The organism is Sodalis sp. RH24 (assembly GCF_047324145.1).
In the GTDB taxonomy this organism is placed as follows: domain Bacteria; phylum Pseudomonadota; class Gammaproteobacteria; order Enterobacterales; family Enterobacteriaceae; genus Acerihabitans.
In genome coordinates this window covers 1,609,049-1,666,719 of record NZ_CP178729.1, presented here as the reverse complement: position 1 = coordinate 1,666,719, position 57,671 = coordinate 1,609,049, and the positions used below count along the sequence as shown (strand labels likewise).

The 57,671-nt window shown below is 58.6% G+C and carries 50 protein-coding genes and 1 pseudogene (2 of these 51 running past the window's edge); 27 read left to right on the top strand and 24 right to left on the bottom strand.

What is annotated here, in order from left to right; translation table 11 throughout:
* From ACL2XG_RS07605 to ACL2XG_RS07595, 3 genes are all read left to right on the top strand, one after another.
* Window positions 1–552: the 3' portion of an SDR family oxidoreductase gene (locus ACL2XG_RS07605; protein ID WP_413722440.1), read on the top strand. The gene continues 240 nt to the left of window position 1, outside the view; the window shows 552 of its 792 coding nt (coding positions 241–792); the start codon falls outside the window, past its left edge; it ends in the stop codon at window positions 550–552.
* Window positions 553–691: 139 nt separating this feature from the next.
* Window positions 692–1,657, top strand: a complete 966-nt coding sequence (locus ACL2XG_RS07600; RefSeq protein WP_413722441.1) for a 2-hydroxyacid dehydrogenase — start codon at window positions 692–694, stop codon at window positions 1,655–1,657.
* Between the two features lie 51 nt (window positions 1,658–1,708).
* Window positions 1,709–2,254, top strand: a complete 546-nt coding sequence (locus tag ACL2XG_RS07595) for a GNAT family N-acetyltransferase (RefSeq protein WP_413722442.1) — start codon at window positions 1,709–1,711, stop codon at window positions 2,252–2,254.
* Between the two features lie 9 nt (window positions 2,255–2,263).
* Here the strand turns inward: ACL2XG_RS07595 and ACL2XG_RS07590 are convergent, their stop codons facing one another.
* From ACL2XG_RS07590 to ACL2XG_RS07565, 6 genes are all read right to left on the bottom strand, one after another.
* Window positions 2,264–3,565: an alpha/beta fold hydrolase gene (locus ACL2XG_RS07590; RefSeq protein ID WP_413722443.1), complete on the bottom strand. Its 1,302-nt coding sequence runs from the start codon at window positions 3,563–3,565 to the stop codon at window positions 2,264–2,266.
* 58 nt (window positions 3,566–3,623) lie between these two features.
* Window positions 3,624–4,904, bottom strand: coding sequence for an FAD-dependent oxidoreductase (locus ACL2XG_RS07585; protein WP_413722444.1), 1,281 nt, complete (start codon window positions 4,902–4,904; stop codon window positions 3,624–3,626).
* 101 nt (window positions 4,905–5,005) lie between these two features.
* The gene (locus ACL2XG_RS07580; RefSeq protein ID WP_413722445.1) at window positions 5,006–5,989 is read right to left on the bottom strand and encodes a toxin glutamine deamidase domain-containing protein; all 984 of its coding nucleotides are present in this window, start codon (window positions 5,987–5,989) and stop codon (window positions 5,006–5,008) included.
* 230 nt (window positions 5,990–6,219) lie between these two features.
* The gene (argG, locus tag ACL2XG_RS07575; RefSeq protein WP_410015716.1) at window positions 6,220–7,557 is read right to left on the bottom strand and encodes an argininosuccinate synthase; all 1,338 of its coding nucleotides are present in this window, start codon (window positions 7,555–7,557) and stop codon (window positions 6,220–6,222) included.
* A gap of 689 nt (window positions 7,558–8,246) precedes the next feature.
* Window positions 8,247–10,028 carry a sensor histidine kinase gene (locus ACL2XG_RS07570; RefSeq protein WP_413722446.1) on the bottom strand — a complete coding sequence of 594 codons (1,782 nt, stop codon included), beginning with the start codon at window positions 10,026–10,028 and terminating at the stop codon, window positions 8,247–8,249.
* Window positions 10,028–10,678: a response regulator gene (locus ACL2XG_RS07565; protein WP_413722447.1), complete on the bottom strand. Its 651-nt coding sequence runs from the start codon at window positions 10,676–10,678 to the stop codon at window positions 10,028–10,030. Before ACL2XG_RS07565 ends, ACL2XG_RS07570 begins: the two co-directional genes overlap by 1 nt.
* Window positions 10,679–11,347: 669 nt before the next feature.
* Here ACL2XG_RS07565 and ACL2XG_RS07560 point away from each other — a divergent pair.
* The 8 genes from ACL2XG_RS07560 (at window position 11,348) to ACL2XG_RS07525 (ending at window position 17,026) form a co-directional block, all read left to right on the top strand.
* A complete protein-coding gene (locus ACL2XG_RS07560) occupies window positions 11,348–11,896 on the top strand; it encodes a PTS glucitol/sorbitol transporter subunit IIC (RefSeq protein ID WP_410015713.1) in 549 nt (182 codons plus the stop codon).
* 15 nt (window positions 11,897–11,911) lie between these two features.
* The gene (locus ACL2XG_RS07555; RefSeq protein WP_413722448.1) at window positions 11,912–12,937 is read left to right on the top strand and encodes a PTS glucitol/sorbitol transporter subunit IIB; all 1,026 of its coding nucleotides are present in this window, start codon (window positions 11,912–11,914) and stop codon (window positions 12,935–12,937) included.
* A gap of 23 nt (window positions 12,938–12,960) precedes the next feature.
* Window positions 12,961–13,323 (top strand): PTS glucitol/sorbitol transporter subunit IIA, encoded by a 363-nt coding sequence (gene srlB / locus ACL2XG_RS07550; RefSeq protein ID WP_413722449.1) that lies wholly within the window; start codon window positions 12,961–12,963, stop codon window positions 13,321–13,323.
* 25 nt (window positions 13,324–13,348) lie between these two features.
* Entirely contained in the window at window positions 13,349–14,128 is a 780-nt protein-coding gene (gene srlD, locus ACL2XG_RS07545) for a sorbitol-6-phosphate dehydrogenase (protein WP_413722450.1), read from the top strand.
* Between the two features lie 60 nt (window positions 14,129–14,188).
* On the top strand, window positions 14,189–14,548 hold the full coding sequence (gene gutM / locus ACL2XG_RS07540) for a transcriptional regulator GutM (protein ID WP_413722451.1): 360 nt from the start codon (window positions 14,189–14,191) through the stop codon (window positions 14,546–14,548).
* 99 nt (window positions 14,549–14,647) lie between these two features.
* Window positions 14,648–15,421 carry a glucitol operon DNA-binding transcriptional repressor SrlR gene (srlR, locus tag ACL2XG_RS07535; RefSeq protein WP_410015708.1) on the top strand — a complete coding sequence of 258 codons (774 nt, stop codon included), beginning with the start codon at window positions 14,648–14,650 and terminating at the stop codon, window positions 15,419–15,421.
* Window positions 15,414–16,379: an arabinose-5-phosphate isomerase GutQ gene (gene gutQ, locus ACL2XG_RS07530; RefSeq protein ID WP_413722452.1), complete on the top strand. Its 966-nt coding sequence runs from the start codon at window positions 15,414–15,416 to the stop codon at window positions 16,377–16,379. Before srlR ends, gutQ begins: the two co-directional genes overlap by 8 nt.
* A 224-nt stretch (window positions 16,380–16,603) precedes the next feature.
* A complete protein-coding gene (locus ACL2XG_RS07525) occupies window positions 16,604–17,026 on the top strand; it encodes a DoxX family protein (RefSeq protein WP_413722453.1) in 423 nt (140 codons plus the stop codon).
* A gap of 43 nt (window positions 17,027–17,069) precedes the next feature.
* On the opposite strand, the gene ACL2XG_RS07520 is transcribed toward ACL2XG_RS07525, so the two are convergent.
* The 8 genes from ACL2XG_RS07520 to ACL2XG_RS07485 form a co-directional block, all read right to left on the bottom strand.
* Window positions 17,070–18,359: an arsenic transporter gene (locus ACL2XG_RS07520; RefSeq protein ID WP_410015706.1), complete on the bottom strand. Its 1,290-nt coding sequence runs from the start codon at window positions 18,357–18,359 to the stop codon at window positions 17,070–17,072.
* 133 nt (window positions 18,360–18,492) lie between these two features.
* Window positions 18,493–19,719: an MFS transporter gene (locus ACL2XG_RS07515; protein ID WP_410015705.1), complete on the bottom strand. Its 1,227-nt coding sequence runs from the start codon at window positions 19,717–19,719 to the stop codon at window positions 18,493–18,495.
* A 59-nt stretch (window positions 19,720–19,778) separates the two neighbouring features.
* A complete protein-coding gene (locus ACL2XG_RS07510; RefSeq protein WP_410015704.1) occupies window positions 19,779–20,756 on the bottom strand; it encodes an ABC transporter ATP-binding protein in 978 nt (325 codons plus the stop codon).
* Entirely contained in the window at window positions 20,753–21,790 is a 1,038-nt protein-coding gene (locus ACL2XG_RS07505) for an ABC transporter ATP-binding protein (protein ID WP_410015703.1), read from the bottom strand. Before ACL2XG_RS07505 ends, ACL2XG_RS07510 begins: the two co-directional genes overlap by 4 nt.
* A 4-nt stretch (window positions 21,791–21,794) precedes the next feature.
* A complete protein-coding gene (locus tag ACL2XG_RS07500; protein ID WP_413722454.1) occupies window positions 21,795–22,649 on the bottom strand; it encodes an ABC transporter permease in 855 nt (284 codons plus the stop codon).
* 66 nt (window positions 22,650–22,715) lie between these two features.
* A complete protein-coding gene (locus tag ACL2XG_RS07495) occupies window positions 22,716–23,663 on the bottom strand; it encodes an ABC transporter permease (RefSeq protein ID WP_413722455.1) in 948 nt (315 codons plus the stop codon).
* 65 nt (window positions 23,664–23,728) lie between these two features.
* On the bottom strand, window positions 23,729–25,294 hold the full coding sequence (locus ACL2XG_RS07490) for an ABC transporter substrate-binding protein (RefSeq protein WP_413722456.1): 1,566 nt from the start codon (window positions 25,292–25,294) through the stop codon (window positions 23,729–23,731).
* Window positions 25,291–26,481 carry a M20 family metallopeptidase gene (locus ACL2XG_RS07485; RefSeq protein ID WP_410015699.1) on the bottom strand — a complete coding sequence of 397 codons (1,191 nt, stop codon included), beginning with the start codon at window positions 26,479–26,481 and terminating at the stop codon, window positions 25,291–25,293. The genes ACL2XG_RS07490 and ACL2XG_RS07485 overlap by 4 nt, the downstream gene beginning before the upstream one ends.
* A gap of 528 nt (window positions 26,482–27,009) precedes the next feature.
* On the opposite strand from ACL2XG_RS07485, the gene ACL2XG_RS07480 reads away from it, so the two are divergent.
* Genes ACL2XG_RS07480 through ACL2XG_RS07470 form a run of 3 tightly spaced genes read left to right on the top strand, consistent with a single transcriptional unit; the run spans window position 27,010 to window position 29,536 of the window.
* Window positions 27,010–27,978 (top strand): glycine betaine ABC transporter substrate-binding protein, encoded by a 969-nt coding sequence (locus ACL2XG_RS07480; RefSeq protein ID WP_413723419.1) that lies wholly within the window; start codon window positions 27,010–27,012, stop codon window positions 27,976–27,978.
* A gap of 8 nt (window positions 27,979–27,986) precedes the next feature.
* A complete protein-coding gene (locus tag ACL2XG_RS07475) occupies window positions 27,987–28,760 on the top strand; it encodes an ABC transporter permease (protein WP_413722457.1) in 774 nt (257 codons plus the stop codon).
* The gene (locus ACL2XG_RS07470; RefSeq protein ID WP_413722458.1) at window positions 28,757–29,536 is read left to right on the top strand and encodes an ABC transporter ATP-binding protein; all 780 of its coding nucleotides are present in this window, start codon (window positions 28,757–28,759) and stop codon (window positions 29,534–29,536) included. The genes ACL2XG_RS07475 and ACL2XG_RS07470 overlap by 4 nt, the downstream gene beginning before the upstream one ends.
* Window positions 29,537–29,622: 86 nt before the next feature.
* Here ACL2XG_RS07470 and ACL2XG_RS07465 read toward each other — a convergent pair whose 3' ends face one another.
* The 6 genes from ACL2XG_RS07465 to ACL2XG_RS07440 all read right to left on the bottom strand — a co-directional run bounded on the left by ACL2XG_RS07465 (window position 29,623) and on the right by ACL2XG_RS07440 (window position 35,906).
* A complete protein-coding gene (locus tag ACL2XG_RS07465; RefSeq protein ID WP_413722459.1) occupies window positions 29,623–30,312 on the bottom strand; it encodes an amino acid ABC transporter permease in 690 nt (229 codons plus the stop codon).
* Window positions 30,302–31,111, bottom strand: a complete 810-nt coding sequence (locus tag ACL2XG_RS07460; RefSeq protein ID WP_413722460.1) for an amino acid ABC transporter permease — start codon at window positions 31,109–31,111, stop codon at window positions 30,302–30,304. Before ACL2XG_RS07460 ends, ACL2XG_RS07465 begins: the two co-directional genes overlap by 11 nt.
* Entirely contained in the window at window positions 31,111–31,941 is an 831-nt protein-coding gene (locus ACL2XG_RS07455; protein WP_413722461.1) for an amino acid ABC transporter ATP-binding protein, read from the bottom strand. Before ACL2XG_RS07455 ends, ACL2XG_RS07460 begins: the two co-directional genes overlap by 1 nt.
* 13 nt (window positions 31,942–31,954) lie before the next feature.
* Window positions 31,955–32,785 (bottom strand): ABC transporter substrate-binding protein, encoded by an 831-nt coding sequence (locus ACL2XG_RS07450; RefSeq protein WP_413722462.1) that lies wholly within the window; start codon window positions 32,783–32,785, stop codon window positions 31,955–31,957.
* A 428-nt stretch (window positions 32,786–33,213) separates the two neighbouring features.
* The gene (gene opgB, locus ACL2XG_RS07445) at window positions 33,214–35,091 is read right to left on the bottom strand and encodes a phosphatidylglycerol--membrane-oligosaccharide glycerophosphotransferase (RefSeq protein ID WP_413722463.1); all 1,878 of its coding nucleotides are present in this window, start codon (window positions 35,089–35,091) and stop codon (window positions 33,214–33,216) included.
* A 377-nt stretch (window positions 35,092–35,468) separates the two neighbouring features.
* On the bottom strand, window positions 35,469–35,906 hold the full coding sequence (locus ACL2XG_RS07440) for a nuclear transport factor 2 family protein (RefSeq protein ID WP_413722464.1): 438 nt from the start codon (window positions 35,904–35,906) through the stop codon (window positions 35,469–35,471).
* Window positions 35,907–36,431: 525 nt separating this feature from the next.
* On the opposite strand from ACL2XG_RS07440, the pseudogene ACL2XG_RS07435 reads away from it, so the two are divergent.
* A pseudogene (locus ACL2XG_RS07435) lies at window positions 36,432–36,677 on the top strand (helix-turn-helix transcriptional regulator); the annotation flags it as partial.
* A gap of 321 nt (window positions 36,678–36,998) precedes the next feature.
* Window positions 36,999–39,143, top strand: a complete 2,145-nt coding sequence (locus tag ACL2XG_RS07430; protein WP_413722465.1) for a TonB-dependent siderophore receptor — start codon at window positions 36,999–37,001, stop codon at window positions 39,141–39,143.
* Window positions 39,144–39,264: 121 nt separating this feature from the next.
* Here the strand turns inward: ACL2XG_RS07430 and ACL2XG_RS07425 are convergent, their stop codons facing one another.
* Window positions 39,265–40,599 (bottom strand): MFS transporter, encoded by a 1,335-nt coding sequence (locus ACL2XG_RS07425; RefSeq protein WP_410015689.1) that lies wholly within the window; start codon window positions 40,597–40,599, stop codon window positions 39,265–39,267.
* Between the two features lie 707 nt (window positions 40,600–41,306).
* Window positions 41,307–42,713, bottom strand: coding sequence for an NAD-dependent succinate-semialdehyde dehydrogenase (locus ACL2XG_RS07420; protein ID WP_410015688.1), 1,407 nt, complete (start codon window positions 42,711–42,713; stop codon window positions 41,307–41,309).
* Window positions 42,714–42,990: 277 nt separating this feature from the next.
* On the opposite strand from ACL2XG_RS07420, the gene ACL2XG_RS07415 reads away from it, so the two are divergent.
* The 6 genes from ACL2XG_RS07415 to ACL2XG_RS07390 all read left to right on the top strand — a co-directional run bounded on the left by ACL2XG_RS07415 (window position 42,991) and on the right by ACL2XG_RS07390 (window position 51,694).
* Window positions 42,991–43,266: a metal/formaldehyde-sensitive transcriptional repressor gene (locus ACL2XG_RS07415; RefSeq protein WP_410015687.1), complete on the top strand. Its 276-nt coding sequence runs from the start codon at window positions 42,991–42,993 to the stop codon at window positions 43,264–43,266.
* Window positions 43,267–43,321: 55 nt separating this feature from the next.
* Window positions 43,322–44,431, top strand: coding sequence for an S-(hydroxymethyl)glutathione dehydrogenase/class III alcohol dehydrogenase (locus ACL2XG_RS07410; RefSeq protein ID WP_413722466.1), 1,110 nt, complete (start codon window positions 43,322–43,324; stop codon window positions 44,429–44,431).
* 1,819 nt (window positions 44,432–46,250) lie between these two features.
* Complete coding sequence (gene scpA / locus ACL2XG_RS07405) at window positions 46,251–48,395, top strand: methylmalonyl-CoA mutase (RefSeq protein WP_413722467.1); 2,145 nt, start codon at window positions 46,251–46,253, stop codon at window positions 48,393–48,395.
* Window positions 48,388–49,383 (top strand): methylmalonyl Co-A mutase-associated GTPase MeaB, encoded by a 996-nt coding sequence (gene meaB, locus ACL2XG_RS07400; protein WP_413723420.1) that lies wholly within the window; start codon window positions 48,388–48,390, stop codon window positions 49,381–49,383. The genes scpA and meaB overlap by 8 nt, the downstream gene beginning before the upstream one ends.
* A gap of 12 nt (window positions 49,384–49,395) precedes the next feature.
* Window positions 49,396–50,181: a methylmalonyl-CoA decarboxylase gene (gene scpB / locus ACL2XG_RS07395; RefSeq protein ID WP_410015684.1), complete on the top strand. Its 786-nt coding sequence runs from the start codon at window positions 49,396–49,398 to the stop codon at window positions 50,179–50,181.
* Window positions 50,182–50,215: 34 nt separating this feature from the next.
* Complete coding sequence (locus ACL2XG_RS07390; protein WP_413722468.1) at window positions 50,216–51,694, top strand: succinate CoA transferase; 1,479 nt, start codon at window positions 50,216–50,218, stop codon at window positions 51,692–51,694.
* Here the strand turns inward: ACL2XG_RS07390 and srsR are convergent.
* A complete protein-coding gene (srsR, locus tag ACL2XG_RS07385) occupies window positions 51,686–52,606 on the bottom strand; it encodes a LysR family transcriptional regulator SrsR (RefSeq protein ID WP_413722469.1) in 921 nt (306 codons plus the stop codon). The genes ACL2XG_RS07390 and srsR overlap by 9 nt on opposite strands.
* Before the next feature lie 208 nt (window positions 52,607–52,814).
* The gene (locus ACL2XG_RS07380) at window positions 52,815–53,999 is read right to left on the bottom strand and encodes a sugar transporter (RefSeq protein WP_410015681.1); all 1,185 of its coding nucleotides are present in this window, start codon (window positions 53,997–53,999) and stop codon (window positions 52,815–52,817) included.
* 259 nt (window positions 54,000–54,258) lie between these two features.
* On the opposite strand from ACL2XG_RS07380, the gene ACL2XG_RS07375 reads away from it, so the two are divergent.
* The 5 genes from ACL2XG_RS07375 to ACL2XG_RS07355 all read left to right on the top strand — a co-directional run.
* Window positions 54,259–55,116 carry a transporter substrate-binding domain-containing protein gene (locus ACL2XG_RS07375; RefSeq protein WP_413722470.1) on the top strand — a complete coding sequence of 286 codons (858 nt, stop codon included), beginning with the start codon at window positions 54,259–54,261 and terminating at the stop codon, window positions 55,114–55,116.
* A 13-nt stretch (window positions 55,117–55,129) separates the two neighbouring features.
* Window positions 55,130–55,798, top strand: a complete 669-nt coding sequence (locus tag ACL2XG_RS07370; RefSeq protein ID WP_410015679.1) for an amino acid ABC transporter permease — start codon at window positions 55,130–55,132, stop codon at window positions 55,796–55,798.
* Window positions 55,795–56,463 (top strand): amino acid ABC transporter permease, encoded by a 669-nt coding sequence (locus ACL2XG_RS07365; protein ID WP_413722471.1) that lies wholly within the window; start codon window positions 55,795–55,797, stop codon window positions 56,461–56,463. Before ACL2XG_RS07370 ends, ACL2XG_RS07365 begins: the two co-directional genes overlap by 4 nt.
* A complete protein-coding gene (locus tag ACL2XG_RS07360) occupies window positions 56,441–57,268 on the top strand; it encodes an amino acid ABC transporter ATP-binding protein (protein ID WP_413722472.1) in 828 nt (275 codons plus the stop codon). Before ACL2XG_RS07365 ends, ACL2XG_RS07360 begins: the two co-directional genes overlap by 23 nt.
* A 152-nt stretch (window positions 57,269–57,420) precedes the next feature.
* Window positions 57,421–57,671, top strand: the start of a protein-coding gene (locus tag ACL2XG_RS07355) for an ROK family protein (RefSeq protein WP_413722473.1). It continues 760 nt past the right edge of the window; the window shows 251 of its 1,011 coding nt (coding positions 1–251); the start codon lies at window positions 57,421–57,423; its stop codon lies beyond the right edge, outside the window.

The following is a 57,671-nucleotide window of genomic DNA, read 5'->3' as shown; positions in this document are numbered from 1 at the left end:
TCTTTCGGCCGTCTTGATATGCTGGTAAATAATGCCGGGGCCAGCGCCGGTGCGCCGTTTCTGGATTTGTCCTACGAAGATTGGCGCTCGACGTTCTCCATTGTGCTGGACGGCGCTTTTCTTTGCGCGCAGCGCGCCGCAAGACACATGGTCAAACAAGGGCAGGGCGGGCGGATAGTCAATATCACGTCTGTTCATGAACATACCCCATTGCCCGCGGCCGTCGCCTATACGGCGGCAAAGCACGGGCTTGGCGGCCTGACCAAATCCATGGCGCTGGAATTATCTCCCTACGGCATACTGGTCAACGCGGTGGCGCCCGGCATGATAGCCACGCCAATCAATGATATGCGCGAAGAGGATGCCTGGACCGCCAAAGAGCCCGGCATCCCTTTGGGACGCCCGGGCCATGTCGATGAAATAGCCTCGATGGTTGCCTGGCTGGGGTCCGAAGGCGCCGCCTATACCACTGGACAATCGTTTATTATCGATGGCGGCTTTATGCTGGTGAATCCCCAGTTCAAGGCGCAAAAAGCGCAGGCAGGGAAATAAGCGCCGGGCTACCCTAAAGGCGTGTTCAGTAAACGGCATCGGCCTGAAGACGTCAGGCGCTATTTAAGAGCATGGCTACTTTTATGCGTCAACTATCTCATGTATGGTTATAAATATGCTTCGTTTTCTCCTGTGACCTATGCCTATTTCGTTATTGCTGCATGTCGATATCCCCGCCGCGTTCCGTCCCGCCTTCGAGCAGGCCGGTTTCCGCCTGTGTCCCGCGTTGCGCGAGAACGAGCATAGTCCGATCCTGCCGGCTGACGGCAGTATCGATCCGGCCAGGGTGGAGGCCGTGCTGACCATCGGCTCCATCGGCCTGAGCGCGGCGCATATCGCCGCGTTGCCTAACCTGCGGCTGATTTGCTGTCAGGGGGTGGGATTTGAAAAGATCGATCTGGACGCCGCGCGGGCGCGCGGCATTATGGTCACCAACGGCGCCGGCACCAACGACACCGCCGTCGCCGACCACGCGGTGGCGCTGCTGGCGGCGATAGTGCGCAATATCCCCGACCTCGATCGCGCGGTCCATCGCGGGGAATGGCAGCAGGCGCGGCGAACCCGGCCGCAGTTGACCGGGCGGCGCGTGGGGATCTTGGGCCTGGGCAATATCGGCCTTAAAATCGCCCAACGCTGCGCCAGGGGGTTTGATATGGACGTGGCCTACCATAGCCGCACACCGCGCGCCGACAGCGATTACCGCTATTGCGACAGTCTGGACGCGCTGGCGCGCTGGGCGGATTTCCTGGTGGTATGCACGCCGGGAGGCGCGGCGACCCGGCATTTGATCAATGCCCAGGCGCTTACGGCGCTGGGTGCGGACGGTTTTTTGGTCAATGTGTCCCGCGGCAGCGTGGTGGATACCGGGGCGCTGATCGCGTGCCTGCGCCGCCGCGCCATCGCCGGCGCCGCGCTGGATGTGCTGGAGGGTGAGCCGGAAGTGCCCGCCGCGCTGCTGGCATTGGACAATATTATCCTGACGCCCCATGTGGCCGCGCGCTCGCCGGAGGCGCTGGACGCCATGTTTGAACGGGTGCTGGAGAATTTAACCCGCTTTTTCGCTGGCCGGCCGGTGTTGACGCCGGTGCCGGGCATGGCGATATAATCTTTCAGGCTCAAGACGCTCAACGTCTTTTTGTCATAATAAGGAACCGGCATGCTGGATTACCGTGAACTTATCAGTCCCCCCTCGCTCATGCTCGCGTTACAACAAGAAAGCGACGCGCAGGCCCTTTTTGATCTGGTGCATGCCGAGCGTCAACGGCTGGGCCGCCATTTGTCCTGGCCGCCGCTGATTAATAACGTCGGCGATACCCTGGCCAATATCCGCCATAACCGCGCCGATTTCGCCGCCGGCCGTTCGGCCGTGTATGTGGTGCGCTGGGATGGGGATATCGCTGGCATCCTCTCCTTTAACACTATTAATGATAAACAGGCGGAAATCGGGTATTGGCTGGCCGCGCGCTTTGAAGGCAGGGGCGTGATGTCGCGGGCCGTTAAGGCATTGATGTACTGGTATGGCGAAACGGGCAAGCTGGACACTTTTATCATCCGCTGCGGGGTGGCAAACCGCCCCAGCAACCGGCTGGCCCAGCGGCTGGGGTTTGAATTCGATTATTGCCAGGTGCGGGCGGAAAAAATCGGCGATCGCTATGTCGATCATAATGTCTATTGCCTGCAGTATCGACCAGGCCAGGACTAGCGGTCCGCTTTAGCGGATGGCCCCGCCGTGCAGGCGGATATCCTCCATGAGCCGGGTTAGCACCGACGCCGACTGGCGCAGGCCGTCGTGCTGGTATTCATTGGTCACCCAGGCCTGCAGGTTGCCGACCCTGGCGGCGGTATCCAGCGATAGCCCGGCATCGACAAACATATCGTCATGATAGATAGCCGCGGCCACCGGCACCTCGTTGGCCGCCAGCCGCAGCGGATCGTACAGGGGCGGATAGCCGCCGCGTTCGGCCAGTATCCCGGCCACCTCGCGGAAGGGGCGCAGCGATCGGATCTCTTCGAACATCCAGGGATACATCATCTCGCCGGTGAACAGCAGCGGGCGGCGCTGCGGGGAAAATTCGGGAAACGACGCCCGGATGCGCTCTGCGCTCCAGCGGCTGGCCTGTTCGCCTTGGCCGTAGATAATTTCCTGCAGCACGGCGTAGAGCGGGTTACCGTCATAGGAGGTCAGCGCCATGACCGCGGCGAGGAAATGGTCGGATAAGCGCGTTTCCTCCACGTCGCTGAAGGCTTCCTCCACCAGCCAATGAATATTTTCAAACCCCGGCGCCAGGCCGAAATCGTTGCCCAGGGTTTGCAGGCGGCGCACGCTCAGGCGATCGCCGTCCGGCAGGTGGATATCCTGCGCCGCGATAGCGTCCGCCAGCCGGGCGATGCGCGCACCATCATCCGGGTAGCGCCGGTAGTACTTCTCATTTTTTGCGGCGACCCGGGGATAGGTGCGGCGATAGACTTCATCCGCATCGGCGTCCAGCCCGGCCAGGCCGCCGGTAATATAGCAGGCCGCCAGGCCTTGCGGCGCCATGGAGAGGTAGCTTAAGGCGATAAAACCGCCATAGCTTTGTCCAAGGATTTCCCAGCGGCCGCCGCCGAATACGCGATCGCGCAGGTATTCGTAGTCGCGCACGATACTGTCGGCGCGAAACAGCCAGAGATAATCCGCGGCGGCGCCGGCATGCGCAAACGCGGCCAGGGTGGCGGTTTCCACCCGCGTGCTGCGGCCGGTGCCGCGCTGGTCGATTAGGATCACGCGGTGGGTTTTCAGCGCCTGCGCAAGCCATACCGGCCCGCCGGCGGACGGGCGCGGCCCTTTGCCGCCGGGGCCGCCCTGGATATAGGCCAGCCTGGGTAAATCAGCGTCGCGCTGCATCGGATCAACCACTTCACGGGCGAACACCTTGATGGTGCGGCCGTCGTCGGGATGCGCCCAGTCCAGCGGCACCGTGACCAGGCGATCGCGGATCAGCATGCCGGGAATAATGAATTCGGACAAAATCAATATCGTCTCCTTGTGGAATAAATGACCGGATAACGGCCGGGCGGGTGCCTGCCGGTGTCTACCGGGGGGATCCGGGCGTCGCCGACGGCAAGGGCCGGGGAAGCTCGCGGCGAAAACCCAGGCCGATAATGCGGCCGGCGATCGCCGGCACCCAGGGCTGACGCCGCATCCAGCCGCCGATGGCGGATGGTTTGCGCGCGGGATCCCGCGGCCGGCTGTTTTTGCCGGTGAGCATAATTTGCAGCGATTGTAACGCCCAGGTGGGAAAACGCCTGCGCCGCTGCACCTTATTTAACTGACGCAAGGTGACCCGGCCCCGCGACAGCGGAAAGCTGAGAAGATTGGCCGTCGCCACGGCATCCTGGATGGCCAGATTAACGCCGACGCCGCCGATGGGCGACATGGCATGGGCGGCATCGCCGATGCACAAGACCCCCGGCGCGGCCCAGCGCTGCAGACGATCGATGCGTATCACCAAAAGTTTAAGCTGCGACCAGTCGGCGACGGCGCCGGCCAGGCGGTCATAACCGAACGGCGCGACCTCCGCCACCCGCCGCAGCAGGGCCGCCAGTCCTTCCCCGCGCAGGGTGTCAAAACTGCCTTTGGCGATGCTATAGCCGCACTGCCAGTAGTCGCCGCGATCGAGCATGATAAAATTATTTTTCGGGCCGCCGTGGCCGCTGGCCTGTTGCGTGTCGTCGGCCTGCTTGGGCAGCCGCAGCCATATCACGTCGCGCGGCGCGCCGAATTCACGTACCGGCAGGCCGGCGGCGGCGCGTACCATGGATTGCCGTCCGTCGCCGCCCACCACCAGGGCGGCGTGGATACGCAGCGTGATACCGTCCTGCCCGGTCGCCAGCACGCCGCGCACTTGCCCGCCGGCAGTAAGCAGTTCCCGCGCCGTGGTGGCGCGCAGCAGCGTAAAGCACGGCAGGGCTTCGGCGCGCTGCGCCAGGAAATTAAGAAATTCCCACTGCGGCATAAACGCCATAAATTTACACCGGGTCGGCAGGCGGGAAAAGTCCGCCAGGGTCACGGTCTCGCCGTGGAATTCGCCGCGCAGTTTCTCCACCCGCTGGTGCGGCAGCGCCAGGAAGTCCGTCAGCAGACCGAGATGATGCAGTATCTCAAGCGTCGAAGGATGAATGGTGTCGCCGCGGAAATCGCGCAGGAAATCAACATGTTTTTCCAGCACCGTGACGGCGACGCCGGCCCTGGCCAGCAGGTAGCCCAGCATCAGGCCGGCCGGCCCGCCGCCGACGATACAGCAGCCGGTATGGATATCCGGCCGGGGCGTGTCGCCGGTGGACAGGTCAGGACGGGAAGGATTCACAGCCATAATAGGTGCCGCGGCAATAAAATGATGATAATTGATAATACGTATCAATTATCATCTTGCAAGTGAATCAGCGCCAGAACGGGCCGGCGCCAGGATGCGGCTTACCGTTTTGCGGATAGGGGGAAGCCGATATCGGCCAGGGTAATAGCGCCCTCGTCGGCCGACATCGGGCCGATAAACCGCAGCAGCTTCTGATATTTGGTGCCCTGATCAAGGGTGCCATCGAGGGGGATGTGAATTTTTTTCTGCGCGTCAATCAGATGGAGGGTATCGCCGGCTTTGACAATATTGACGGCGTGCCCGTCCACCGAGCTGAACAGCTTGTACCAGGACGGTCTCCTCAAGGCCACTACCGCATTAATATCGCCGCAATTCTTGAGTTTATCGGCTAACTGCGCGACCGAGTCGTATCGCGTCATGGCGACGTCCTGGCAGGTTTCAAACGTATTGAGGCTACCGCCGCGCATATCGGGTATGGCACCGTGTAATGTGCCCGTTTTAAACGTGTCAGCCACCGCGGTGGCGCATGACACGCAATTGGTTTGACCCACGCCATGAAACCCCAGCCAGGAGGCGACGGTGGCCAGCGGCCTTAACCAAAACGGCGGTCTGCCGCGATGGTTAACCTCCGTGAGCAGCGTATCTTGGATATAGGTTTCGAGACGGATGTTATAAATGGCATTTTTCCCCGAAGATTGTCGAAACTCTGGCGGTTGAAGGCCACCCGGCAGCTCGGTATTGCGGCAGAGTGCTTTAACGGGAGACGTGTCGCCCGCGCCTGGCGCCGGAACGTCAAAAATGCAAAATTCATCCTCTTCGTTGCTCGTGTCAGGGCCGGGGAGGGGCGCCGCTTCATTCAGCCCTTGCTGCACGATGGCCTTTGACCAAACCGCGGCGTGCTTCGACCCCGGATTATCCACAGAATGTGATGTGCTATCGAGAATTTCTTTATTAAGTGAAGTGGTGCCGCCGTTATTGATAGCGGTGATTTTGTTGGTTAAGGAAGTCCCATTATTACCATTGATGGAAGAAAGGGCATTATCCGTTGGCAGGTAATTTGTAGCGTTCTCGTTTTCAATAAGCATGGTAACTATTTCTGCAAAGTAATAAACCATGCCTTTAATACGCTAAAAATAACGCGGAGTAAAATAAATCGGGTTTTATGGAAATTGAATTTACTGTAGCTATATTGTTAGGGTAAATAAATTAAATACAAAATGAACGATATTTGACGTGGATTATTAACGGTGGCAGGCGGTGCGGCTGATAACCCACGCTGATAATACAGCGCCGGTTATCAGAAAATATCATACTATTATTTGCCGGTCTTATCCTGCAGCTGCGGCAGGCCGCTGTTGTCGCTGGCGGACAGCAGGCCGGTGCTCATATAGTTGATCAGCTTTTCGCGGGTATCGGCGATATCCAGGTTGCGCATGGTCAACTGGCCGATACGGTCTTCCGGCGAGAAGACGGAATCGCCTTTTTCCATGGTCAGGCGCTCCGGCATATAAGTCAGGTTATCCGATACGGTATTAAGAATGGAATAATCGTTGCCGCGGCGCAGTTCCAGCGTGACTTCGCCGGTGATCTCGCTGGCGATCCAGCGCTGCGACGAGTCGCGCAGCATCAGCGCCTGGGAATCGAACCAGCGGCCCTGGTAAAGCAGGCGGCCGAGCTGGCGTCCGTTGGCGTGATATTGCGCGATGGTATCCTCATTATGGATGCCGGTCACCAGGCGTTCATAGGCGATATGCAGCAGCGCCATGCCGGGGGCCTCATAGATGCCGCGGCTCTTGGCTTCAATAATGCGGTTTTCAATTTGGTCGCTCATGCCCAGCCCGTGGCGGCCGCCCACCCGATTGGCCTCCAGCATCAGCTCGACCTGATCGCTGAAGACGACGCCGTTAATCGCCACCGGCAGGCCGCGCTCAAAGCGCAGCGTCACTTCTTCCGCCGTGACCCGCACGCTTTCGTCCCAGAATTTGACGCCCATGATCGGATTGACGATTTTTACGCTGGAATTAAGAAACTCCAGTTCCTTGGCTTCATGGGTGGCGCCAAGGATGTTGGAATCGGTGGAGTAGGCTTTTTCCGCCGACATTTTATAATCGAACCCGGCCTGGGCCATAAATTCCGACATTTCATGGCGCCCGCCCAGCTCATCGATAAAGTCGGTGTCCAGCCAGGGTTTATAGATTTTCAGCTCGGCATTGGTCAGTAAACCATAACGATAGAAGCGCTCGATATCGTTGCCTTTGTAGGTGCTGCCGTCGCCCCAGATATTGACCCCGTCTTCCTTCATGGCGGCCACCAGCATGGTGCCGGTGACGGCGCGGCCCAGCGGTGTGGTGTTAAAGTAGGTGACGCCGGCGGTGCTGTTGTGAAAGGCGCCGCACTGCAGCGCGGCGATGCCCTCCGCCACCAGTTGCCGGCGACAATCGATAAGGCGGGCCTTTTCCGCGCCGTAGGCCAGCGCCTTGCGCGGGATGGCGTCGTAATCGTCCTCGTCCGGCTGGCCCAGATTGGCGGTATAGGCATAAGGGACCGCCCCTTTCTGGCGCATCCACAGCAGCGCGGCGCTGGTATCCAGGCCCCCGGAGAAGGCGATACCTACGCGTTGGTTGACCGGAAGGTGCCTGAGAATCGTTTCCATTAATTAAGCCCTATAAGAAAAGTACAGCAAAATGTGCCATCGCCCGTCATCGCGTCACCCCTGGGATCCTCGATGCGAGCCAATCCTTTTTGCCATCAGATGATACCTTCATCTTAAGGAAACTGAAGCGTAAACGCTACCCTGCAATGCATTGCCCGCGCGCCGGTGGCGATGCGCCGGTTTTTATCCCGACGGCCCGCTGCCGGTAGGGGGCGCTTGGCAATAGAACCTTGGGGGAGGAAGCCATGAAAGAATAAGGGGTGGGAAATAATAAAGAAAATATTCCACCCCGTGTCGCCACCGGGTGGAATAGCTTTTGCCTTTGTAAGGATAATCCTATTCTTAATGAAATAGGCGCAACCGTTTTCTGGCTTTGATTTCGGTATATCTGTTGGGTAATCTTGTTTTGCTTTTATTTTTTTGATGCATTAATAATGAAAATACCATTAAAACCATTAACAAGATTAAACCTATTACAGGTAAAATGATTTGCATTTTATCACCTAGTGCAATATTAACGTAATCTAACTATGCTGTGTATCTAATGATATAACCTGCAGTAAACGCAGCATGCCCACAACCTGCCGCGCAATGTGCGGCAACCAGCATCCTACTGATGCAAAGTGTACGTAATCAAGGGTGGGGGCGCATACCCTGTTTACGGTATTCTCCTGATTATAATAAAGACGCTAGCCCAAAAACGGCAGATATAACGCCACTTCGGTACCCCCCGGTCCACCCTGTACCCTCAGGCGCACGCCAAGCTTACTGGCGCGCGCATGCATGCCCGCCAGTCCGCGCGAACCCGGCCGGATAAGATCGGGCAGCATGCCGTGGCCGTCGTCGGCGACCCGCACCATGACCTCATCGCCTATCGGTTTGACCTCGATGCGGATCCGGGAAGGCTGCGCATGTTGCAGCGCGTTATTAATGGCTTCCTGCACAATTCGCAGTATGGACAGCGCCGACGCCGGCGTCAGGTAGTTTAGGGCGGGAATGGGCGCCACATCCCATTCCAGGGCAATGCCCAGCGCCCTCAGGCGCGGCTGCAGCCGAAAGCGCAGGTTGCCCAGCAGCGGCAGCAGATCATGCTCGGCCAGGTCCAGCGAGTCGATAATCAAACGCAGGTCCTGTAACGACTCCTCGATATGGCGGGCCAGTTCCTCCGGGTCGGTGTCGCGGCGGCGCGCCAGGCGCAGCGCGGTTATCAGCTGCGCTCCCATACCGTCGTGCATGTCCTGCAGGATGCGCGCGCGTTCGGCGATAATTGCCGCGCGCTTTTCGATCTGGCTGCCTTCACGATCGATGATAAACCGCTCGGCAAAAAAATAGATCATGACAAAACAAAACGGCAGCGCGCCGACAAAACTCCAGCGAAAACTGTCCCAAGGCAACCATTCCATAATAATCAAATAAGACTGGGCGACGCTGAGCGTCCATATCAGCGCGGTCAGCGACAGGGCGATAAGCTTTACCGAACGGGTTGACCAGCCCCGCGCCAGCAGCAGGGCGATGGGCACCAGGCGCAGCAGTACGTGGGGCCAGGTTATCAGCCAGGCGCGATCCGTCGCCTTGCCCAGCAGCATCAGCGCCACGACGCTGATAACCGTCAGCAGGGTGAGGCCATGCAGCAATGGGGGGAACCAGCGCAGCCGCGCGCCGCAGAGGCGATAACCCGCCACGCACAGCGCCCAATACATAATGGTGGTGATCATCACCCGCAACCCTTCCTGGGCCCCGAGGGGAATAGCCAGGTCGGCGAGATAGGCGAGCAGCGTGGCCAGCGAGGCCAGCAGGGCGAATTGGATGATGAACACGCGCTTTTGCCGCCAGGTGTAGGCCACCAGGAAACACAGGGAACCGGCAATCAGCACCAGAAGGACATAGGGGACGATGACCTGCAAAAGATACCGCTCAAACCACAGGTCACGCAGCGCCAGCGCGGGCCCCAGGCGGATGGCGGAAAGCCCGCTGCGCAGCGCGCTGTCCCCTTCCAGCCTGACGGCCAGCTCATTGGCGCCGCTGCGGAACAACCCGACCGGCAGCACGATATATAATGGCGATTCCTTCATGGGTTCAACGTGGCGGCCAGCGGCATCGTTGAAACGCACGCCCGGGTTAAGCAGCGAACCGTTAAGCCAGACTTCCCCGGCCACTGATAGATGCGGCAGGTATAAGGCCAGCGGCTGCGCCGGCGGCGCGTCAAGATGGAAATCCAGCCGATACCAGGCAATGCCGCTAAACGCCGGGATGCGCAGACGCCAGTTATCCGGTAATGCTACCGTCTCGCCATGCCGTGCGGGCGGCGTGGCATCGCGGCTGTAGATAAACTCCGCGCGATCCAACAGCCGCGTTGCCAGCGCCGCGTCGGCGCCGCCGGCCGGGGAAGAAGACGCACCCGCAGGCGGGGTCAGGCTTAGCAGCAGCGCCAGCCCGGCCCACAGCCCGCGTCGCCGAAGGAGCGGGCGCATTAGATCAGGCCCTGGTTCCGCGCCTGGATAATGGCCTCCACGCGATTATGAACGGCCAGTTTGCTATAGATATTCTTGATATGGGTGGCGACGGTATGCGTCGAGATATTCAGCATGCGTGCGGATTCCGCCACGGTAAAACCCTGGGAAATATGCCGCAGGATATCGATTTCCCGCGTCGTCAGGCCATCCGGGCGCACCGCGGCGCTGGATTTTTCCGCCGGTTCGAACCGTTTAAGCAAATGGCGGGCGATCTGCGGCGATAGCGGGGCGCCGCCGGCGTGCACCAGCTCCACCGCCCGGGCGAATTCATCAATGGCGGTATCTTTGAGCAGATATCCGCGCGCGCCGGCCTCGATGGCGCGGATAACATGGGCCTCGTCGCCGAAGATGGTGGCGACCAGCACCGCGGTGCGCGCCGCCTGCTGCTGCAGCGACTTGATCAATTCAATACCGTCGCCGTCATGCAGGCCCAGATCGATGATGGCGACATCGGGATCGGTATGCCGCAGCAACGCCCATGCCTCGCCCAGGGTGGCGACGCTTCCCGCCAGGGTCAGGCGGGGATGGCTTAACACCATGGACTCGAACTCCATGCGCATGGGTTCGTCGTCTTCAACCAGTAAAACCTTAATGCTGGAAGTATTCATGATTACGCCAAGGGGTAGCATTTAAATTAATAAGCCCAAAGAGGATGGGGAATGGTCTGCTCCTGGAGTGACCCTCCTGACACCAGGCCGGTTTAATTATTTTTGGTGATGAAATCGGCGGATCCAGTTTTACATGGAATGGCGGCATTGTGAAGAACCCGGTAACGGCGGGTTAACATTCTTATCGCTATCTTTACTTCATCAGGCTGGCGGCAACGCGTAGTTGAGGCGCATGGCGAGGGGCATCCGGTTGGCGATGATTTTTGTGCGAAATAATCTGCTAATGCTGATGTTGAACTAAAGAGAATATAGCGTTTTATCACCGGCGCAGGGGCAATGTAAAAGCCGTCGCTTTCAGATTAACCTCAAGTGAAAATGTCCGGATGGCGCCGGTATCGGTTTTGGCACTTAACGCGCGCCGTCTTGTTCCTTCTTTTGCCCGTTCCGCCGGCCCCCTCAGGACCCTGATCCCCGCAATGTCATTATCAGCATTTCATTAAGATTACAAAAACGATCAATAATATTTCATTTCAAAAGAAATAACTTTCAAAACGTGACGTATATCTAACAAACCATAACCTAAGTCGCCTATCTTAAGCAGCGCAGTATATCGACGCCCGTATTGCCAAAGGTGCTTTTCCTTGTTTGTACCCCGAAATGGAGAAAATTATGATTGACGTGATCGCCCACGGCGCCGAGTGGTTTATCGGCCTGTTTCAAAAAGGCGGTTCGGTGTTTGTCGGCATGGTTACCGGCATCCTCCCGCTGCTTATCAGTTTATTGGTCATTATGAATGCCCTGATCGTTTTTGTGGGCCAGAGCAGGATTGAACGTCTGGCGCAGCGCTGCGCGGGTAATCCGTTGTCGCGGTATCTGCTGCTGCCGGTTATCGGCACCTTTGTCTTTTGCAATCCGATGACCTTAAGCCTCGGCCGCTTTATGCCGGAAAAATACAAACCCAGCTATTACGCCGCCGCCTCTTACAGCTGCCACTCCATGAACGGCCTGTTTCCCCATATCAACCCCGGCGAATTGTTTGTCTATCTCGGCATCGCCAACGGGCTGACCACGCTGAACCTGCCGCTGGGGCCGCTGGCGGTCAGCTACCTGCTGGTCGGCATGTTCACCAACTTTTTCCGCGGGTGGATAACCGATCTGACCACGTCGATTTTTGAACGCAAAATGCATATCCAACTTGATCAGCATGTCCGCTTGTAATCCCAGGAGAAGGCGATGAATACATTTATCCGTATTGAAAAAGGCGAAAGCGGCTGGGGCGGGCCCTTGCTGATTGAGGCCGTGCCGGGCAAAAAAGTGGTGTACATCACGGCGGGCACGCGTCCGGCGATTGTCGATCGCCTGAGCCGGCTCACCGGCTGGCCGGCGGTGGACGGATTCAAGGAAGGGGAACCGCCGGCGGATGAGATAGGCGTGGTGGTGATTGACTGCGGCGGCACCCTGCGCTGCGGCATTTACCCCAAGCGGCGCATTCCCACGGTCAATATCCATGCCACCGGCCGCTCCGGTCCGCTGGCACAATTTATCCTGGAGGACATTTATGTCTCCGGCGTGCGTGAGCAGAATATCCAACTGCTGGCGGATGATGATACCCAGGCGGCCAACGCGTCGCCGCAGCCGCAGGCCGCCAACGAGCGCGTCAGGGATACCGGCACGGCGGCCAAGGGCGCCGGCCGTGATTACGACACCAGCAAAAAAATTACCGAGCAAAGCGACGGGCTGCTGGCGAAAGTCGGCATGGGCATGGGATCGGTGGTGGCGGTATTTTTCCAGGCCGGGCGCGAAACCATTGATACCGTGCTGAAAACCATACTGCCCTTTATGGCCTTTGTCTCCGCGCTTATCGGCATCATTATCGCCTCGGGACTGGGTGATTTTATCGCCCATGGCCTGACGCCGCTGGCCAATAGCCCCATCGGCCTGGTGACGCTGGCGTTGATTTGCTCCTTTCCCCTGCTATCGCCGTTTCTCGGCCCGGGGGCGGTGATAGCGCAGGTTATCGGCGTCCTGGTCGGCGTACAGATAGGCCAAGGCCATATTCCCCCCCATCTGGCGCTGCCGGCATTGTTCGCCATCAACGCCCAGGCGGCCTGCGATTTTATCCCGGTCGGCCTGTCGCTGGCCGAAGCCAAGCAGGATACGGTCCGGGTGGGGGTGCCGTCGGTACTGGTCGGTCGTTTCCTGACCGGCGCGCCGACCGTTCTGCTGGCCTGGGCGGTATCCGGTTTTATTTACCAATGAAGTCTTTTGATGAGGGTGTTTGTATGCAGACGATTTACCAGACCATCTTTACCCGCGTCGGCGAAAACGCGCGCGAGTCGCTGGCCGACAATATGCTGATTACCTTCCGCGAGGGCGCGCCGGAAGATATCGAGTCCTACTGTTTTATCCACCGCCACGGCGATATGCAGGGCGAGCTGCGGGCCGGCGAGACGCTGACCCTGGCGAACGAGGCGTTCCCCATCACCGCGGTGGGCGACGTGGCGACCAGTAACCTGCGCGAACTGGGCCATATCACCATCCGTTTTGACGGCGCCGGGCAGGCGGAATATCCCGGCACCGTCCATGTCGCGGGACCGACCCCGGCCGATATCCCCGTCGGCAGCGTATTAGCCATTTTGTCTTGATTTATTATTCTGTAGGAGCACGTGTATGAAGCAGGTTGCGGTAGTCATTGGTGGTGGTCAAACCCTCGGCGCCTTTTTATGCGCAGGGTTGGCGCAGGCCGGTTACCGGGTGGCGGTGGCCGATTTAAATGCGCAGCATGCCTGGCAGGTGGCGGCGGATATCAACGCCCGCCTGGGGGAGGGAACGGCATTTGGTTTTGGCGCGGACGCGACGAATGAAGAGAGCGTGACGCGTCTGGCGCAGCAGGTCGACCAGCAGTTCGGCCAGGTCAACCTGCTGGTGTACAGCGCGGGCCTGGCCAAGGCGGCGCCCATCACCCAGTTTGCACTGGTGGATTTTGATCTGTCGTTGCAGGTGAACCTGGTGGGCTATTTCCTGTGCGCGCGCGAATTTACCAAACTCATGATCCGTGACGGCACCGCCGGGCGGATTATCCAGATAAACTCCAAGTCGGGTAAAGTGGGCAGTAAGCATAATTCGGGCTACAGCGCCGCCAAGTTCGGCGGCGTGGGACTGACTCAATCGTTGGCGCTGGATCTGGCGGAGTATGGAATCACCGTTCACTCGCTGATGCTGGGCAACTTGCTTAAATCGCCGATGTTCCAGTCGCTGTTGCCGCAATATGCGAAAAAGCTTGGCCTGCGCGCGGATCAGGTCGAACAGTATTATATCGACAAGGTGCCGTTGAAACGCGGCTGCGAGTATCAGGATGTGCTGAATATGCTGCTGTTTTATGCCAGTGACAAAGCCTCTTACTGCACAGGGCAATCCATTAATATTACCGGCGGGCAGGTGATGTTCTGACCCGCACCCACCCCGCCGGAAGCCTCCGGCGGGGCAATTATTCCTGGAGGAGATGCCCGGATGAGTGCAACGGCGCTGCTGGTGTCAATCGCGATCGTGGCCTGGATAGGCCAGATTATCCTGGGCGGATGGCAAATCCGCAGTTTCAACCGCGCTTTCGACGCCTTGTGCCTGCGGGGACACGTGGGCGTGGGCCGTTCCGCCGGCCGCTTTAAGGCCAGGGTGGTACTGGCGCTGGCTTTTGACGGCGAGCAGCGGGTATGCGATGGTTTTATCCTGCGCGGCATCACGGTATTTGCCCGGCCACGGCGGCTGACGGCGTTAATCGGCCTGTCAAAAGCACAGCTCATTGCGTATGTCATATTTCCGCGCGATCCGGCATTGCAAACCGCGCTGTCTTTAGCGATTGAACCGAAATGATGATATTTTCATTTTAAAAGGTGGTATCTTTCATTTGGAATGGTATTCAAGGTATAATCTCCGTCAGTGGCTATTTCGCCAATCGATTCGGAAATTGTTATGAAACCAAAGCAACGCCATGCGGCAATTCTGGAATACCTGCAAACGCACGGTAAAACGGCCGTGGAGGATCTTGCCAGTCGTTTTGCCACCACGGGTACCACTATACGCAAGGATTTAACCCTGCTGGAAGAAGAGGGGGCGGTTATCCGCACGTATGGCGGGGTAGTATTAAGCCGGGAGGAGGGCGATCAGCCCATCGACCGCAAGACCCATATCAATACCGCCAAGAAAAAACAAATCGCCCGCCGGGCCGCCGGCCTGATTAACGACGGCGATTCCCTGATCTTCGATGCCGGCAGTACCGTGCTGCAAATGGTGCCCTATCTGGCGCAGTTCAATAATATCACCGTGATGACCAATAGCCTGACGATTGTCAATGAACTGGTAGAATTGGATAACGATCAGACCATCCTGATGCCGGGGGGGACTTATCGTAAAAACTCGGCATCGTTTCACGGCAGCCTGGCCGAAGCGGCGTTTTCCCATTTCAGTTTCGATAAATTGTTTATCGGCGCGGACGGGGTGGACCTGAACGCGGGCGTGACCACCTTCAACGAAGTCCACACGGTTAGCCAGGCCATGTGCCGCGCGGCGCAGCAGCTCATCCTGCTGGTGGATTCCTCTAAATTCGGTCGTAAAAGCCCCAACGTGGTCTGCGAACTGGACGCCGTCCATCTGCTGATCACCGATCGCGATATTAACCCGGTGTACCTGGCCGCGCTGCGGGAGAGGGGCATTGAAGTGATGCTGGTGGGAGAAGACGATGAGTGACCGGTTGCTGGCGTACGCGCGGGAAACCCTCGATATCGAGATCGCCGAAGCGCGGCGCCTGCGCGACCGCCTGGACGACAGCGTAACGCGCGCCTGCCGGCTGTTGCTCGGCTGCCGGGGAAAGGTGGTGATTTCCGGCATGGGCAAATCGGGGCATATCGGTAAAAAGATCGCCGCGTCGCTGGCCAGTACCGGCACGCCGGCGTTTTTTGTCCACCCCGCCGAGGCGCTGCACGGCGATTTGGGCATGATAGGCAGCCAGGACGTGGTGGTGTTTATCTCCTATTCCGGCCGCGCCCAGGAACTGAGGCTGATTTTGCCGCTGCTGGCCGAAAGCGGTATCCCGGTGGTGGCCATTACCGGCAACCTTGATTCACCGCTGGCGCAGGCCGCCGCCTGCGTGCTGGATATCAGCGTTGAGCGGGAGGCCTGCCCGATGGGGCTGGCGCCCACGTCAAGCGCGGTGAACACGCTGATGATCGGCGACGCGCTGGCGATGGCGCTGATGCGTTACCGCGGATTCGATGCCGAGCAATTCGCCCGATCGCATCCCGGCGGCAGCCTGGGGGCCAGTCTGTTGAACCGGGTGCATCATGTCATGCGCCGCGACGACCGTTTGCCCAGGATCAAGCAGCAGGACAGCGTGCTGGACGCCATGCTGGAACTGAGCCGAACCGGTCTTGGCCTGGTGGCGGTATGCGATAGCGAAAATCGGGTAGCGGGCGTATTTACCGACGGCGATCTGCGCCGCTGGCTGGTGAAAGGACATGGACTGGACGAGTGCGTCGGGCATGCCATGACCCAGCCGGGCTATCGGTTGCCGCAGGAATGGCGGGCCGGGGCGGCGCTGGCGGCGTTGCACCAGCACCATATCACCGCCGCGCCGGTCGTGGATACCGAGGGACGCCTGGTCGGCGCGCTTAATCTGCACGATTTGCATCAGGCGGGGATCGGCTGACCGGGCGCGGCTATAATCCATCGCGGTATTATTACCCACGGCAGGTTGAACTATTTTCCTCATGCTTTTATTTATCAACCGCGACAATATTGCTGTCGGCGTCATCAGATTAAATAACATGATACTTTTTTGACTATCTCTATCAGTTTATTTGATTAGATGCCGGAGAGGATATCGGGTAACGTAGCCCTACATTGTTACGAATATTATTGAAGATAACCCTTATGCTTACTGCTATTAATAATGGATTTGCACGTTTCGTGGATGGCCCCAACGCGGGTAAGCTTCTGTTACGCTTGACCTTCGGCATACTACTGTTATTTCATGGTTACGCCAAAACCCAGCACGGCGTCGGCTGGATCGCTGATTTATTGCAAAGCCACGGGTTGCCCGGTTTTATCGCCTATGGCGCCTTTATCGGCGAAATTATTGCCCCCATCATGATTATTGTCGGGTTTATGACCCGGCCGGCGGCGTTTATTATCGCTTTTAATCTGCTGGTGGCTACCCTGCTGGTTGGCATGGGGCATTTTTATAAACTCACGGATGTCGGCGCCTGGGCATTGGAAACGGAAGCGCTCTACTTTTTCGGCGGCCTGGTGATTATGCTGATAGGGCCGGGTAAATATGCTGTAATGAAAAACTGATCTTCCGGCGCGACCGGCGAATAGCCGCTGGCCGCGCCTGGCATTAAAAGGGTAACGACAGGCGCAGGGCCAATGCCGCCAGCGTCACCAGCAGTACCGGCAGCGTCATTACCACTCCCACGCGAAAATAATAACCCCAGGAAATGCTCAGATTCTTTTTTGCCAGCACATGCAGCCACAGCAAGGTGGCCAGGCTGCCGATGGGGGTGATTTTAGGCCCGAGATCGCAGCCGATGACATTGGCGTAAATCATCGCCTGTTTAACCACGCCGGTGGCGGTGCTGCCTTCCACCGACAGCGCGCCGACCAGTACGCTGGGCAGGTTATTCATCACGGAAGATAAGAACGCGGTCAGGAATCCCGTGCCGAGCGTCGCCACCCACAGGCCCTGGCTGGCGAACCGGCTTAACAGGGCGGACAGCGCATGGGTCAGACCGGCGTTGCGCAGGCCATACACCACCAGGTACATCCCCAGGGAAAAAATAACGATTTGCCAGGGTGCGCCGCGCAGCACCCGGCCGGTATTGATGGCGCGGCCCTTTTTCGCCACCACAAACAGGATCAGCGCGCCGGCGGCGGAGATCAGGCTGACCGGAACGCCCAGCGGTTCCAGGCCGAAAAAGCCCCCCAACAGCAGGATCAGCACCACCCATCCGGTACGGAAGGTGGCCGGGTCGCGAATGGCATCCTTCGGCGCAGGCAGGCGCGCGACGTCATAGTTTGCCGGTATTTCACGCCGGAAAAACAGGTGCAGCGTAATAAGGGTGGCGGCCACGGCGGCAATATTGACCGGCACCATGACCGAGGCATAGGCATTAAAACCCAGTTTGAAATAATCGGCCGAGACGATATTCACCAGGTTCGATACCACCAGCGGCAGGCTGGCGGTATCGGCGATAAAACCCGCCGCCATGACAAACGCCAGGGTGGTGCTGCGCTTGAACCCCAGCGCCAGCAGCATGGACATCACGATTGGCGTGAGGATAAGCGCTGCGCCGTCATTGGCGAACAAGGCGGATACGGCGGCGCCCAGCAGAATGGTATAGCTGAACAGCAGCCGGCCACGGCCGTTTCCCCAGCGGCCGACATGGAGCGCCGCCCAGGAAAAAAAACCGCACTCATCGAGCAACAGACTGATAATGATAATAGCGATAAAGGTGGCGGTGGCATTCCATACTATCCGCCACACCACGGCGATATCAGCCACCTCTACCACGCCGCTCGCGAGCGCCAGCCCGGCGCCGAGCATGGCGCTCCAGCCGATGCCTAGTCCCTTGGGCTGCCAGATAACCAATACGATCGTGAAGATAAAAATTGTTACAGCCGCAGCCATGGCGCCCCGCTTAATCCGCTAAATAAACAGCGGCGGACAGAACATGGGTTGCCGTAAGGCCGCTGAACTATCGGTAGAATATAACCGCTGGAGGGCGAAAATCCTTTTTTTTTAATCCATCATCCGCAAAATTTTATTTGCTGATGACCCTTAACGGCAGCAGCAGCGGCAGCACGCCGATAAGCAACAGCGCCACGATATTCAGCGCGGGAACGATACCAATACGATCGCCGAGCGCGCCGTAGACGATAGGCATCAGGGCGCCGCAGCCAAGGGAGATGGTATAAAAAATGGAAAAAGCGCGGGTTTGCTGGCCGGGTTTGGCGAGTTCCGCCACGGTGCCGTACAGGATGGAAGACGTGCCGTTTAGCGCGATGCCTAAGGGAATCAGCAACAGATAACTGGCGGTTAACGGGGTAAATAACAGAGCAATAATAAGCGCGGCGGTGAATATTTCACTGACGGCCACGGTGCGTAATACCCCAAGCCTGGGCGCCAGTGCGCCGCAGACTAATTTGCCGCAGGCGCCGCCGATAAAAATGGTGGTCAGCGCGAAGCCGACGCCGGCGGGCGTCGCGCCCTTGGCGGCCAGTAAAAAAGGCAGGAACGTCAGGGTGCCGGCGCGCGTGGCATTATCCAGACTGCCGATAACGCATAAGGAGATAAAGGCTAACCGGCGTCTGGCCTCGGGGACGCGGGGCAGCGGCTGATAGGCGGCGCCTTCCCGTCCCGGCGACGGCGCAACGCCGGCTTGTCCGGCAACGCGTTGGGGCAACAAAAAGCGCAGGCCGACGGCCACCAGGATGCCCGCAACCGCGATGACCCGTACCGACCAGCCCCAGGCGATGAGTAACAATAAACCAGAAATGGCGCTGGGAATCAGGCACTTGCCGACATCGCCGAAAAAGTTATAGGTGCTTAGCGCCAGCCGGGTCTGCCGGACGGTAAAATACTGTGAAATATAGCTTGATGCCAACGGGTGCTGCACGCTGGCGCCCATGCCGCCCACGATAATCAACGCCATCAGCGGCAGGATGCCGCCGGAGAAACCATATAAAAATAACGCCGCGGACAACAGCAGCGTGCCGGCGATTAACAGCCTGCGCTCGCCAAACGCTTTGCCCAGTTCGCCCGCTGGAATCTGCCAGACGGCCAGCGAGCCTGAAAACAGCGTCTTGAGCAGCCCGATTTGCATCATCGACAGGCCGAACTGCTGCTGCCACACGGCAAACAGCAGGTAGTGCATGTCGGTCGCGCCATCATGATATAAATGCGCCAGGCTGGCCGCGCCCAGCACTTTGCGGCCGGCGCGGGCGACCGGTAAAGCCTGTTCAGGGTGGTTATCTTTCACAATGGCCATGACAATCCAGATTGGTTAGAAAACATGCCCGCCCGCCCCGGCGTTGCGGCGCGCGCCGATCAGCCGGCAAGATGGCAGGCAACATGATGCCTGTCGCCGACGCGGCGATCAATCGGCAACTGTGTAAAGCAGCGTGGCATCGCGTGCGGGCATTTGCCGCTGAAGACGCAGCCCCGGCCCGTATGCGGCCCCGTATCGGCGCGGAGGGCGGGCGTGGCGGCGACGGTTTTCAAACGCGGATGCGACGGCGGTATCGAGGCCAGCAGATAGCGGGTATAGGGATGCCGGGGGTCGGCAAACAGCGCATCCGCCGGCGCTTCCTCCACCAGGCGTCCCCGGTACATGACGCCGATGCGATCGGCGATATGGTGCACAACGCTGAGATCGTGGGCGATAAATAAGTAGGCAAGACCATTTTCCCGCTGCAGTTCCAGCAGCAGGTTCAGGATCTGCGATTGAATCGAAACATCCAGCGCCGAGACCGGCTCGTCGCAGACGATAAGCCGGGGATTGAGGATCAGCGCCTTGGCGATGCCCACGCGCTGGCGCTGTCCGCCGGAAAATTCGTGCGGATAGCGTTTGGCGTCCGCCGGGCTGAAACCCACCCTGGCGAGCAGTTGCCCGACGCGGGCCTCGCGTTCGGCGCTATTACCGATACCGTGGATAATTAACGGCTCCGCCACGCTGTAACCGATGGTACGCTTGGGATCCAGGGAGGACAGCGGATCCTGGAATATCATCTGTATATCTTTGCGCAGGGCGCGCAGGGGCGCCGCCGACAGGCTGAAAATATCGCGGCCGGCAAAATCGGCGCGCCCCGCGCTGGCGTCGGTGAGCCGCAGCAGCGTCCTGCCGGTCGTGCTTTTGCCGCTGCCGGATTCACCCACCAAGGCGTAGGTTTCCCGCTCATCAACATGAAAACTAACGTCATCCACCGCGGTGATCCAGCGAGTGCGCAGACCCTGGCGGACTTTGAATTTTTTCGTCAGGTGACTAACGCGCAACAGCGGCGGCGGGTAAACGGCAGTTGGGTTCATAATACTGTTTCCCGGTCGAGTTCTTCGGCTTTCCAGCAGCGAACGGCATGACGCGAAGCCTCCGGGCCGGCGGTCGCGCCGCCATCCCTTATCGCCGCCAGCGGCGGATGACGCCGGCATATGGCGCCGGCAAACGGGCAGCGGGGGGCGAAGCCGCAGCCGGCCGGGCTGTCGGTAAGCGGGGGCACGCTGCCCTTGATTTCCGTCAGCCGGGATTGACGCGCGCCGCGCAGCGACGGGATTGCCGCCATCAAACCCCGGGTATAGGGGTGCCGGGGCCGGTCGAATAAGGTCATGACGTCGGCTTCCTCCACCACTTCACCCAGATACATGACGATTACCCGCTGGCACATTTGCGCGACGACCGACAAATCATGGGTAATCAAAATGATGCCCATGCCGTTGGCGGCCTTAAGCGACTCCAGCAACTGCAGGATTTGCGCCTGAATCGTCACATCCAGGGCGGTGGTCGGCTCATCGGCGATAAGCAGCGCCGGATGGCAGGCCACGGCCATGGCAATCATCACCCGCTGGCGCATGCCGCCGGAAATTTCATGGGGATAAGCGGCGCAACAACGCGCCGGATCCGGGATGCCCACCTGTTCCAGCAGCGCCATCACCCGCGCGGCCCGCTGCCGGCGGGACAGGTCGGCGTGCAGTTGGAGGCTCTCGCCGATCTGGCGGCCGACAGTAAAGAGCGGGTTTAAACTCGACAGCGGATCCTGGAAAACCATCGACAGGGTATTGCCCTGGATGGCGCGCCGCTCGCGCTGCGATAGCGCCAGCAAATCGCGGCCGTTAAAGCGCACGCTGCCCTGCGCCTCGGTGATGCGGGGGTCCAGCAGCCCCATAACGGCTTCGGCGGTGACGCTTTTACCACAGCCGGATTCGCCGATAATGCCCAGGGTTTCATGCGCCTTCACGGCGAAAGAAATACCGCGCACCGGCCTGACAACGCCCTGTTCAGTGGCTATTTTGACCACCAGGTCATTCACCGCCAGCAGCGGGGCGCCGGGTATCATACTGTCTGCCATAACGCTAAGGCCTGTCTCTTAACATGCCCAGCACGCGTCGCGGCAAGGGGCGGATGGTGGGATCCAGCAGGTCGCGCAGGCCGTCGCCGAGGATATTAAGGGCTAAGATCAGGATAACGATCGAGATGCCGGGAAAAAAGGTCATCCACCAGGAGGTAAAGATCACTTTTTTACCCTCCAGCAGCAGATTGCCCAGGCTGGGCATCGGCGCCGGCACACCGGAGCCGAGAAAACTTAACGCCGCCTCGGTAAGAATGGCCACGGAAAAAATAAAGGTGATCTGCACGATAAAGGGCGACATCACATTCGGCAGGATATGGCGCCAGATCATGCGCCCGTCGGTGGCGCCCTGGGCCCTCAGGCCCTCGATATAATTCTTTTCCTTAATCACCAGCGCCGCCGAGCGCACCACCCGCGCGATGGAGGGGATATATACCAGCGACAGCGCCAATACCACATTCAGGGTGTTCGGCCCCAGGATGCCGACGATGGCAATGGCCAGCAACAGGGAAGGGAAGGCAAACAGGCCGTCGCAAACGCGCATGGCGATCAGATCCACCGGCCGGTACCAGGCGGACAGCAGGCCGGTTATCAAGCCGAATACCCCGGCGGCCGCGGTGACCGACATGCCCACCAGCAGGGAGATGCGAATGGCGTAGGCCACGCGCGTCAACACATCGCGGCCAAAGTTATCGGTGCCGAACCAATGCTGCGCGGTCGGGCTTTTTAACCGGCTGAGCGGATCGAGGGCATAAAGATCGTAGGGGCTGAAATACCCCGCGGCCAGCGACAGCACGACCAGCAGCAGCAGTATCACGCCGCCGGCCAGCATCATTTTATGACGCGACAATCCCGTCATGGCGCGGCCCTCCTGGTTGCCATGGCGCGGGCGCCATGCGTTGCGAAAAAGCGGGGTGGCGGCGCATCACGCCTTCACCTTAAGGCGCGGATCGATCCACCCAAACGACAGATCGACCAGCAGGTTAATCACTACGTAGCTGGTGGTAATCAGCAGCACCGACCCCTGGATCACGGTAAAATCCCGCCGCTCGATGGAATCGATAATCAATGACCCGACGCCGGGAATGCCGAACACGCTTTCAATCACGATGGCGCCGGTGATAAGCGATCCAAAGGATTCGCCGCAGATATTCAGTACCGGGATCCAGGCGTTTTTAAGCGCATGGCGCAGCAATACCCCCCGTTCGGGAACGCCTTTGGCCCGCGCGGTCTTGATGTAGTTCTCATGAAGCACGTCCAGCATGACCGCGCGGGTCATGCGCGCCAGCAGGGCGGCGATGCGGATGGCCAGCGCCAGCGCCGGCAGGAACAGGTAATGCAGGTTTTGCCACAGGCTGAGTTGGCCGGATTTATAGCCGATCACCGGAAACCAGCGCAGATGGACGGCAAAAAAGAAAATCAGGAACAGGCCGAGTAAAAAGCCCGGAATCGACAGCCCGAAGGTCGCCAGCGCCATAATCAGGCGATCGGTTAAGCGCCCGCGCCGGTAAGCCGCCGCGACGCCGCCCAGGATACCGAGCAGCATGGCCATGCCCTGCGCCAGCAACGCCAGCGATAGCGTGGGTCTAAGATGCTGCATGAACAGCGTGATCACGCTTTCCCGCATAAACAGGGAGTACCCCAGATCGCCTTGCAGGATGCGGGAAAACCATAGCCAGAACTGTTCAACCAGCGGCCGGTTAAGGCCGAGCCTGGCGCGCATCGCCAGCACGTCTTCCGGCCGGGCGTCATTGCCGAGGACCACCAGCACCGGATCGCCCGGCGCAAGATGCACCAGGCAGAACACCACCACCGCCACCACCAGCAATACCGGGATCAGCGCCAACAGCCGGTGTAACGCATACCATACCATTTGTTTATCCTTGCCCGCCGTAACCGGGCCGTCAGCGGGCCGCTAAAAAACCGACCGGGCAAAGGTTATTTATCCGGGACCTGCACATTCCATAAAATCGGGCCGATCAGGTCCGCGTAGCCCTTGACGCCGTCCTTGACGGCAATGGGTTCAGGCTGGGTATGGCCCAGCACAATCACCGGCAGGTATTGCCAGGTCAGGACGTGCAGCTTGTCCACCAGCGGTTTGGCATCCTGTAGCGAGGGCGCCTGCTTAATGCGATCCAGAACGCTGTCGATGTCCGGGCTGTTGGACCAGCCGGGGAAATTGGCCCGCGAGTCGAGGAACGGATATTGATGCAGCACCTGGCGCATGGAGAATTCCAGGGCGCAGAGGTCGAAATTTTTCGGGTCCTGGCGGCGCTGCAATACCGTCGGCCAGTCATAGACATCCAGCCGGGATTTAACGCCGATTTGTTTCAGCACCTGTTGGGCCACGATCGCCAGGTTGTAGAGTTCGGCATATTCCTTGGTGGCGATAATCACCACCTCCTGCCCCTGGTAGCCGGATTCCTTGACCAGCCTGCGGGCCTCGTCGAGCTTATTGACGTTATAGTAAGGTTTGCCGGCCCCGCTATACCAATCCACCTGCTGCGGAAATCCCAGGGAGGAATCGGCGCTGAAAAAACGCGGGTCGCTATAGCCGGCCAGCAGGACGCTGTTGACATCCAATGCGGTATTAAACGCCTGGCGCAGCTTGACGTCGGCGAAGGGTCCGGTTTTCTTATTGAACAAATAGGTGATAAGCGAACCGCCGGATTCCGGGGCAAATAACTGAATGCCCGGCGCCTGTTTAAGCTGGTCGATATTGTCCTTGGGCAGGTTAAACACCAGATCGTACTCGCCGGTCAGCGCGCCGGCCAGCCGGGTGGATTCATCGGTAACATACCGGAAAAAAATATCTTTCACATAGGCGTTCTTTTTGCCCGCCAGGCCGCTGGCCGGTTCACTGCGGGAAACATAACCGTCAAAGCGGGCGAGATGCAGATATTCGCCCTGTTTGAACTCCGCCAGCCTGTAGGGGCCGGTGCCAATCAGCTCGGTCACCGGGCTTTTCGTCTCGTTGGCCTTATCTATGATGCTTTTTGGCATGATGGCGGCAATATTCTTCACATCGGCCAGAATATTCAGCGTGATAAGCGACGGCGTTTTCAGGGTCAATTGCACGGTCAACGGGTCGATTTTAGTAAAGGCGGCGCCCGGCAGGTTGGCTTTACCCTGGGTGGACAACGCCAGCCAGCGGTTCATGGAGGCGACAACGTCGTCCGCGGTCAGCGGCTGGCCGTTCTGGAACACGATATGGTCGCGCAGGGTAAAGGTATACACCAGCCGATCGTCGCTGAGCTGGTAATGATCGACCAGTTCCGGCACCGGCTCGAACTTATCGTTAATCACGAACAGCTCTTCGAAAATATGACGGTCGACATCCGAGGTGGCGTTATTGGTGGTCAGATAAGGATCCAGGGTGCCGGGCCGGTTGCCGTAGGCGATATTCAGGGCGCCGCCGCCGGTGGCCGGGGCGGTGTACCCGGGCAGGGCCGCGCACAGTAAAAACAGGGCGGCATGGAACCGCATGGTATTGATTAAGCTCATGCTTGCTCCTGCTTGATACGTTCGAGCAGATGCGCGTCGGTCAGCAGCCGGTAGCCGGTTTTAGCCAGCACCCGGGCGCCGGTCACCAGCGCCTGGTAGCCGCGTGGGGAATTGGCGGCTTCGCGAAACGCCACCGTATGGCCTATCAGGTCATCGGGACCTATCTTGATATAGGGATGCGCGGTAGGCACGGCATGGCTGATATCGCCGGCGTCGGTGGACCCCAGACCTTCTTTAGGCGTGAGATCCACCTGTTCGCCATGGGCGGACAGGACATCCAGCAGCAGGGTATTCAAGGTGTGGTTAATGCGAAAATCGCGCGGACCCACCTGGTGTTCTATCTCCACGCGCGTGCCGGTGGCCAGCGCCGCCCCCTCGGCAATGGCGCGGATGCGCGGCTCCAGCGCTATCACTTCCTCGCGGGTATTGGCGCGGATGTAATAATGCGCCGCGGCGAATTCCGGGATCACATTCGGGGCCTGGCCGCCATCGGTAATAATGCCGTGTACCCGAACGCTCGCAGGCAGCTGCTGGCGCAGTACGCTGATGCCGTTATAGAGCAGCACCACCGCGTCCAGGGCGTTGATGCCCAGATGCGGGGAACTGCCCGCATGGGAAGGCTTGCCGTAAAAATTAAAATAAAGATGATTATTGGCAAGCGACGGGCCCGACAGGCGCGTGCGGCCGGCGGGATGGATCATCAGCGCCGCGTCCACTCCCCGCAGGAAGCCATGTTCGACAAAACGGGCTTTGACATTGCCGTTTCGCCCGCCCGGTCCCTTTAGCCCGCCTTCCTCCGCCGGGGTGCCCAATACCACGATTTTGCCGCCGGTTTCCGGCAAGGTTTCCGCGAGCGCAATGGCGGCGGCGATGCTGGTCACGCCGATAATATTGTGTCCGCAGGCATGGCCGATGCCGATCAGGGCGTCGTATTCCGCCAGATAGGCCACCGTCGGCCCGGGTTTGCCGCTATCCCTGACGGCGTGAAATGCGGTTTCATGCCCGGCCACGTTGGATGTCACCGTAAATCCCGCCGCGGTCAGCAGGCCGGTAAGGATCTTATTGGCGTAATATTCATTATTGCCGGTTTCCGGATGCGCATGTATATCCTGGCTGACGGCAATATACGTTTCCCGCTGCCGATCAATGGCATCGTCAATCCGTTTGATCAGGGTATCGGTGGTCATGGGTAACCTCATAATGAGATAAATAGTATTAGGACATGCGCAAAACCATACACTATTTCGCAATTGAGCTTAAAATGAAAATAGCGCATAACCTTAGTGAATTTCTGGACGAAGGTTGCCGTGCGGTTATTTTTTAGAAATAAGCGGAATATTACCAAAGCGCCCAATTCGTGGGGTCCTATTATTTGGTTATAATCAAGTCAAAAATATAAAAAGTATAAATTTCAGTCTATTGAAAAGAGATTGATGAAATAATATTCTCTTTTTCTACAGCGTTGACGGAAGAGAAGAAGAATTATTTTTCACGACTGCCTAATTTATCGCCATATCGACGGTGTTGAGCGTATTGGCCGGCATATAGTCAGTTATTCACTTTGAATATTCATATCTTAGCTAAATAAGGCAGAGCCTTTGCCTTTATACTGTGCCCCGTGCTACTGGCCTAACAATAAAATGACTCGCTTTCATTTCACAGGATATTTTATGCATAAAATAATAACGGCGGCGTTTGGCGCGGCCAGCTGGTTAATGTCATTATCCCCGTCCTTTGCCGCTGCGGCGGTGCCGCAGGAAGTGCGGATTGCCTACAGCGGCGGTTCGCAAGTGCTGATGTTGGCGAAGGCGGACGGCAGTCTGGAAAAAGCGCTGGGCACCAAGGTGAAGTGGGTGCAGTTCGCCTCGGGCGCCGATGCGCTGAATTATTTCGCCAGCGATGCCATCGATATCGCCAATTTTGGTTCCAGCCCGGCCACCGCCGGCATCGTGCGCAAGCTGCCGGTGGAAATCGTCGGCATTTCCGGCGTCATTGCCACCTATGAGCGCCTGATCGGCAAACCGGGCATCAATAGCCTGCAGGATATCGAGGGCAAACGTGTGGGCTACCCGCCCAACTCCACGTCCCAGTACGCGCTGGAAGCGGCGATAGCAGTGCATAAACTCGATCGCGGCAAGATTACCCTGATCCCGCTGCGCCCGGCGGAACTGGTGGCGGCCTGGAAACGCGGCGATATCGACGCCGGTTATGTCTGGGCGCCTTTTGCCCAGGAGCTGGAAGCGTCCGGCGGCCATCAGGTGTTCGCCACCAAGGATCTGCAAAAGGACGGTTATCTGATTTATAACAACTACGTGGTACGCAAAGCCTTTGCCCGGCAATATCCTGAGATCGTGGCCAACTTCCTGAAGGTACATCAGCAAAAGGTGGATGAATTCCGCCGCGACCCCGATGCCGCCGCCGCCATTGTCGCCCGGGAAGTAGGCGCGCCCGTCACCACCGCCACCAATACCCTGTCCGGCCTGGAATATCCCTCCATCGCCGAGCAGGGCACCGCCGCCTGGCTGGGCGACGGCACCAATACCGACGGCAGCGGCATCGGACAGGCGGTGAATAAAACCGCCCATTTCCTGGAGAGCACCGGCGAGGTACGTCAACGGGATATCCCGGCCACCTGGAGCGGGGCGATTAATTCCAGCTATATCCGCCAGGCCGCGGGTAAATAAATACCGTTATGAAAGTTGTTCATCATCTTGCTATCAGCGTCGCCTCGGTGGCGCTGTTTTTCCTGCTCTGGCAAATCGCCGGGGAACGGCGATGGGTCGACCCGCTATTGCTGCCGCCTTTGTCGGATCTGGCAGAAACTACGGTTGAGCTGTTGCGCGACGGCTACCGCCAGGTGCCGCTTTGGGAGCATATCGCGGTGAGCCTGGCGCGGGCGCTGAGCGCTTTTGCCGTCGCCATCGTGTGCGGCATCCCGCTGGGTCTGCTGATGGGGTTGTCGGCGCCCATCGCCGCCGCGCTCAACCCGTTTGTGCAGTTTTTGCGGCCCTTGCCGAAAATCGCCCTTATTCCGCTGGCGGTGGTCTGGCTGGGTATTGGCGAGTCGTCGAAATTTTTCCTTATTTTTATCGCCACTTTTCTGAGCGTGGTGGTGGGCGCCGCCGCCGCGGTGGAGCGCATCGGCGATGCCCGCATCCGCGTAGCGCAGACGCTGGGCGCCTCGCGCCGGCAGATTTTCTGGCGGGTGGTCTTGCCGGATACCTTGCCCGAGCTGTTTACCAGCGTGCGGCTGTCCATCGGCGTCGGCTGGACGTCGCTGATTGCCGCCGAACTGGTGGCGGCTACGTCGGGCCTGGGGTGGATGGTGATCAACGCCAGCGCCTATCTGCGCACCGATATCGTGATGATAGGCATCCTGCTGCTCGGCGCCATCGGTTATATGCTGGATCTGGCGATCGTGGGAGTACAGAAATGGCTGGTGCCCTGGGCGGGGAAGGACGCATGACGGCACATATCTCTGTTGAACATATTACGCAGGTTTTTACCGGCAGGCAGGCGCCCCTGACGGTGCTGGACGATGTCTCGCTGTCACTGGCCGCCGGGGAGTTCGTGGTATTGCTCGGCCCCTCCGGCTGCGGCAAATCCACCATCCTGAATATGATTGCCGGCTTTACGCCGGTACGGCAAGGGCGGATCTTGTGCGCGGGTCGGCCGGTCAGGGGGCCGCATCCCAGCCGGGGCATGGTGTTCCAGCAGCCCAATTTATTTCCCTGGCTGTCGGTGCTGGCTAACGTCACCTTCGGCGCGCGCATGGCGGGCCGGAAAAAGGCGGCGGCCGATGCCGACGCCAATGCCTGGCTTCAGCGGGTGGGACTGGCGGGTTTTGAACAGCATGCGCCCTGGCAGCTGTCCGGCGGCATGAAGCAGCGGGTGGCGCTGGCGCGGGCCTGGCTGCCCGACCCCGACATATTGCTGATGGATGAACCCTTCGGCGCGCTGGACGCGCAAACCCGGATGATGATGCAGGAACTGCTGCGCGCCGCCTGGAAGCAAACCGGCACGACGATTTTATTTGTCACCCACGATGTGGAAGAGGCGCTGTTTCTCGCCGACCGTATCCTGGTGATGTCGGCGCGGCCGGGGAAAATCGTTGAGGAAGTGCGGGTGCCGTTCGGCCCGCAGCGGGATATCGAGACCCTGGCGCAGGCCCCAGGCTACAGCGACATTAAACAACAGGTGCTTCACCGGGTGCGGACCGAGGCCCGGCGCCATATGCTGTAATGGTGCCCGGCGCGGGAGCGAATCCGGCGATTGCGCCCGCGCCGGGTAAGGATGGCGCAGCATCCGCCCACGCGCCGGGCGGGGCGCTACCGGGACAGCGGCTTCGGCGCGCCCAGTCGGGTGGCCAGCAGGGACAGGCCATAACACAGCAGGTAATAAATGACGCCGATAAAGATAAAAATCTCGGTGGGATAGATCTGTTCGCGGTTATTGACCTGGCCCGCCACGGTGGTCAGCTCCGGCACGTTAACGATAAACGCCAGCGAGGTATCCTTGATCAGGGAGACCATCAGCCCGATATAAGACGGCAGCAGATTGGGCATGGCCTGCGGCAATAAAACCCGGCGCAGGATTTGCCACTCGCCCAGTCCCGAGGCAAGGCCCGCTTCCACCTGTCCCGCAGGCAGGGCGTTCAGGCCGGCGAGCGTGGTATGCATCACCGCCGCCGAGGTAAACCAGGCCAGGGCCAGAATCACCGTCAGCGGACCGGGTATCGAGCCGCCGAACAGGATGGGCAGCAGGAAAAACAGCCAGAAGATAACAAAAATCAGCGGAATGCCGCGAATGATTTCAGCCCAGATAAACAGCGCCCGGCGCGTCCAGCCCGGATAGCGCCAGGCCAGGCACGCCAGCGTGACGCCGAGCGCCAGCGCCAGCGCGCCGGCGCACAGCGCCATCATCAGCGTCAGCAGCACGCCGCCCGGCTGGCCGTCGGCCAGGCGTCCCCATAGCAGGTAGGTCAGGTTAGCGAGGATCACGTCGATATTAAAGGTCATGGCGCGCTCCGCTTATCGGGTTGCCGGCCGGCGGCGCATCGAGGCCGGCCGCCGGCAACAGCGGTTGCCTGCCGTCGCGGCGCTTTGGGCCCACATATATCAGCAGGGATCCCATCGCCACGCCCAAGAGCAGATAAAGCCCGGTGCCCACCGCAAACGCCTCAAGCGCGTGGGCGTTAAAACTCTCCACCCGGCCTATCTGATAGGTCAATTCGGCGAAGCTGATGCCGCTGGCCAGCGACGAAAGCTTCATCAGGTTCAGGTATTGCCCGACCAGGGGCTGCCAGGCATTGAGCAGTCCCTGCGGCAACAGCACATGGCGCAGGATTTGCCACTGGCTGAACCCTTGCGATAGCGCGGCCTCCGTTTGTCCCGGCGGCACGGAGTTCAACCCCGCCTGGATTTCCTCCAGCAAAAACGCCGCGCAGAACAGCGACAATCCCCAGGCGGCGCAAAGGAATTCCGGCGCCAGCCACAGGACGTTGCCCGGCAGAATCGACCAGGGGTGCATATCGCCGATGTACAGGCGCACGCCTTGCGGCAGCGCGCCCCAGGCGGCAAAATACCAGAACAATAATTGCACCAGCAGCGGCGTGTTGCGAAACACCGAGACAAACGCCGCCGCCAGGGCGCGGCCAATCGGCCCCGGCGCCAGGCGCAGCGCCAGCATCAATAGGGTTATCAGCGTCGCCGCCAGGCAACCGAACAAGGTGACGTACAAGGTGGCGGCAAAGCCGGACAGGATCCATTGCCAGGGCTGGCCGGTCAGCACGCCGGCCCAATCCAGGTGCCAGGCCATCAGCTCTCCTCCAGGCGCGCATGCAGCGGATTAAGCACCTTCTGCAAAAAACGCTGCGCGCGCGGATGCACCGGCGCGCTGAAAAAGGTCTCCGGGTCGGCCTGCTCCAGAATGACGCCGCCGTCCATAAACACCACCCGATCGGCTATTTCGCGGGCGAAGCTCATTTCATGGGTGACCACCACCATGGTGATGCCGCTATGGGCCAGTTCCTGCATTACCTGCAGCACTTCGCCGATCATTTCCGGGTCCAGCGCCGAGGTCGGCTCATCAAAAAGAATCAACGTCGGGTCCGTGACCAGGGCGCGGGCAATCGCTACCCGCTGCTGCTGGCCGCCGGACAGTTGGGCCGGCAGAAAAGACGCCTTATCGCCCAATCCCACCCGCTCCAGCAGACTCTGCGCTTTGGCATGCGCTTTCGCTCGCGTCCAGCCGTGCACGGTGATCAGCGCCAGGCTGACATTATCCAGGGCGTTAAGATGGCCGTAGAGATTAAACTGCTGGAACACAAAACCGATATGGGTGCGAAGTTCACGCAGCGCGCGGCCTTTCAACGCCGAGGTGGGATGGCCGTCGATCAGAATTTCACCTCCGCTTACGGTTTCCAACTGGTTGATCAGGCGTATCAGGGTGGATTTCCCCGACCCCGAGGGGCCGCAAATCGCCACCACCTCGCCGCGTCCGACGCTGAAATCCACCTGGCGGATCACGTAGTGGGGGCCGAAAAATTTATCAACCTGGCGGAACTCGACGGCGGGGATGGCATGTGGGGCAGGGGTATCCGCCACCGGGGCGGCGGATGGTTGCAGATTGTCGTACTGGGATTGCATTGATTCAGCCTGATTATTTCGCTGTTATGGTAAACAGACGCGGTTGAGGCGATTTGGTCTGGGGTCCGAACCAATTATTATAGATGGAGGTAGCCTGGCCGTTTTTTTCCAGTTTCAGCAGCTCGTTATTAACGAAGGTCAGCAACGCGGTCTCGTCTTTTTTCACCCCGACGCCTATCTCTTCTTTACTCAGCAGCTCCGGCAGCACTTTATATTTGGCTTTATCCGGCGCGCCGTCGAGCAGGCCGGCGAGGATGGTGCTGTCCTGGGTGATGGCCTGCACGTTGCCGTTGCGCAGCGCCGTCAGCGCCAGCGGAATATCATCATAGGACAAGACGCGCGCATTCGGGAAATGATGATGCAATTCCTGCTCGCCGGTGGTGCCCTTTACCGCGCCGATACGCGCGTTGGCGTAACCGTCCAGTTTATCCGGCGAGTTTACCGGCACCAGGAACTGCTGCCCGGTGACAAAATAGGGAATGGAAAAATCAATGACCTTGGCCCGCTCCGGCGTGATGGTAATGTCGGCCACGATAATATCGGCTTTACCCGACTGCAGCAGAGGAATGCGGTTGGCCGGATTGGTGGGCACCAGCTCCAGCTTCACGCCCAGCGCGTCTGCCAGCGCCTTGGCAAAGTCCACGTCGTAGCCGACGATATTATGGGTTTTGGCATCGACGGAACCAAACGGCGGGTTGGAATCGAAGGTGGCGACACGAATAACGCCGGCCTGCTTGATATTGGCCAACTGGTCGGCATGGGCGGCAACGGAGACGATACTGCCTAACGCTAACACAGTCAGCAGCGATAACGCTGAAGGCCGGCTATTAATGAATAAGGCCATTTGCTTTTCCTTGATATAATTTTAATATAATTTAACCACTTCATGGGGTTATTCCATGGCGCTGGTTTTCTGCTGAGGAATATTACATAGGCAACGATAATTAACCACGTATAAAAAAGCATATGTTTATCACCACTAAGCATAAGAATAACTTATGACCTATCGGGCCAGTGGCCGGCGGGCATTTATGCCAGTGAACACGGGGCGCGGGCGCGGCACCGCGCGCGATTTAAATAAGAATAATAATTATTACTCAAGACAATAAGAAATGAATTGAAGCCGGTGGCGCGGGATATTTTATCAAACCGCAGCATGAGGATGTTTAATAAATAACCATCGCTGCGGCATTTTATCGCCGGGACAGGGGCGGCAGGCTAAACCGGCGGGCGCTATCACCGGCGCTGCAACCCCCGTCCGGTGCAAGGGGGTTAATTTGTCGCGGGAGCGGATAAGTTCAGTCTGCCGACGGTCTGCTCAAACTGCGCCTCATCGCCCTGCGGCAGTTTTTTGAACGACACCTTGCCGCGATACACGTCGGAGTCGATTTTAACGATGTTCGGCTGGGTGCTCAGGTTGCCGACGGCGACACAATAATTGGTTACCTGGCTCAGCGATGGATCCCAAATATCGGCCATTTTATTACAGTCATCAATCCATAAAAATTTATCCCGGGCATTCAATTTCGCCAATTGCTGTTTTAACGGTGCGGATAAATACACGTCGAACATCGGCTCAATATTATTTTTATCAATTTTTAAAATCAACGGTATTTTAAATTGAACGCCGGAAAAGCCGATGGTTTTGGCATTTACATCAATTTTATATTTTTTTATCTTGGTCGGGAAATCCCACTGCCGGATAACATCCGGTATCCATGCGGTTATCTTATCATCGAGATTTAAAAAATAGGTTGATAACGATGTGGAGGATAAACTGCTCCGGCCCAGGCCGATATAGTTATCGCCCCCCAGCACATCCAATACAGTCGCGCCGTTATCCAGCGTGCTGCGCTTGACATTACTGACCTGGGGCTGCTCCTTGTCGCCGCGCAGGATAAAGAACAGATCCTTTCTGTCGTGCTGATTTAAAATATCATAGGCGGTATTGTTCATGGCCAGGTGATCGGAAGACACCACGATCACCGTGTTTTTGAAATAGCCCGATGCGCGGATTTTTTTGATAAGCCCCGCGATATGCTCCTGGCTGCAGGCCACGGCGCTTAGGGAGCTGTTTTCCATATTGTCATACGCATAGGAGCGATTGGTGCAGGATCGCGAAATATATCCGTCCGGATGATGGGTGTCGACGGTCAGCGCAAATAAGGCAAACCGCTGTTTTTGTTGCGACAGCGCAATAAATTTATCATAGACCAGATCCAGCAGGGTATCGTCATACCAGCCCCACTCGTTGCGGTAGTCGGGATCCTTGACCAGTCCCTTAAGCTCCTGGAAACCATAGATATGCTCAAAACCATGGGACTTCAGGAACAGGCCTTTACCGGCAAACGCCATATCGGCCCCCTGGTAAAAATAGGTATCGTAACCGGAAGCCTGCAGTATATCGCCCAGGCAAATATCATGGGGGTAAAAGGTCGATAACGAACTTGAGGCATTGCCGTCAAAGGGGGCGAATAACGGAATGCCGCACTGCGACGCCACCATTCCGGCAATGGTGTAGCCGGTGCCGGGCAATTGGGTAGTATTGCTGAAATCTATAGCATCGTTTTTCTGACTGTTAAGCTCGGTGGTTAAACCGGCAAAGGCGTCCTGATCGAAATAGGTTCTTTCCAGGCTTTCGGCATAGATATAAATAAGGTTGGGGCTGTCTTTCGCCAGTGTTTTGGACGGGGTTCTGTAATAGGTATTAAAGTCCGTATCGCCGCTTGCCAACTGGGATTTAACCAGGCCGGCAATTTCACCGCTGGCCGGCGTGGCAATCACGGCGACCACGGCCAAAACGAGAGCCAGCAGGCCGTAAGCCGTACGGCCGCCGCCGGCTTTTCTGAATAGCAACAGCCATGACATCAGGCTGAACACCAGCAGGGAAGCCAGGATGAAACCGGCAAAGGGCAGGATGTACTTGCCTAATCCGGCGCCGGTTAAACTGCTGGTCAGGGTATACAGCACCGAATCATTGATGCCGGCGCCGGTAAAGTAATTACTGGCGACCCTGACTAAATTAAGCAGAATATAAATACCTAAAACAAACAGCACTAATGAAAACAAATATTTATTTTTTTTGGCTTTCGTTGAATAAATAATAACCGCCGCTATAAATAATACTATCGACAGGGTTTCCGCTGACATTGTTCTCCCTCCATCGGGCAGTAAGGGAAATACCTCCGGCTATAGCAGCAGCGTTTCAAGGCGGTCTTCCGGTAAGGGATGGGTGATAGTTATCTGTATAGCAATTAATCCGCTACGGCGCGAGATTTCATTACCGTTTTGTGACAAGCCGCGCCGGCGGGTGGTGCGGGTAAAAAGAATTGAACGGCGAAATACAAGAAATTATTTTTTTAATCAATTGATTTAAAACAGTAAAACTTCACCGCTCGGCTAAAAAGCAGGAGATGAATTCTTTTTGCGTTGACAAAAAGTTACATTTTTTTTACAGCGGAAAGCCCGGTGGGCGCGGGGAAAACGACGCAGCGGCCCTCATATCCGAGAGCCGCGCTGGCAGGGGTTTATTTAGGCAATGAATAGGCCTGGCGCGCCAGGAGCTTCCAGGCGCCCGCCGCATTTTTCTGCCATACCTGCATGACGCCGATTTTCACTTCGCCCGGCTTGCCGCCGTCTGCGGTTTTCGCCTGCAGGATATGCCTGACGATGGCCACGTCGCCGTCGACCTGCACGGTTTGGTCTTTGAGATCCAGCGTCAGGAATTTGGATTGACCGGTGACGATGGCATCGACAAATTCGGCGTTGTTCTGGATTTTACCGCTGGAGTGGCCGTAGCTCAGCGTCGGCGCGCCCACTTTCTCCAGATCGGCTTTCTTGGCGCTGACCATGGCCTGACGCATGGTTTCCACCGCCTTGGTTACCGCCGTGGCATCGGCGCTTTGGGCGAAACAGCTGCTGCTCAACAGCAATGAAAGAAGGGCCGCGCCTGCAATTTTATACATGGTTATTCCTTACCAGTGACATCGTTAAAGAGGGGCAATGCTAACCAATTTCATGAGGTTACCGTTGTGACTGATCTCATGTATTTCAAAAAAAATAGTTTTTATTTATTTTTAATAAAACATTGTTTTGAAATTATCTCAAGCAATTGTCCGCGGAACATTGTGCGGGATGGCGGCAAGCGTTTCAATGTGATTAAACTCACAATTTTTGGCATTAATAAATTATTACTACCACGGCAATCTGTGCCACCGGGTGTAAACCCCTGATTGACATTGCGTGGCGGTCATAGCAATCAGAAAAGATCAAAAAACTCGGAAATTATTAAAAGCACGGGATTTTTGCGGGGCAGGGGAAATTTACTGAGTGGAATGATGGCGTTACACACAGCACAAAATCAGGCCGGCAATTGCCGGCCCTCACCCTGATGTGTGTTCTATTCTTATAAAGTGTTTAGTTATTCTAAACAACTCTGATGTTAAGTGATGCTAAACAGATTATCAAGCTAACTTTACTCATATTTGAAGATGATTCCAAAACGCCTGAAAGAAGCCCGGCACAGGGCCCAGCTGACACAGGAAAAGCTGGCGGTCATGGCTGGCATCGATGAGTCCACCGCCCGTTCCAGAATTAGTCAGTATGAAAATGGGATATATCGTCCCAATTTTGAAACCTGCTGTGCGTTTGCCCGCATCCTGAACGTACCCGAATGCTATTTCTACACGCTGGACGATGAGTTTGCCGCCGCGCTGCTGGCGCTGTATGTCTCGCACGCGGCATCGGCCAATATGCGTCTGGCGTCGAATGAAGGAGAAGAAGAAAAAGAAGAAAAAGAAGAAAAAGAAGAAGAAAAAGACGCTGCCGACTGGCAAAAACGGGGTTAAGCCTACCGCCGCCAGGCCATCTTAGACTAACCCTTTCCATTGCCGTATCGAGGCGTAGCAACGTCTCGCAGCCGCCATCCCGCCCCGCGTAAGCCTTGCCGTTCCGGCCAATTCCTTAAATGTGTTAAATTATTTCTTGAATCAATAAATAAGAAAGATAATAATTCTCATTTAGTTTCAATTTCATTCACCTGTCAATGGAAAGATACAATGAGAAGGGTCTTGCGCTTAACACGTTCCACTCTGCTGTGTTCACTCGCTTTCGCGGCGCCGTTATTCACCTATGCCGAGGATACCCTGGTGGTTACCGCGGCCCAGACGGCCGACAGCGCCGATGCGCCGACCCGGGGCTACACAGCCAACACCAGCCGCGGAGCGACCAAAACCGATCAGCCGCTGATTACCACCGGCCAGTCGGTGTCGGTGGTGACGCGCCGGCAAATGGACGATCAGGCCGCCCTGACGGTGAACAGCGCGTTGAATTATACGCCGGGGGTATTTACCAACTTCGCCGGCGGCGCGACCCGCTACGAGACCGTTTCCCTGCGCGGATTCCACGGCGGCGATACCAATAATACCTTCCTGGACGGCCTGCGGTTGATGAGCGACGGCGGCAGCTATAACAACCTGCAAATCGATCCCTGGTTCCTGGAGCGCGTCGATGTGATTCGCGGTCCGTCGTCGGCGCTTTACGGCCAGACCATTCCCGGCGGCCTGGTGATGATGACGTCCAGACGCCCCCGTTTTGCCAGCGAAGGGCATATCAAGCTGATGGCCGGCAATAACGCCACCACCGGCGCGGCGTTCGACTATACCGGCGCCGTCAGCGATCAATGGGCGTTCCGCCTGACGGGCATCACGCGCCATAGCGATACCCAGTACGATCACCAGCGCGAGGAACGCTATGCCATCGCGCCGTCGCTGTTATGGCAGCCGGACGGCAACACGTCGCTGCTGTTAAAAGCCTATCTGCAAAAAGATCCGTCGGGCGGTTATCACAGCGCGGTGCCGGCGGACGGCAGCCTGTACGCCAGCAGCGGCGCCAAGCTGGACCGCGGGTTTTTTGACGGCGAAAGCAGCCTGAATACCTTTAAGCGCCGCCAGCAAATCTACGGCTATGAATTCGACCATAGCATCGACGACGTCTGGTCAATCCGCTCCAACGGCAGTTATACCCATGCCAACGTCGACCAGCAGCAGGTTTACCAGATTGGCTGGAACAGCGATCGTACATTGCTTAACCGCTATTATTCCGGCGAATCGTCCTCGCTTGCCGCTTACGCCATGGATAACCAGCTGGTGGCCGATTTCAGCACCGGCGACCTACAGCATAAAGTGGTGCTGGGCGGTGAATACCATGAATATACCAACGACCTGTGGGACGACAGCGCCTACGCCACCCCGCTCAATGCGCTCACCGGCGTCAGCGGCGGCCCGGGGCTGTTCACCGACTACGGCCTGACCGTGCCGGGCGTCACGCGCGTCGATGCCAAACGCCGCTACTCACAAAGCGGGGTCTATCTGCAAGATGAGATGACGCTGGATAAATGGCACCTGGATCTGTCCGGGCGCTACGATCGCATCGTGGCCAAAAATACCACGTTCAATACCGACACCACCTACCGGCGCCAGGACGATCATATCAGCGGCCGCGGGTCGCTGCTGTATGCCTTTGACAGCGGCATTTCGCCTTATGTCAGCTTTAGCCAGGCCGTCACGCCGCAGGCCTTGTCCGGCGCCGACGGCAACCTGTTGAAACCGACCACCAGCGAGCAGTACGAAGCCGGGATAAAATACCAGCCCCCCGGTACTTCGTCGCTGTATACCCTGGCGGTTTACGACCTGACGCAAAAAGATGTGGCCAACCGTATCGTGCAGGGCAGCTATTATGTCCCGGCGGGCAAGGTACATTCCCAGGGGATTGAACTGGAGGCCCGCACGCAGCTCACCGAGCGTCTGGCCGGCATAGCCGGCTATACCTATAACCGGGTACGCTTCAGGGACGCCGTGGACGGCAACGACGGCAACACGCCTTATGTCACGCCGGATCAGATGGCGTCGCTCTGGGCGCAGTACCAGGCGGATTACGGCATCAACCTGGGCGGCGGGGTGCGTTATATCGGCCGGCAGTGGGCAGATAATGAAAACACGCGGCGCGTGCCGTCGGTGACCCTGCTGGATGTTTCGCTACGCGCCGATCTTGCCGCCTGGAACCCGCAGTGGAAGGGGGCCTATGTGCAGCTTAACGCCAATAACCTCACCGATCGGAAATACGTGGCGGCCTGTTATGGCACCGGCTATTGCTATTGGGGCGCGGAGCGCTCGCTGGTGGCCACCGTGGGCTACGATTTCTGATCAACAGGCAAAAGGCACGGGCCGGGGAAAGGATGTCCAGGCGCGTCAAGGGGGAGGGGAGAGGGAAAATAGGCGGATGAGGGGGGGCGGGCCGGGTTTCCCGCCCGCCCCCTATACAGGATTACGCCGGAACGTTTTTCAGCACCAGCCGCTGGATTTTACCCACCACCAGCAAATAGCACAGCATCGACATAATGGCCGAGCAGCCGACAAAAATCAGCGCGCTGTTAAACGAGTGCAGATTTTTGACCAGAAAACCAATCAGCAACGGGGTGACGATGGAGGCGACATTGCCGAACACGTTGAAGATGGCGCCGCACAGGCCGATCACCTCTTTCGGCGCGGTATCCGCAATCACCGGCCAGCCCAGCGCGCCGAAGCCTTTACCGAAGAATGCCAGCGCCATCAGCGCCACCACCAGCACCGTATTATCGGTGTAGTTGCAAAGGATCATGCTGGATGCGAGCAGCATGCCGAACACGATCGGCGCCTTGCGGGCAAAGGTAAGCGAACAGCCGCGCTTAAGCAGGAAATCCGACACCACGCCGCCCGAAATACCGCCGACAAAACCGCATAACGCCGGAATGGAGGCGATGATGCCTACCTTAAGGATGCTCATCCCTTTTTCCTGCACCAGATAGATGGGGAACCAGGTCAGGAAGAACCAGGTAATGGTGTTGAGGAAATACTGGCCGAAAAAGATGCCCAGCATCATACGGCTGGTGAGCAGTTGCTTAACGTAGTTCCATTTCGGTCCGTTATCCTTCGCCTTTTTGCTGTCCATATTGACCACGCCGCCGCCCTGCTCGATATAATCCAGCTCGGCGCGCGACGCGTAGGGGGATTCAAACGGGTTATGGACAAATTTTATCCACAGAAACGTCAGGATAAAACCGATGACGCCCATGACGGTAAAGACGTGTTTCCAGCTCCACGCATAGACCAGCCAGCCCAGGAAAGGCGAAAAAATCGCCAGGGAAAAATACTGCGCGGCGTTGAAAATCGACGACGCCGTGGCGCGCTCCTTGGCCGGGAACCACGCGGCGACAATACGGGCATTGGCCGGGAAAGCCGGGGCTTCGGCGAAGCCCAGCAGGAACTGCAGCATAAACAGCGAAAAGACCGCCATCGGCACCGACAGCACCCCGACGAATCCTTGCAGCAGGGTGAACAATGACCAGAAAAACAAACTGTAGCTATAGACTTTAATCGACCCGAACCGGTCAAGCAGCCAGCCGCCGGGGATTTGCATCAACAGATAGGCGATGCCGAACGATGAAAAAATCATGCCCAGGTTGACCACATCCAGCCCCAAATCGTGGGACACCGCTGTGCCGGCTATCGACAGGGTAACCCGGTCGGCATAGTTAACCGCCGTAATAATAAATATAAATAACAGCACCACATAACGTACGTGGGTCCTGCCTTTTTGGTCCAAAGTGGACTCGATTGCCATACGATGTCTCCGCGTTAACGCTGCGCGCCTAAGGCATTTATTCCCGGCGAATTGTCGCCGCCGCCATAGGCCTCATAATTAAAATACTGTCTGTCGGTAGGGGACTGGGTATACGTTGAATGGGTATCGGCGCGATACGTAAAAAAGAAGAGGTATCAATCGCCATCCGTAATTTGAGCAGGCAGTATAAAAATGGCGCCAGGGTAAGTCATTATGCAAATGACCAATATTAGAGCCGGGATTAGGACTATTTTTGTGGGAACATGGAGTCTGTGCGGTGGATCATAAATATGGGTTTTAGATAATTTTTAATTTTAATATTGCGATGGTGATCACAATTTATAGGTATTTCGCCGCATAATAAATTAAAAAATTATGGAGAGAGATGTTTTTGCCCAACTGCGGCATCCCTTTTTCGGCCGGGTTAGTATTCCACGATTAGTTGATAAATTAAACTAAATTTGTAATGGCGTGGATATTCTCCGTGCGGCAAAGCACGGCATTATTCATATTCATAATAATGAAATGCCGTTTTAATTTAAAAACACCGGTAATTATCACGCTGATATCGGCAATAAGCGCAGGCGCGGTCAACGGTCGGCGCACGGTGAATCCGCGGGGGGAATGAACCGGGCAGCCTGTTTCCCCCGGCGCGTTAGCCGCAGGAAACAGGCGTGATTTACGGGCCATGCCGGCCCCGGGTAGGATCAATAAGGCGCGTCGGGCGTGGTGATGCGGATCAGCTTTTCATTGACGAATTCATGAATCCCCGCCGGGGATTGTTCGCGGCCATAGCCGGAGTTTTTGGTGCCGCCAAACGGCAGCTCCGGGGCAATACCTGTGGTATGGTTGATATAGACCATACCGGAATCGATTTGCCGCGCCACCGCCACGGCCCTGGCGGTATCGGTGCCGAAGACGGTGCCCCCCAGGCCGAAGATGGAGTCGTTGGCCAGCGCAATCGCCTGCGCCTCGTCCTTGACGGCATACACGCACAGCACCGGTCCGAAGATTTCCTCGGCGTAGGCCGCCATGCCGGGTTTGATGCCGGTGAGGATGGTCGGTTCCATATACGCGCCCGGCCGGTCCACGCGGTGGCCGCCGTAGATCAGTTTGGCGCCTTCCCTCACTGCGGTTGCCACCTGCTCAACGATCTCCCCGGCCGCTTTTTCACTGCTGAGCGGGGCGAGCTGCGTGGACGGATCCAGCGGGTCGCCGATCCTGATCTTTTCATAAATGGCCCGCGCCTTGGCGATAAATGCCTCGGCGACGTCTTCCAGCACGATAATACGCTTGGGCGACACACAGACCTGGCCGGCGTTCCATAAACGTCCCATGGCGGCGGTTTTTACCGCCAGATCAAGATCGGCATCCGCCAGCACCACAAAGGCGTCGCTGCCGCCCAGCTCCAGGGTCGATTTCTTAACATGTTTGCCGGCCTCGGCGGCAAAGCTTGATCCCGCCGCCTCGCTGCCGGTCAGAGACACGCCCTTGATGCGCTTATCGCCTATTAATTGCGATACCTTGGCGCCGGGCACGAACAGATTAGTGTAAACGCCCACGGGCGCGCCGGCATCGATAAAGATACGCTCCATCATGGCCGCGCACTGCGGTACGTTGGAGGCGTGTTTCAACACCATGGTATTCCCGGCCATGATATTCGGCGCCGCCGAACGGGTGATCTGGTAGAAAGGGAAATTCCAGGGCTGCACGCTCAGCAGCACGCCGAGGGGGTCATAGCTGAGAAACGCGCTGCCAATCCCGGTTTCCAGGGGCTTGTCGGCCAGGAACCGTTCGCCGTGATCGGCATAATAATCAAATATATCGGCGCACAGTTGCACTTCGCCCACGCCTTCGGCGTGCAGTTTGCCCATTTCAATGGTACACAGCTTGCCCAGCTCATCCTGGCGATCGCGCAAAATGGCGGCCACGTTATGCAGCAGTTTGGCCCGCTCGGCGAACGGGGTTTTTTTCCATTGCTGGAAGGCGGCGTCGGCGGCGGCCAGGATCTGTTCGATCTGCTGGTCGGACATAACGTCGAATTGCTTTTCGATTTTATTGGTGGCGGGATTAACCGTTTTGATCGACGACGGTGCGGCTGTCTGTACGCTCATGATAATGCTGTCCTTATGAAACGACCGGTGATGTGAAGGATCTAACGCGATATCCTGTGCATGCAGTATAGTCCCCCACGGAATTATTTCTCAAGGTATTACCCTATCGAAGCCATCGGCCGATTGACGCCCGGACGCGTGTTTTCATCTCCGATCGTTGTCCGGATCGGGCGGGGGCAACGAGCGCTTATGTTGCGCGCCGCGCGCGAATGGCTTGATCTTTTTTTCTTTATCTATACTATACCCCCCTATACTATATTTTCATACGGGTCGGGAAATGCCTCGTTCAGCTGAAGATAAAAAACGCGTCCTGCTGCGGGTCCGGCGCATCAAAGGGCAGGTGGAGGCGCTGGAGCGCGGCCTGGAAACGGGCGTCGACTGCGGCGCGCTGCTGCAGCAGATCGCCGCCATCCGCGGCGCTTCCCACGGCCTGATGTCTGAAATTATGGAAATTCATATCCGCGACGAACTGGGCGAGGAAGACCTGACGCCGGCGCAGAAGGCGGCCCGGCTTAACGATGTCGCCAGCCTGGTGCGTTCCTATTTGAAGTAATGACGCCGTCGACGGTAAGATGTTGACCGGTGCTGTTTATGATTGGAGAAACCTTATGAAATCTCGTGCAGCCGTTGCCTTCGGGCCGGGCCAGCCTCTCAAAATCGTTGAGATTGACGTTGCGCCGCCGCAAAAGGGCGAGGTGCTGGTGAGGATTACCCACACCGGCGTCTGCCACACCGACGCTTTCACCCTGTCGGGAGACGACCCCGAAGGGCTGTTTCCCGCCGTGCTGGGCCATGAGGGCGGCGGCATTGTAATGGAAGTGGGCGAAGGCGTAACCAGCGTAAAGCCCGGCGATCATGTCATTCCCCTTTATACCGCCGAATGCGGCGTCTGCAAATTCTGCACCTCCGGCAAGACCAACCTGTGCCAGGCGGTACGCGTTACGCAGGGTAAGGGCCTGATGCCGGACGGCACCACCCGTTTTTCCTATAACGGTCAGCCCCTTTATCACTATATGGGCACCAGTACCTTCAGCGAATATACCGTGGTGGCCGAGATTTCCCTGGCGGTGATCAATCCCCAGGCGCCGCTGGAAAAAGTCTGCCTGCTCGGCTGCGGCGTCACCACTGGCATCGGCGCGGTGCATAACACCGCCAAGGTCAAGGCCGGCGACACCGTCGCCATTTTCGGCCTGGGCGGCATAGGCCTTGCAGCGATCCAGGGCGCGGTGCAGGCCAAGGCCGGGCGGATTATCGCCGTCGACACCAATCCGGGTAAATTTGATCTGGCCCGCTCGATGGGCGCCACCGATTGCATCAATCCCAAGGATCATGCGCGGCCGATCCAGGAGGTGATTGTCGAACTCACCGACGGCGGCGTGGATTTCAGTTTTGAATGCATCGGCAACGTCGATGTTATGCGCGCGGCGCTCGAGTGTTGTCACAAGGGCTGGGGCGAAAGCATCATTATCGGCGTAGCCGGCGCCGGCAAGGAGATCCGCACCCGTCCGTTCCAACTGGTTACCGGCCGGGTATGGCGCGGGTCCGCCTTCGGCGGCGTCAAGGGGCGCACGCAGTTGCCGGGCATGGTGGAGCAGGCCATGGCCGGTGAAATCAATCTTGATCCCTTTATCACCCATACCCTGCCGCTGGAGCGGATTAACGACGCGTTCGATTTAATGCATGAAGGTAAATCCATTCGCACCGTAATCCACTTCTGACGCCGTCCCACGCGCCGTCGCTGGATGTAACGCCGGCGGCTCGGGGGAGGCTTATAGCCCCCGCGGCGAGGGTTCGTTTGCTGTGCGTTAGCGGGAGGCCAGGCTTATGCCGCCTCGGCGAGGGTTCGTTTGCCGTGCGTTAGCGGGAGGCAAGGCTTATGCCGCCTCGGCGAGGGTCCGTTTGCCGTGCGTTAGCGGGAGGCAAGGCTTATGCCGCCTCGGCGAGGGTTCGTTTGCCGTGCGTTAGCGGAAGGCAAGGCTTATGCCGCCTCGGCGAGGGTTCGTTTGCCGTGCGTTAGCGGGAGGCAAGGCTTATGCCGCCTCGGCGAGGGTTCGTTTGCCGTGCGTTAGCGGGAGGCAAGGCTTATGCCGCCTCGGCGAAGGTTCGTTTACCGTGCGTTAGCGGGAGGCAAGGCTTATGCCGCCTCGGCGAGGGTTCGTTTGCCGTGCGTTAGCGGGAGGCAAGGCTTATGCTGCCTCGGCGAAGGTTTCGCTTGCCGTGCGTTCGGTGGTTATATGGCGTGTCCGGTGCCGGCAAGCGACAAAGAGGCCGTACCGCGACGGCCTCCTTGACCTCCGCGCGTCCGGCAGGTCGTGCGCCGCTGCGCGGTTCCCGGCATCACCCATCCCGGCTTTGGGACCGTCCGGGATGCGCTCCCGGCGCAGCCCGGACTTTCGCCGCTCCCGGCGGCTCATCCCGCCATGATGGGCGCTGCCGGCGCACTCTATGCCGGCACCACGTCAACACCATCGTCTGTGAGTAAAACAGCGTTTTTAGGTTTCTTGCGGCATGCACTTACCGGGAAAAATATCAGCACCCATTTGGGATATGAGCTAAGAGATAAAAGCTAAAAGCTAAAAGCTAAAAGCTAAAAGCTAAAAGCTGACGCTTACTGCTAAAACTCAAAACTCAATATGCAAAACAGAATAATGAATGTCTTACTGCCTGACTGCATTTTGCTGTGCCGACGGCATTCCATCGCCATTGCATCCCTAATGGTCAATCCTATGCCGACGCCAGTCCCTATCCTAAGCAGCAGCGCCGCAGTCACTTCATAAAACGCTTGGCCAACAGCGACATGTGGACCGGCATAAAGCGCGCTGACGGCGCCTGTGCCCCCGGCATGAGCCGCCGGGAGCGGCGAAAGGCCCGGTTGCGCCGGGAGCGCTAACCGGGCCGGTGCATAACGGGGGAACTGGCGGCGGAAGGCATCGCGCAGCGACGCGCGACCTGCCGGGCGCGCGGAGGTCAAGGAGGCCGTCGCGCTACGGCCTCCTTGTCGCTTGCCGGCGCCCGGCACTGCATATAAACACCGAACGCACGGCAAGCGAAACCCCCGCCGTGGCAACATAAACCCCCCAGCTCCGGCGATAAAAATCCCCCGCCACGGCGACATTCACCCCAGCGGGCATCCTTATTGCCAGACCGCACCAGCCCCATGGCGCGCTTGCAATCAAAAAATAAGCCCCGCAGGCCCCGCCCGCAACGCAGACGCGTTAAAGAGTGAGCGAACCCGCCAAATCCCGCTATTTCCCATACGGCAAATAATGATTGCTCAGCATGCATTTTTTGAGGCTGTAAAACTCGCCCGGCGGTGCTATTTATAATCCCAGGTATTTCATCGAAAGTTATGCGGGCCATTATGACGAATTAACGCAGGGCATTTTAATCGCATTGGTTTTAAACCACGAAGATAGCAACGCCTTATTGTATTTAACCTCACAAGGCTGGATGGGGATTATCCGCCAAGGCGGACTATTGCCCGGCACTGGCAGACCGATGAAATAAACATAATTCTATTCCATCCGGAGAAATATAATGTCGCAAACAGAGGCATGGGAAAAACTTGCCAATAAAGAATTGGGACGGCTGGGCAAAAGCGTCGACGATTTAACTACCCTCACCGCGGAAGAAATCAGCATCAAGCCGCTTTACACCGCCGACGACCTGTCCGACCTGGAGGTCACCGGTTCGCTGCCGGGCATGGCGCCCTTTGTGCGCGGTCCCCGCGCAACGATGTACGCCGCCCAGCCCTGGACCATTCGCCAGTATGCCGGGTTTTCCACCGCCACTGAATCCAACGCCTTTTACCGCCGCAACCTGGCGGCCGGCCAAAAGGGGCTCTCCGTCGCCTTCGATTTGCCTACCCATCGCGGTTACGACTCGGATAATGAACGCGTGGCCGGCGACGTCGGCAAAGCCGGCGTGGCTATCGACAGCGTCGAAGACATGAAAATACTGTTCGACCAAATCCCGCTGGATAAAATGTCGGTGTCCATGACCATGAACGGCGCGGTGATCCCCATCATGGCGTTTTATATCGTGACCGCCGAAGAGCAGGGCGTGCCGCCGGCAGCGCTGACCGGTACCATCCAAAATGATATTTTAAAAGAATACCTTTGCCGCAATACCTATATTTATCCGCCCAAACCCTCGATGCGCATTATTTCCGATATTATTGCCTACTGTTCCGGCAATATGCCCAAATTCAACACCATCAGCATCAGCGGCTACCATATGGGCGAAGCCGGGGCCAACTGCGTACAGCAGGTGGCGTTTACCATCGCCGACGGCATTGAATATATCCAGGCGGCGCTGGCCGCCGGCCTGGATATAGATGACTTCGCGCCGCGCCTGTCGTTTTTCTTCGGCATCGGCATGGACCTGTTTATGAATGTCGCCATGCTGCGCGCCGCCCGTTATTTATGGAGCGAGGCGGTAAGCGGTTTTGGTTCCACCAACCCCAAATCCCAGGCGCTGCGCACCCATTGCCAAACCTCGGGCTGGAGCCTGACGGAACAAGACCCCTACAATAATGTCATCCGCACCACCGTCGAAGCGCTGGCGGCGGTACTGGGCGGCACGCAGTCGCTGCATACCAACGCCTTTGACGAGGCGCTGGGGCTGCCCACCGATTTCTCCGCCCGCATCGCCCGCAACACCCAAATTATCCTGCAGGAAGAATCGGCGGTGTGCCGTACCGTCGATCCCCTTGCCGGTTCGTATTATGTGGAAAATCTCACCGACCAGGTCGTCAAGGCGGCGCGGGAAATTATCCGCCAGATAGGCGAGGTGGGCGGCATGGCCAAAGCCATTGAGGCCGGCCTGCCCAAGCGCATGATTGAAGAAGCCTCCGCCCGCCAGCAGTCGCTTATCGACCAGGGCAAACGGGTGATTGTCGGGGTGAACAAATACAAGCTGGCGCAGGAAGACGCCACCTCGGTGCTGGAAATCGATAACGTCAAGGTGCGCCAGGAACAGGTCGAACGCCTGCGGCAAATCCGCGCCGCCCGCGACGGCGCCGCCGTTGCCGACGCGCTCGGCATGATCAGCCGGGCGGCGCGCGACGGGGGCAACCTGTTGGAAGCGGCGATCCACGCCGCGCGCAGCCGCGCCACGCTCGGCGAAATTTCAACCGCCATCGAGGACGCCTTCGGCCGCTACCTGGTGCAGACCAACTGCGTGACCGGCGTTATCGCCAACAGTTACCACCAGAGCGCGGAAGGCGCGGCGGAATTTGATCAGATCAAGGCCGCCACCGACCGCTTCCTGGCCGAACAGGGGCGCCGCCCGCGCATTCTGGTGGCTAAAATGGGCCAGGACGGCCACGACCGCGGGGCCAAGGTGATTGCCAGCGCCTACTCCGACCTCGGGTTTGACGTCGATCTCAGTCCGATGTTTTCCACGCCGGAGGAAATCGCCAAACTGGCGGTGGAAAATGACGTGCACGTGATCGGCGCCTCTTCGCTTGCCGCCGGCCATAAGACGCTAATTCCGGCGCTGGTGGCTGCGCTGGCCGGCTACGGCCGTCAGGATATCAAGGTGGTGGCGGGCGGGGTGATACCGCCGCAGGATTATGATTTCCTCTACCGCCGGGGCGTGGCCGCCATCTACGGGCCGGGCACGCCGATGCTGGCCAGCGTGCGCGATGTGCTGGATAAAATCGGGCTTTGCCATGCTTAGCGCCGGCCAGTTGGATCAGACTGTCGGGCAATTGCTGGCGGGCGATCGGGTGGCCCTGGCGCAGGGGATGACGCTTATCGAAAGCGTCCACCCCGCGCATCAGGCGCTGGCCACGCAACTGCTCGACCGCATCATGCCCCATACCGGCCGGGCGAAACGGCTGGGTATTACCGGCGTGCCGGGCGCCGGCAAAAGCACGTTTCTCGAGGCCCTGGGCGGTTACGTGCTGACGCTGGGCCTGAAAGTGGCGGTTATCGCCATCGACCCCAGCAGCCCGCTCAGCGGCGGCAGCATCCTCGGCGATAAAACCCGCATGTCGCTGCTTTCCCGCGCGCAGCGGGCGTTTATCCGCCCGGTGCCCACCGGCGGCTACCTGGGGGGGACCAGCCGCCGTACCCGCGAACTGATGCTGCTGTGCGAGGCGGCGGGCTATGACCTGGTGATCGTGGAAACCGTGGGGGTCGGGCAAAGCGAAGTGGATATCGCCCAACTGGTGGACTGTTTTCTCTCGCTGCAGCTGGCCGGCGCCGGCGATGAACTGCAGGGCATCAAAAAAGGCATTATGGAAATGGCCGATATTATCGTCATCAACAAAGATGACGGCGATAACCGCGCCCGGGTGGCGCTCACTGCGCACATGTACCGGGCCTCGCTCGCCATCATGCGGCGCAAATATCCGACCTGGACGCCGCCGGTGCTGACCTGCAGCGCCCTGGAAGCGCGGGGCATCGCCGAGCTCTGGCGCGCCGTCGGCGATTTTTATGATCGGATGGCGGTGGATAACGGACTGATGGCGCTGCGCAAACGCCAGCAGCTGGATGCCATGCGCAGGCAGATCGAGGAAAACACCCTGGCGGCCCTGTTCGCCCGCGGCGATATCCAGGACCGGTACCGGCAGGCGCTGGAGCAGGTGGAAAACCACCGTATATCGCCGCGCGCCGGCGTGGACAACGTCACCCACTTTATTGTCGAAAAATTAAACCATTAAGGGAAATGAATTATGGCGTACGAATTTGTCAAAGTGCTGATCGAAAACCGGGTGGGTATTATTGAGTTTAACTATGCCAAAAAGCTTAATGCGCTGAGCGCGGTGTTTATCCGCGATATCCTGCAGGCGCTGGAAGATCTGAATAATATCGATATCCGCTGCGTTATCCTGCGCGCGCCGAAAGGCTCCAAGGTTTTCTCCGCCGGCCATGATATCTATGAGTTGCCGAAAACCCGGCGCGACCCGCTGGCCTACGACGACCCGCTGCGCCAGATCACCCGCGCCATCCAGAAATTTCCCAAGCCGATTATCTCCATGGTGGAAGGCAGCGTCTGGGGCGGGGCGTTTGAACTGATCATGAGTTCCGATATCATTATTTCCAGCAACCTGTCCACCTTCTCCATGACCCCGGTCAACCTGGGGGTGCCCTACAACCTGGTGGGCATCCATAACTTGATTCGCGACGCCGGTTTTCATATCGTCAAGGAGCTTATCTTTACCGCCGCGCCGATCTCCGCCGAACGGGCGCTGAACGTCGGCATTCTTAACCATATCGTCGATCCATCCGAGCTGGAGTCCTTCACGATGCGCATGGCCTGCGTGATTGCTGAAAAGGCGCCGCTGGCGGTGGCGGTGATCAAGGAAGAACTCCGGGTACTCGGCGAAGCCCATACCCTCAATTCCGATGAGTTCGAACGTATTCAGGGGCTGCGCAGGGTGGTGTACGACAGCCAGGATTACCAGGAAGGGATGGCGGCCTTTATGGAAAAACGCAAGGCGAATTTTATCGGCCACTAAGCCGCGCGGTGAACAGGCGCAAGGAGTGATCAGGATGAACCAGGATTTTACGGTAATGACGGCGGATGAAGCCGCGCAATTAATCTCCCATGGCGATATGGTGGCCTTTAGCGGCTTTACCCCGGCCGGCGCCCCCAAAGCCCTGCCCGCGGCCATGGCCCGGCGGGCGATAGCGCTGCACCTGCGGGAACAGCCTTATCGCATCAAACTGCTCACCGGGGCGTCCATCGGCGCGCTGGCGGACAACCAGCTCGCGGAAGCCGACGCCGTGGAGTGGCGCGCGCCGTACCAGACCGCGCCTGCGCTGCGCGATAAGATAAACCAGGGCGCGGTGAATTTTGTCGACCTGCATCTTAGCGAAGTGGCGCAAATGGTCAATTACGGCTTTTTCGGCCCGATTGATATCGCGGTTATCGAAGCCTCGGCGGTGACCAGGGAAGGTCGGGTGTACCTGACCAGCGGCATCGGTAACGCGCCGGTCTACCTGCAGCAGGCGCGGCGGGTCATTATTGAGCTTAACGACTATCATTCCCCGCGCATCCGCGAGATGAGCGATATCGTTTCCCTCGGCGCGCCGCCGTTGCGCACCATGGTGCCGATTTTCCATACCCTGGATCGGGTTGGGGAAAATTATGTGCAAATCGACCCGCAAAAAATCATCGCCGTGGTGCCCACCCATCTGGCGGACCAGATTACCGAGTTCGGCAACGAGAATCCGCTGTGCCTGCAAATCGCCCGCAACGTCGAGCAGTTTCTGCTGAAGGAACTGCACGCCAAACGCATTCCCGACGGGTTCCTGCCGTTGCAGAGCGGCGTCGGCAATATCAACAACGCGGTGCTGAAGGTGTTGGGCCGGAATCCGGATATTCCGCCGTTTATGATGTATTCAGAGGTGCTGCAGACCTCGGTCATCGAACTGCTCGAGCAGGAGCGGATTATCGGCGCCAGCGCCTCGAGCCTCACCGTGCCGCCCTCGGTGCTGGAGCGGATTTATCAGAATATGGGCTTTTTCAGCGAGCGCATCGTGCTGCGGCCGCAGGAAATTTCCAATAATCCGGAAATCATCCGCCGTCTGGGGGTCATTGCCCTGAATGTCGGCCTGGAGTTCGACATCTACGGCCATGCCAATTCCACCCATGTGGCCGGCGTCAATTTAATGAACGGCATCGGCGGCAGCGGCGATTTCGAGCGCAATGCCTATCTATCCATCTTTATGGCGCCGTCCATTGCCAAGGGCGGCAAGATCTCCACCATCGTGCCGATGTGCTCCCATGTGGATCACAGCGAACACAGTGTGAAAGTGATTATCACCGAACACGGCGTGGCCGACCTGCGCGGGCTGTCGCCCATCCAGCGCGCCGAGGCCATTATCGGCAACTGCGCCCATCCGATGTACCGGGACTATCTGTATACCTACCTGGCGCGGGGTAAAAGCGGCCATATCCATCACGATCTGGCCCATGCCTTCGATTTGTACCAGAACCTGGAACAGTACGGCAGCATGCTAGTGTGAGGACGGCGGCTCATCGGCGGTGGTGCCGTTGCGGTCATGCTCAATGGCAGCCACCAGCCGGCCGAGGGTTTTACAGTTGCGCAGCGAATAGAGATATTCCGGCATGTACATCGGCTTATTGGGCGCGTCAAAGTATTTCAGGCTGGCGGGATTGACAAACCGGTAGGCGAAATGGGGCACCACTGTCAGGAATTGCCCGCGGCTGACGGCGCTGATCTTGGCCAGGAAGCTGTAGGGACGATAGATAATGGTGGGGGTAATGCCGGCATAACGGAAATGCGAGTCGATAAGCGACTCGAAATTGGCCCGGTGCTGGAACCGCATCTGCAGCCAGGGCAGGGTATGCAGCAGCACGCTGGCCTGCACATTGTCATGGATGCGCGATACCAGGAATCCCAGCCGCAGCGGTTCAAGCGGCGTTATCAGCATGCTGGACATTTCGGCGATGCGCGTCGAGGCCTGCTGCGGCGAAATAATCATGTCCACGTCATGGTCCAGCAGGCCGGAAACCAGATCGTTTTCATTAAAATCGAAGGGTTTGGTGGTGAAGCCGTCAAACTTGTCGCCCAGGCTGATAAGCTGATCGAAGATCATCGTCGGGTAAGCGGTGTCGATGCCGATAACGCAGTGTTTCTGATGGTGGCTGGCGGCCAGCATGATATCCGCGTCGATGCTTGCCAGACGCTGGTAGATGGGATAAAGCATCTGGTACAGCTCCTGCCCGGCCTTGTTCAGACTGATGCTGTTATCGGTGCGCGAGAACAGCTCATAACCGACCATCTCCTCCAGCGCGGCGATGCTTTTACCGAAGGGCGAGGCGGTCATATGCAGTTTTTCGGCGGCTTTGGCGATATTGTTGGTCTGGGCCAACACGATAAAATTCACCAGCTTCTTGGAAACAAAAATACTCATAAGTGCTTTTCACGCCCTGCCGCCGATACGTCTGTCCCGCCGCCGCGCCGCCATGGCCGGAAAAAGCCCACGACAAAACGGCCGCCACGCCATGCCTGGTTTAGAAGTAACAAAATCCCGGCGTGCGAAACGAGAAAGCCATCACACATTGCCGTCCTTGACGATTTTTTGCTATCGGCCATGCCCGCGCCGCCGGCGAACCGAACGGTCAGGCCCGGCGCAGCTCCGCGGCGTAGCGGCGGAAGATAAACAGGCACCATGCCAGGGACACGATAGCCAGCAGGGCGCCGAGATAGCCGATATACGCCAGATCCGCGCGCAGGATAAACTGGTTGCCCAACAGCGCGCCGGCGCCGATGCCCAGATTGAAGATGCCCGAGAACAACGACATGGCCACATCGGTGGCGTCCGGGGCCAGCGCCAGTACCTTCACCTGCATGCTCAGGCCGATGGCCATAAACGCCATGCCCCAAATCACGCTCAGGCCGGCAAAACTGATTTTATACCCGGCGGCGGGCTGCAGAACCAGCAGGCAGACGACCACCAGCACGATAGACGTGACCAGCAGGGCGGTGGGATATTTATTGCTGCATACGCCGAACACCACGCTGCCGATAATGCCCGAACCGCCGAAAATCAACAGCAGTAAGGTGGTGTAATCATCGCCCAGCGCCGCCGCATGGCGGATAAACGGCTCGATATAGCTGTAGACGGTGTAATGCGAGGTGACGATCAGCACCGCCAGCAGGTAAAGCGACATCAGCGCCGGGCGTTTTAGCAGCATGGGCACGCTTTTCAGCGAACCGGAGTGCTCGCTGGGCAGCTTGGGCAGCAGTTTGATAATAAAGACCAGGGTCGCCAGGGCGAAAATGCCAATCACCAGGAAGGTGATGCGCCAGCCCAGCAACTGGCCGACAATGCGGCCCAGCGGCAGTCCCAGCACCATGGCAAGGGCGGTGCCGGTGGACAGCATGCTCAGCGCCTGGGTTTTTTTACCCATCGGCGCGACGCGGATCGCAAGCGATGCCGTAATAGACCAGAATACCGCATGCGCCAGGGCGATGCCGATTCTGGATAGCACCAGTACCGTGAAGTTCCAGGCCACGAACGAGAGGATATGGCTGGCGATAAACAGGGCAAAGATCATCACCAGCAGGCCGCGCCGTTCAATATGGCTGGTCAGCAGCATAAAGGGCAGCGACATCAGCGCCACCACCCAGGCGTAGATGGTCAGCATCAGCCCGACCTGGGCGGTCTCCATCTGAAAACTCTGGGCGATATCGGTCAGCAGGCCGACCGGCACGAACTCGGACGTGTTGAAAATAAAGGCGGCAAACGCGAGGGTAATGACTCTTAGCCAGGCGGTCGAACGGGAAACATCTGGAGTATTCATTGAAATCAGCAGGCTATTTTTTACGATCGATTGGTTAACGTTCAATCAAGGTTAGACGAGGTCCGGCGGTTCTATCTGCAAGACGACGTGCTGGCGCGGTAATGATAATAAAATGAACGGCTGCCAAATGCCTAACGTTAGTTGCCGCCAGGCCGAAAAAGTCTTTTTTACGCTTTCAATTCATTAACCATTCAATTACAGAAAGTTAATCTATCCTCTTCGGCCGCGCCGCGCGCCATTTGTCCTGACGGGAGTGGATATGATCTTGCGAAAATACATCATGACCTTTTGCGCCGCCGCGTTCTGCGTCGCCGGCACGCTGATCCCGCCGGCCATCGGCGCGGATTTGCTGGCGCGCGTTAAAGCGGAAAAAGTCCTGACCGTGGCCACCGAGGCCCGCTACGCGCCTTTTGAAATGGTGCGTGACGGCAACATTATCGGCTTTGACGTGGATCTGATGCATCATATCCTGCAAAAACATTTGCCGGGCGTGCGCGTCAGACAGCTGGATTTGCCTTTTCAGGGCATCCTGCCCGGGCTGGATGCCAAAAAATTCGATTTCATGATCACGGCGATGATGGTGGACCGGCCGCGGATGGCGCGTTTCGCGTTTACCGTGCCGGTGGGCGAATCCACGGTGGCGCTGCTAAAGCGCGAAAACGACGCCGCGCTGACGACGCTTGCGGATCTGAACGGTAAGGTGGTGGGCACCGTGGCCGGCTCGAGCCACCTGCGGGTGCTGCAGGCGGTCGACCAGCGGCTGCGGGAACAGGGCATGGCGGGCGTTAAAGAGATCAGGCAATACATCGCCTTTGACGAGGCCTATGCCGACCTGGCCAATCAACGTCTCGACGGCGTGGCGCAATCCCTTGCCAATCTCGGGCCGCTTATCAAGAGCCGCCCCGGCGTGTTCGCCGTCATGCGGCCGATGCTGGGGCCCACCACCTATTTCGCCTGGGCGGGACGCAAGGATGCCGACAGCGCCAGCCTGGTGAAACTGTTTAGCGACGGCATCGCCGAGGCCAACCGCGACGGTACCCTCAAGCACCTGCAGCTGAAATGGTTCGGCGTGGAAACGCCGCTGCCGCACGATAAAATGCCGGTACCCGATGTGTGACAAGGCGCGCGGCATGGACGACTTAACTGAGTTTTGCCACCTGCTCGCCTCCTGGCTGCCGATGCTTGCCGGCGGGGCGGCAACCACTGCCTCCCTCAGCGCTGCCGCCATGCTATGCGGCTTTTTCGCCGGCACCGGCATTTATTGTTTGCAGAGCGCGCGTCGGCCTGCTTGCCGCGGCCTGGCCCGCGCTTATGTCAGCGTGTTTCGCAGTACGCCGGTGCTGGTCCTGGTGCTGCTGTGCTATTACCTGCCCGGCGAACTGGGCGTTGAGGCCGGCGCCTGGGCCGCCGCCGCCGTGGCGCTCACCCTTAACAGCGCGGCCTATCAAGCGCAAATCCTGCGCGGCGGTTTTGCGGCCGTTCCCGCCGGGCAACAGGATGCCGCCCTGGCCTGCGGCCTGGGACCCTGGCAGGCGTTCTGGCATATTCGCCTGCCGCAGGCGCTGCGGCCGACGCTGCCGGCGTTTATTTCGGAGATGATTGATGTGATCAAAGCGTCGGCGGTGGTCTCGGTCATCGCCATCACCGATGTTATGCGGGTCGGGCAGCAACTGGCGTCCGCAAGCTACCGGATGCTGCCGGCCTATCTCGCCGTCGCCCTGGTCTACCTGGTGATGACCAGCCTGCTGGCCCTGGCGGGCCGCCATCTGGAACAGCGCTGGCGCAAGGAGCCTTCGTGAGCGATATCCTGCTGTACCTGCCTGATTTTGCGCAGGCCATGGCCATGACCCTGGCCCTCAGCCTGAGCGCGGCGACGGCTGGCGCCCTGGGCGGTTTTACGCTGCAGGCGCTGTGCAGCCGCTGCCGGCTGCTGTACCCGCCGTGGCGCGTTTATGTGTGGTTGATACGCGGCACGCCCTTTGTGGCCCAGCTATCGGTGATCTATTTTGGCCTGCCGGCGCTGGGGGTGATGCTCGGCGCGCTGCCCGCCGCCATTCTTTCGCTGACGCTCTACAGCGCCGCCTATTTCGGCGAAATTTTCCGTGGCGCCTGGTTAAGCATCGGCCGCGGGCAACTGGACGCCGCCCGGGCCCACGCCATCTCCCCATGGCAAAGTTTCTGGCATATCGAGACCCCGCAGGCGCTGCGTTTCAGCCTGCCGCTGCTGTGCAACCAGGTGATTTTAACCGTGAAGGAAAGCGCGGTGGCATCGATTATCACCCTGCCCGAGCTGACCATGGCCGCCGGACGCATTGCCGCCAGCACCTATAGCTATTTTTTGCCCTATGCCCTGCTTATCGCCGGTTACTGGCTGCTGGCGCAGGGGATAAGCCTGGCCGTCGGCTGGCTTGGCCGCCACTTATTTTCCGGAGGATACCCCTATGACCGGGCAACCCATCCTTGAACTGCGCGGCGTCGGCAAGTCTTTCGGCGCCAGGAGGATACTGAACGATATCACGCTGCAGGTGCACGCCGGTGAGGTGATAACCCTGATCGGGCCGTCGGGATCGGGCAAGACCACCGCGCTGCGCTGCATGAACTTCCTGGAGGCCTATGACCGGGGGGAAATTTTGATCAAAGGCCGCCTGCTGGGCTATCGCGGCCCGGGCCGGGCGGCAGGGGATCGGGACGGCGCCGCGCGTATCGCGCGGGTGCGGCGTCCGTTGGCCATGGTGTTCCAGCAATTTAACCTGTGGCCGCATATGACGGCGCTGGAGAATGTCGCCGCGCCGCTGATCCTGGGAAAAAGGCGGCCGCGCGCCGAGGCGCGCCGCGCTGCCGCCGCCGCGCTGGCGCAGGTAGGCATGGCGGAGCATGCCGGCGCCTGGCCGGCCCGGCTGTCGGGCGGCCAGCAGCAGCGTGTCGGCATTGCCCGCGCGCTGGCGCTGGAACCCGAGCTGCTGCTGCTGGATGAGCCCACCTCCGCCCTGGACCCGGAACGGGTGGAGGAGGTGCTGGAGGTTATCGGCGGGCTGGCGCGCCAGGGCATCACCATGATCATGGCGACCCATGAAATGTCCTTTGCCGCCCAGGTATCCACCCGGGTGGTGTTTATGGCCGAAGGCGCCATCGTGGAAAGCGGCGAGCCGGGGCGGTTGTTCCGCCACCCGGCGACCGGGCGCCTGACATCGTTCCTGGCGCCCTGGCTGCGGCGCCCGCTGCAATTTGGCGGCCCCGACGACGCAGAACCTAGGGCGCCGCGCGGGTGACGCGGTTTTTTTTTACCGCGGCCCGCTTTAGGGCGGATCAAATCACGGTAACATAGTGGCGCGGCCTGACGGCGACGCCGGATAAAAGGAGGTTTATGCGCCGCAGGAAGGTATATTGTCACGGTATGCGTGAATGATAGCGACGAGGGCTTATGGATTATCCGCTGACCAGCAACACCCAGCAACTGAAGCTGATTAACGTTGCCCATGTCATTGAAACGATGAAAGCGCTTCGGCGCGGCACCAAAGCGACCGTGGCCCAGGCGACGGGCCTGAGCTTGGCGACCTGCGGGACGATATTGAACAGCTTATGCGCCAGCGGTGAAATATTGCACGAGGCGCTTGAGGCGTCCAGCGGCGGACGACCTGCGCAGCGTTTTATCTATAATGAGCATTTTTTTTA

Coding starts and splice junctions, on each gene's coding strand:
- opgB (WP_413722463.1), bottom strand. CDS start 35,091: ATGTCAGCGGAAACCCTGTCGATAGTATTATTTATAGCGGCGGTTATT.
- ACL2XG_RS07465 (WP_413722459.1), bottom strand. CDS start 30,312: ATGACCTTTAATATCGACGTGATCCTCGCTAACCTGACCTACCTGCTA.
- ACL2XG_RS07505 (WP_410015703.1), bottom strand. CDS start 21,790: ATGGCAGACAGTATGATACCCGGCGCCCCGCTGCTGGCGGTGAATGAC.
- ACL2XG_RS07525 (WP_413722453.1), top strand. CDS start 16,604: ATGCTTACTGCTATTAATAATGGATTTGCACGTTTCGTGGATGGCCCC.
- ACL2XG_RS07455 (WP_413722461.1), bottom strand. CDS start 31,941: ATGCAATCCCAGTACGACAATCTGCAACCATCCGCCGCCCCGGTGGCG.
- ACL2XG_RS07420 (WP_410015688.1), bottom strand. CDS start 42,713: ATGAGCGTACAGACAGCCGCACCGTCGTCGATCAAAACGGTTAATCCC.
- ACL2XG_RS07555 (WP_413722448.1), top strand. CDS start 11,912: ATGAATACATTTATCCGTATTGAAAAAGGCGAAAGCGGCTGGGGCGGG.
- ACL2XG_RS07510 (WP_410015704.1), bottom strand. CDS start 20,756: ATGAACCCAACTGCCGTTTACCCGCCGCCGCTGTTGCGCGTTAGTCAC.
- ACL2XG_RS07520 (WP_410015706.1), bottom strand. CDS start 18,359: ATGGCTGCGGCTGTAACAATTTTTATCTTCACGATCGTATTGGTTATC.
- srsR (WP_413722469.1), bottom strand. CDS start 52,606: ATGAGTATTTTTGTTTCCAAGAAGCTGGTGAATTTTATCGTGTTGGCC.
- ACL2XG_RS07570 (WP_413722446.1), bottom strand. CDS start 10,028: ATGCGCCCGCTCCTTCGGCGACGCGGGCTGTGGGCCGGGCTGGCGCTG.
- ACL2XG_RS07500 (WP_413722454.1), bottom strand. CDS start 22,649: ATGACGGGATTGTCGCGTCATAAAATGATGCTGGCCGGCGGCGTGATA.
- ACL2XG_RS07410 (WP_413722466.1), top strand. CDS start 43,322: ATGAAATCTCGTGCAGCCGTTGCCTTCGGGCCGGGCCAGCCTCTCAAA.
- ACL2XG_RS07390 (WP_413722468.1), top strand. CDS start 50,216: ATGAACCAGGATTTTACGGTAATGACGGCGGATGAAGCCGCGCAATTA.
- ACL2XG_RS07450 (WP_413722462.1), bottom strand. CDS start 32,785: ATGGCCTTATTCATTAATAGCCGGCCTTCAGCGTTATCGCTGCTGACT.
- ACL2XG_RS07430 (WP_413722465.1), top strand. CDS start 36,999: ATGAGAAGGGTCTTGCGCTTAACACGTTCCACTCTGCTGTGTTCACTC.
- ACL2XG_RS07515 (WP_410015705.1), bottom strand. CDS start 19,719: ATGGCCATTGTGAAAGATAACCACCCTGAACAGGCTTTACCGGTCGCC.
- ACL2XG_RS07425 (WP_410015689.1), bottom strand. CDS start 40,599: ATGGCAATCGAGTCCACTTTGGACCAAAAAGGCAGGACCCACGTACGT.
- ACL2XG_RS07475 (WP_413722457.1), top strand. CDS start 27,987: ATGAAAGTTGTTCATCATCTTGCTATCAGCGTCGCCTCGGTGGCGCTG.
- ACL2XG_RS07600 (WP_413722441.1), top strand. CDS start 692: ATGCCTATTTCGTTATTGCTGCATGTCGATATCCCCGCCGCGTTCCGT.
- srlR (WP_410015708.1), top strand. CDS start 14,648: ATGAAACCAAAGCAACGCCATGCGGCAATTCTGGAATACCTGCAAACG.
- ACL2XG_RS07415 (WP_410015687.1), top strand. CDS start 42,991: ATGCCTCGTTCAGCTGAAGATAAAAAACGCGTCCTGCTGCGGGTCCGG.
- ACL2XG_RS07580 (WP_413722445.1), bottom strand. CDS start 5,989: ATGCTTATTGAAAACGAGAACGCTACAAATTACCTGCCAACGGATAAT.
- ACL2XG_RS07485 (WP_410015699.1), bottom strand. CDS start 26,481: ATGACCACCGATACCCTGATCAAACGGATTGACGATGCCATTGATCGG.
- gutM (WP_413722451.1), top strand. CDS start 14,189: ATGAGTGCAACGGCGCTGCTGGTGTCAATCGCGATCGTGGCCTGGATA.
- scpB (WP_410015684.1), top strand. CDS start 49,396: ATGGCGTACGAATTTGTCAAAGTGCTGATCGAAAACCGGGTGGGTATT.
- ACL2XG_RS07495 (WP_413722455.1), bottom strand. CDS start 23,663: ATGGTATGGTATGCGTTACACCGGCTGTTGGCGCTGATCCCGGTATTG.
- gutQ (WP_413722452.1), top strand. CDS start 15,414: ATGAGTGACCGGTTGCTGGCGTACGCGCGGGAAACCCTCGATATCGAG.
- ACL2XG_RS07470 (WP_413722458.1), top strand. CDS start 28,757: ATGACGGCACATATCTCTGTTGAACATATTACGCAGGTTTTTACCGGC.
- ACL2XG_RS07380 (WP_410015681.1), bottom strand. CDS start 53,999: ATGAATACTCCAGATGTTTCCCGTTCGACCGCCTGGCTAAGAGTCATT.
- ACL2XG_RS07560 (WP_410015713.1), top strand. CDS start 11,348: ATGATTGACGTGATCGCCCACGGCGCCGAGTGGTTTATCGGCCTGTTT.
- ACL2XG_RS07360 (WP_413722472.1), top strand. CDS start 56,441: ATGACCGGGCAACCCATCCTTGAACTGCGCGGCGTCGGCAAGTCTTTC.
- ACL2XG_RS07440 (WP_413722464.1), bottom strand. CDS start 35,906: ATGTATAAAATTGCAGGCGCGGCCCTTCTTTCATTGCTGTTGAGCAGC.
- srlB (WP_413722449.1), top strand. CDS start 12,961: ATGCAGACGATTTACCAGACCATCTTTACCCGCGTCGGCGAAAACGCG.
- srlD (WP_413722450.1), top strand. CDS start 13,349: ATGAAGCAGGTTGCGGTAGTCATTGGTGGTGGTCAAACCCTCGGCGCC.
- ACL2XG_RS07460 (WP_413722460.1), bottom strand. CDS start 31,111: ATGGCCTGGCACCTGGATTGGGCCGGCGTGCTGACCGGCCAGCCCTGG.
- scpA (WP_413722467.1), top strand. CDS start 46,251: ATGTCGCAAACAGAGGCATGGGAAAAACTTGCCAATAAAGAATTGGGA.
- ACL2XG_RS07480 (WP_413723419.1), top strand. CDS start 27,010: ATGTCATTATCCCCGTCCTTTGCCGCTGCGGCGGTGCCGCAGGAAGTG.
- ACL2XG_RS07585 (WP_413722444.1), bottom strand. CDS start 4,904: ATGGCTGTGAATCCTTCCCGTCCTGACCTGTCCACCGGCGACACGCCC.
- ACL2XG_RS07490 (WP_413722456.1), bottom strand. CDS start 25,294: ATGAGCTTAATCAATACCATGCGGTTCCATGCCGCCCTGTTTTTACTG.
- ACL2XG_RS07595 (WP_413722442.1), top strand. CDS start 1,709: ATGCTGGATTACCGTGAACTTATCAGTCCCCCCTCGCTCATGCTCGCG.
- argG (WP_410015716.1), bottom strand. CDS start 7,557: ATGGAAACGATTCTCAGGCACCTTCCGGTCAACCAACGCGTAGGTATC.
- meaB (WP_413723420.1), top strand. CDS start 48,388: ATGCTTAGCGCCGGCCAGTTGGATCAGACTGTCGGGCAATTGCTGGCG.
- ACL2XG_RS07375 (WP_413722470.1), top strand. CDS start 54,259: ATGATCTTGCGAAAATACATCATGACCTTTTGCGCCGCCGCGTTCTGC.
- ACL2XG_RS07565 (WP_413722447.1), bottom strand. CDS start 10,678: ATGAATACTTCCAGCATTAAGGTTTTACTGGTTGAAGACGACGAACCC.
- ACL2XG_RS07370 (WP_410015679.1), top strand. CDS start 55,130: ATGGACGACTTAACTGAGTTTTGCCACCTGCTCGCCTCCTGGCTGCCG.